Annotated in this window: 52 protein-coding genes, 1 tRNA gene and 3 pseudogenes (1 of these 56 only partly in view); 35 read left to right on the forward strand and 21 right to left on the reverse strand. The window is 46.1% G+C overall.

All coding sequences use genetic code 11. From position 1 onward, the window contains the following. Positions 1–7, reverse strand: the beginning of a protein-coding gene (gene mprF / locus NSQ57_RS02380) for a bifunctional lysylphosphatidylglycerol flippase/synthetase MprF (RefSeq protein WP_029514728.1). It extends 2,636 nt beyond the left edge of the window; the window shows 7 of its 2,643 coding nt (coding positions 1–7); the start codon lies at positions 5–7; its stop codon lies off the left edge, out of view. 212 nt (positions 8–219) lie between these two features. On the opposite strand from mprF, the gene NSQ57_RS02385 reads away from it, so the two are divergent. From NSQ57_RS02385 to NSQ57_RS02395, 3 genes are all read left to right on the forward strand, one after another. Then, a complete protein-coding gene (locus NSQ57_RS02385; protein WP_029514729.1) occupies positions 220–981 on the forward strand; it encodes an AAA family ATPase in 762 nt (253 codons plus the stop codon). A gap of 248 nt (positions 982–1,229) precedes the next feature. After that, positions 1,230–2,432, forward strand: coding sequence for a tetracycline resistance MFS efflux pump (locus tag NSQ57_RS02390; protein WP_029514730.1), 1,203 nt, complete (start codon positions 1,230–1,232; stop codon positions 2,430–2,432). 212 nt (positions 2,433–2,644) lie between these two features. Continuing rightward, positions 2,645–3,697: a lactonase family protein gene (locus NSQ57_RS02395; protein WP_165148005.1), complete on the forward strand. Its 1,053-nt coding sequence runs from the start codon at positions 2,645–2,647 to the stop codon at positions 3,695–3,697. Between the two features lie 118 nt (positions 3,698–3,815). Here NSQ57_RS02395 and NSQ57_RS02400 read toward each other — a convergent pair whose 3' ends face one another. Both NSQ57_RS02400 and NSQ57_RS02405 read right to left on the reverse strand, forming a co-directional pair. After that, positions 3,816–4,772: an ArsR family transcriptional regulator gene (locus tag NSQ57_RS02400; RefSeq protein WP_039270301.1), complete on the reverse strand. Its 957-nt coding sequence runs from the start codon at positions 4,770–4,772 to the stop codon at positions 3,816–3,818. 271 nt (positions 4,773–5,043) lie between these two features. Further along, the gene (locus NSQ57_RS02405; protein WP_165148008.1) at positions 5,044–6,009 is read right to left on the reverse strand and encodes a FliJ family protein; all 966 of its coding nucleotides are present in this window, start codon (positions 6,007–6,009) and stop codon (positions 5,044–5,046) included. Positions 6,010–6,283: 274 nt separating this feature from the next. Between NSQ57_RS02405 and NSQ57_RS02410 the strand changes: the two genes are divergently transcribed. Both NSQ57_RS02410 and NSQ57_RS02415 read left to right on the forward strand, forming a co-directional pair. After that, positions 6,284–6,916 (forward strand): NAD(P)-dependent oxidoreductase, encoded by a 633-nt coding sequence (locus tag NSQ57_RS02410; RefSeq protein WP_342425582.1) that lies wholly within the window; start codon positions 6,284–6,286, stop codon positions 6,914–6,916. A gap of 33 nt (positions 6,917–6,949) precedes the next feature. Continuing rightward, on the forward strand, positions 6,950–8,554 hold the full coding sequence (locus NSQ57_RS02415; protein WP_342425583.1) for an NAD(P)H-hydrate dehydratase: 1,605 nt from the start codon (positions 6,950–6,952) through the stop codon (positions 8,552–8,554). On the opposite strand, the gene NSQ57_RS02420 is transcribed toward NSQ57_RS02415, so the two are convergent. After that, the gene (locus tag NSQ57_RS02420; protein ID WP_340931245.1) at positions 8,538–9,032 is read right to left on the reverse strand and encodes a hypothetical protein; all 495 of its coding nucleotides are present in this window, start codon (positions 9,030–9,032) and stop codon (positions 8,538–8,540) included. The genes NSQ57_RS02415 and NSQ57_RS02420 overlap by 17 nt on opposite strands. Before the next feature lie 170 nt (positions 9,033–9,202). Between NSQ57_RS02420 and NSQ57_RS02425 the strand changes: the two genes are divergently transcribed. Beyond that, positions 9,203–10,039, forward strand: a complete 837-nt coding sequence (locus NSQ57_RS02425) for an HAD hydrolase-like protein (protein WP_029517887.1) — start codon at positions 9,203–9,205, stop codon at positions 10,037–10,039. 184 nt (positions 10,040–10,223) lie between these two features. On the opposite strand, the gene NSQ57_RS02430 is transcribed toward NSQ57_RS02425, so the two are convergent. The 3 genes from NSQ57_RS02430 to NSQ57_RS02440 form a co-directional block, all read right to left on the reverse strand. Beyond that, positions 10,224–11,975 carry a methyl-accepting chemotaxis protein gene (locus NSQ57_RS02430; protein ID WP_340931247.1) on the reverse strand — a complete coding sequence of 584 codons (1,752 nt, stop codon included), beginning with the start codon at positions 11,973–11,975 and terminating at the stop codon, positions 10,224–10,226. 164 nt (positions 11,976–12,139) lie between these two features. Further along, the gene (locus NSQ57_RS02435; protein WP_029517885.1) at positions 12,140–13,171 is read right to left on the reverse strand and encodes a ribonucleotide-diphosphate reductase subunit beta; all 1,032 of its coding nucleotides are present in this window, start codon (positions 13,169–13,171) and stop codon (positions 12,140–12,142) included. 20 nt (positions 13,172–13,191) lie between these two features. Next, the gene (locus NSQ57_RS02440; protein WP_029517884.1) at positions 13,192–15,525 is read right to left on the reverse strand and encodes a ribonucleoside-diphosphate reductase subunit alpha; all 2,334 of its coding nucleotides are present in this window, start codon (positions 15,523–15,525) and stop codon (positions 13,192–13,194) included. Positions 15,526–16,050: 525 nt separating this feature from the next. On the opposite strand from NSQ57_RS02440, the gene NSQ57_RS02445 reads away from it, so the two are divergent. Next, positions 16,051–16,398 (forward strand): MTH1187 family thiamine-binding protein, encoded by a 348-nt coding sequence (locus NSQ57_RS02445; RefSeq protein WP_029517883.1) that lies wholly within the window; start codon positions 16,051–16,053, stop codon positions 16,396–16,398. 73 nt (positions 16,399–16,471) lie between these two features. Then, positions 16,472–16,543: transfer RNA gene (locus NSQ57_RS02450), tRNA-Thr, on the forward strand. 95 nt (positions 16,544–16,638) lie between these two features. On the opposite strand, the pseudogene NSQ57_RS02455 reads toward NSQ57_RS02450, so the two are convergent. Together NSQ57_RS02455 and NSQ57_RS02460 are read right to left on the reverse strand one after the other, a co-directional pair. Then, a pseudogene (locus NSQ57_RS02455) lies at positions 16,639–16,827 on the reverse strand (integrase); the annotation flags it as partial. 227 nt (positions 16,828–17,054) lie between these two features. Then, positions 17,055–18,047: a YiiG family protein gene (locus tag NSQ57_RS02460; RefSeq protein ID WP_029516023.1), complete on the reverse strand. Its 993-nt coding sequence runs from the start codon at positions 18,045–18,047 to the stop codon at positions 17,055–17,057. Positions 18,048–18,298: 251 nt separating this feature from the next. Here NSQ57_RS02460 and NSQ57_RS02465 point away from each other — a divergent pair. Further along, positions 18,299–18,757, forward strand: a pseudogene (locus tag NSQ57_RS02465) (transcriptional regulator); the annotation flags it as partial. A 182-nt stretch (positions 18,758–18,939) separates the two neighbouring features. Here NSQ57_RS02465 and NSQ57_RS02470 read toward each other — a convergent pair. After that, a complete protein-coding gene (locus tag NSQ57_RS02470) occupies positions 18,940–19,458 on the reverse strand; it encodes a DUF3231 family protein (protein ID WP_069010789.1) in 519 nt (172 codons plus the stop codon). Between the two features lie 154 nt (positions 19,459–19,612). On the opposite strand from NSQ57_RS02470, the gene NSQ57_RS02475 reads away from it, so the two are divergent. The 4 genes and pseudogenes from NSQ57_RS02475 to NSQ57_RS02490 all read left to right on the forward strand — a co-directional run bounded on the left by NSQ57_RS02475 (position 19,613) and on the right by NSQ57_RS02490 (position 21,841). Then, positions 19,613–19,855, forward strand: coding sequence for a WGxxGxxG family protein (locus tag NSQ57_RS02475; protein ID WP_069010790.1), 243 nt, complete (start codon positions 19,613–19,615; stop codon positions 19,853–19,855). 542 nt (positions 19,856–20,397) lie between these two features. Then, a pseudogene (locus NSQ57_RS02480) lies at positions 20,398–20,481 on the forward strand (glycosyltransferase); the annotation flags it as partial. 223 nt (positions 20,482–20,704) lie between these two features. After that, positions 20,705–21,586 (forward strand): glycosyltransferase family 2 protein, encoded by an 882-nt coding sequence (locus tag NSQ57_RS02485; RefSeq protein WP_029516018.1) that lies wholly within the window; start codon positions 20,705–20,707, stop codon positions 21,584–21,586. A 147-nt stretch (positions 21,587–21,733) separates the two neighbouring features. After that, complete coding sequence (locus NSQ57_RS02490) at positions 21,734–21,841, forward strand: hypothetical protein (RefSeq protein WP_023986758.1); 108 nt, start codon at positions 21,734–21,736, stop codon at positions 21,839–21,841. Positions 21,842–22,061: 220 nt separating this feature from the next. Here the strand turns inward: NSQ57_RS02490 and NSQ57_RS02495 are convergent, their stop codons facing one another. Both NSQ57_RS02495 and NSQ57_RS02500 read right to left on the reverse strand, forming a co-directional pair. Further along, on the reverse strand, positions 22,062–22,703 hold the full coding sequence (locus NSQ57_RS02495; protein WP_029516017.1) for a hypothetical protein: 642 nt from the start codon (positions 22,701–22,703) through the stop codon (positions 22,062–22,064). A gap of 276 nt (positions 22,704–22,979) precedes the next feature. After that, on the reverse strand, positions 22,980–23,969 hold the full coding sequence (locus tag NSQ57_RS02500; RefSeq protein ID WP_342425584.1) for an SPRY domain-containing protein: 990 nt from the start codon (positions 23,967–23,969) through the stop codon (positions 22,980–22,982). 226 nt (positions 23,970–24,195) lie between these two features. Here NSQ57_RS02500 and NSQ57_RS02505 point away from each other — a divergent pair, with 226 nt between their 5' ends. Next, positions 24,196–25,011, forward strand: a complete 816-nt coding sequence (locus NSQ57_RS02505) for a DUF2935 domain-containing protein (protein ID WP_342425585.1) — start codon at positions 24,196–24,198, stop codon at positions 25,009–25,011. Between the two features lie 133 nt (positions 25,012–25,144). Here the strand turns inward: NSQ57_RS02505 and NSQ57_RS02510 are convergent, their stop codons facing one another. The 3 genes from NSQ57_RS02510 to NSQ57_RS02520 all read right to left on the reverse strand — a co-directional run bounded on the left by NSQ57_RS02510 (position 25,145) and on the right by NSQ57_RS02520 (position 27,209). Further along, on the reverse strand, positions 25,145–26,044 hold the full coding sequence (locus tag NSQ57_RS02510; protein WP_342425586.1) for an alpha/beta fold hydrolase: 900 nt from the start codon (positions 26,042–26,044) through the stop codon (positions 25,145–25,147). A gap of 147 nt (positions 26,045–26,191) precedes the next feature. Next, positions 26,192–26,557, reverse strand: a complete 366-nt coding sequence (locus NSQ57_RS02515) for a cupin domain-containing protein (RefSeq protein ID WP_039270324.1) — start codon at positions 26,555–26,557, stop codon at positions 26,192–26,194. A 109-nt stretch (positions 26,558–26,666) separates the two neighbouring features. Further along, complete coding sequence (locus tag NSQ57_RS02520) at positions 26,667–27,209, reverse strand: GNAT family protein (RefSeq protein WP_340931253.1); 543 nt, start codon at positions 27,207–27,209, stop codon at positions 26,667–26,669. A 176-nt stretch (positions 27,210–27,385) separates the two neighbouring features. Between NSQ57_RS02520 and NSQ57_RS02525 the strand changes: the two genes are divergently transcribed. Both NSQ57_RS02525 and NSQ57_RS02530 read left to right on the forward strand, forming a co-directional pair. Then, a complete protein-coding gene (locus tag NSQ57_RS02525; RefSeq protein WP_342425587.1) occupies positions 27,386–28,240 on the forward strand; it encodes an aminoglycoside 6-adenylyltransferase in 855 nt (284 codons plus the stop codon). Beyond that, the gene (locus NSQ57_RS02530; protein ID WP_029516009.1) at positions 28,224–28,817 is read left to right on the forward strand and encodes a dienelactone hydrolase family protein; all 594 of its coding nucleotides are present in this window, start codon (positions 28,224–28,226) and stop codon (positions 28,815–28,817) included. Before NSQ57_RS02525 ends, NSQ57_RS02530 begins: the two co-directional genes overlap by 17 nt. A 322-nt stretch (positions 28,818–29,139) precedes the next feature. Here the strand turns inward: NSQ57_RS02530 and NSQ57_RS02535 are convergent, their stop codons facing one another. Beyond that, complete coding sequence (locus NSQ57_RS02535; protein WP_029516008.1) at positions 29,140–29,829, reverse strand: winged helix-turn-helix domain-containing protein; 690 nt, start codon at positions 29,827–29,829, stop codon at positions 29,140–29,142. 98 nt (positions 29,830–29,927) lie between these two features. Here NSQ57_RS02535 and NSQ57_RS02540 point away from each other — a divergent pair, with 98 nt between their 5' ends. From NSQ57_RS02540 to NSQ57_RS02550, 3 genes are all read left to right on the forward strand, one after another. After that, on the forward strand, positions 29,928–30,566 hold the full coding sequence (locus NSQ57_RS02540) for a flavin reductase family protein (protein WP_342425588.1): 639 nt from the start codon (positions 29,928–29,930) through the stop codon (positions 30,564–30,566). A 153-nt stretch (positions 30,567–30,719) separates the two neighbouring features. Next, the gene (locus NSQ57_RS02545) at positions 30,720–32,012 is read left to right on the forward strand and encodes a homocysteine synthase (protein ID WP_165148041.1); all 1,293 of its coding nucleotides are present in this window, start codon (positions 30,720–30,722) and stop codon (positions 32,010–32,012) included. A 190-nt stretch (positions 32,013–32,202) separates the two neighbouring features. Beyond that, positions 32,203–33,867, forward strand: coding sequence for a CoA-disulfide reductase (locus NSQ57_RS02550; RefSeq protein WP_029516004.1), 1,665 nt, complete (start codon positions 32,203–32,205; stop codon positions 33,865–33,867). Here NSQ57_RS02550 and NSQ57_RS02555 read toward each other — a convergent pair. Beyond that, the gene (locus NSQ57_RS02555; RefSeq protein ID WP_029516003.1) at positions 33,852–34,220 is read right to left on the reverse strand and encodes a VOC family protein; all 369 of its coding nucleotides are present in this window, start codon (positions 34,218–34,220) and stop codon (positions 33,852–33,854) included. The genes NSQ57_RS02550 and NSQ57_RS02555 overlap by 16 nt on opposite strands. A gap of 164 nt (positions 34,221–34,384) precedes the next feature. On the opposite strand from NSQ57_RS02555, the gene NSQ57_RS02560 reads away from it, so the two are divergent. The 7 genes from NSQ57_RS02560 to NSQ57_RS02590 all read left to right on the forward strand — a co-directional run bounded on the left by NSQ57_RS02560 (position 34,385) and on the right by NSQ57_RS02590 (position 40,779). After that, positions 34,385–34,690, forward strand: a complete 306-nt coding sequence (locus NSQ57_RS02560; protein ID WP_238794843.1) for a hypothetical protein — start codon at positions 34,385–34,387, stop codon at positions 34,688–34,690. Positions 34,691–35,030: 340 nt separating this feature from the next. After that, entirely contained in the window at positions 35,031–35,153 is a 123-nt protein-coding gene (locus tag NSQ57_RS02565; protein ID WP_256026045.1) for a hypothetical protein, read from the forward strand. A 98-nt stretch (positions 35,154–35,251) separates the two neighbouring features. After that, entirely contained in the window at positions 35,252–35,560 is a 309-nt protein-coding gene (locus NSQ57_RS02570; RefSeq protein WP_029516002.1) for a hypothetical protein, read from the forward strand. Positions 35,561–36,289: 729 nt separating this feature from the next. After that, a complete protein-coding gene (locus NSQ57_RS02575) occupies positions 36,290–37,792 on the forward strand; it encodes an HD domain-containing phosphohydrolase (protein ID WP_342425589.1) in 1,503 nt (500 codons plus the stop codon). Between the two features lie 175 nt (positions 37,793–37,967). Further along, a complete protein-coding gene (locus NSQ57_RS02580) occupies positions 37,968–39,413 on the forward strand; it encodes an ATP-binding protein (protein ID WP_340954006.1) in 1,446 nt (481 codons plus the stop codon). 46 nt (positions 39,414–39,459) lie between these two features. Further along, positions 39,460–40,179, forward strand: a complete 720-nt coding sequence (locus tag NSQ57_RS02585; protein WP_342425590.1) for an NAD(P)H-binding protein — start codon at positions 39,460–39,462, stop codon at positions 40,177–40,179. Positions 40,180–40,398: 219 nt separating this feature from the next. Continuing rightward, positions 40,399–40,779, forward strand: a complete 381-nt coding sequence (locus NSQ57_RS02590; protein ID WP_013308546.1) for a RidA family protein — start codon at positions 40,399–40,401, stop codon at positions 40,777–40,779. A gap of 161 nt (positions 40,780–40,940) precedes the next feature. Here NSQ57_RS02590 and NSQ57_RS02595 read toward each other — a convergent pair whose 3' ends face one another. Further along, positions 40,941–41,696, reverse strand: coding sequence for a tryptophan-rich sensory protein (locus tag NSQ57_RS02595; protein ID WP_342425591.1), 756 nt, complete (start codon positions 41,694–41,696; stop codon positions 40,941–40,943). 243 nt (positions 41,697–41,939) lie between these two features. On the opposite strand from NSQ57_RS02595, the gene NSQ57_RS02600 reads away from it, so the two are divergent. The 3 genes from NSQ57_RS02600 to NSQ57_RS02610 all read left to right on the forward strand — a co-directional run bounded on the left by NSQ57_RS02600 (position 41,940) and on the right by NSQ57_RS02610 (position 44,962). Continuing rightward, on the forward strand, positions 41,940–42,890 hold the full coding sequence (locus NSQ57_RS02600; RefSeq protein WP_069010804.1) for a bile acid:sodium symporter family protein: 951 nt from the start codon (positions 41,940–41,942) through the stop codon (positions 42,888–42,890). 247 nt (positions 42,891–43,137) lie between these two features. Next, a complete protein-coding gene (locus NSQ57_RS02605; RefSeq protein WP_029515994.1) occupies positions 43,138–44,262 on the forward strand; it encodes an NADH-dependent flavin oxidoreductase in 1,125 nt (374 codons plus the stop codon). Positions 44,263–44,374: 112 nt separating this feature from the next. Continuing rightward, positions 44,375–44,962, forward strand: a complete 588-nt coding sequence (locus tag NSQ57_RS02610) for a GNAT family N-acetyltransferase (RefSeq protein WP_029515993.1) — start codon at positions 44,375–44,377, stop codon at positions 44,960–44,962. On the opposite strand, the gene NSQ57_RS02615 is transcribed toward NSQ57_RS02610, so the two are convergent. Together NSQ57_RS02615 and NSQ57_RS02620 are read right to left on the reverse strand one after the other, a co-directional pair. After that, positions 44,892–46,550 (reverse strand): response regulator, encoded by a 1,659-nt coding sequence (locus NSQ57_RS02615; protein WP_039270352.1) that lies wholly within the window; start codon positions 46,548–46,550, stop codon positions 44,892–44,894. The genes NSQ57_RS02610 and NSQ57_RS02615 overlap by 71 nt on opposite strands. A gap of 7 nt (positions 46,551–46,557) precedes the next feature. Beyond that, positions 46,558–48,372: a histidine kinase gene (locus NSQ57_RS02620; RefSeq protein WP_340884208.1), complete on the reverse strand. Its 1,815-nt coding sequence runs from the start codon at positions 48,370–48,372 to the stop codon at positions 46,558–46,560. Between the two features lie 207 nt (positions 48,373–48,579). On the opposite strand from NSQ57_RS02620, the gene NSQ57_RS02625 reads away from it, so the two are divergent. The 3 genes from NSQ57_RS02625 to NSQ57_RS02635 all read left to right on the forward strand — a co-directional run bounded on the left by NSQ57_RS02625 (position 48,580) and on the right by NSQ57_RS02635 (position 51,815). Next, a complete protein-coding gene (locus NSQ57_RS02625; RefSeq protein ID WP_029515990.1) occupies positions 48,580–49,461 on the forward strand; it encodes a sugar ABC transporter permease in 882 nt (293 codons plus the stop codon). Then, complete coding sequence (locus tag NSQ57_RS02630) at positions 49,462–50,298, forward strand: carbohydrate ABC transporter permease (protein WP_029515989.1); 837 nt, start codon at positions 49,462–49,464, stop codon at positions 50,296–50,298. A 221-nt stretch (positions 50,299–50,519) separates the two neighbouring features. Further along, the gene (locus NSQ57_RS02635) at positions 50,520–51,815 is read left to right on the forward strand and encodes an ABC transporter substrate-binding protein (protein WP_165148071.1); all 1,296 of its coding nucleotides are present in this window, start codon (positions 50,520–50,522) and stop codon (positions 51,813–51,815) included. A gap of 81 nt (positions 51,816–51,896) precedes the next feature. Here the strand turns inward: NSQ57_RS02635 and NSQ57_RS02640 are convergent, their stop codons facing one another. Then, the gene (locus tag NSQ57_RS02640) at positions 51,897–52,436 is read right to left on the reverse strand and encodes a dihydrofolate reductase family protein (RefSeq protein WP_029515987.1); all 540 of its coding nucleotides are present in this window, start codon (positions 52,434–52,436) and stop codon (positions 51,897–51,899) included. Between the two features lie 108 nt (positions 52,437–52,544). On the opposite strand from NSQ57_RS02640, the gene NSQ57_RS02645 reads away from it, so the two are divergent. The 3 genes from NSQ57_RS02645 (at position 52,545) to NSQ57_RS02655 (ending at position 57,527) form a co-directional block, all read left to right on the forward strand. After that, complete coding sequence (locus NSQ57_RS02645; RefSeq protein WP_029515986.1) at positions 52,545–53,498, forward strand: YafY family protein; 954 nt, start codon at positions 52,545–52,547, stop codon at positions 53,496–53,498. A 157-nt stretch (positions 53,499–53,655) separates the two neighbouring features. Continuing rightward, positions 53,656–56,781, forward strand: coding sequence for a DEAD/DEAH box helicase (locus NSQ57_RS02650; RefSeq protein WP_342425592.1), 3,126 nt, complete (start codon positions 53,656–53,658; stop codon positions 56,779–56,781). Positions 56,782–56,801: 20 nt separating this feature from the next. Beyond that, a complete protein-coding gene (locus NSQ57_RS02655; RefSeq protein WP_342425593.1) occupies positions 56,802–57,527 on the forward strand; it encodes a phosphoribosylglycinamide synthetase in 726 nt (241 codons plus the stop codon). Positions 57,528–57,671 lie beyond the last annotated feature (144 nt).

A 57,671-nucleotide genomic window follows, 5' to 3' on the forward strand; every position in this document is an offset into this window, starting at 1 on the left:
ATTTCATAGATTCACCTGCTTGGAAAAGAATGAGATATACACGGAATGAGGTGCTTAGATTTCATACCCGATGAACATTACTATATATTATACCTGTAATAATCGCTTCAATAACAACAGAAGGGTTACGAAATGGGATTTCAGATTGATTGCTGTAAATAATTCCAATATAATGATGGAAAACCTAGTGAATTGCTTGGCAATGGAGCTGATTTGGATATGAGTATATGGGACCGTAATCTTTTTATACGTCGCCTGGAGCTGATATGGCCTCCAGATGCGGACAAGAGCCAATATCCGTTTAACTTAAAAGCCTTACACCAGTGGAACGAACTCAAATTTCATCCTTCCGTCACCTATATTATTGGAGAAAATGGCGTAGGTAAATCGACGCTTATGGAGGCAATCGCGGTCGCGTGGGGATTTAATCCAGAGGGAGGTACTAAAAATTTCAATTTTTCTACACAAGCCACGCATTCCTCACTGTATGAGCATATCCGGCTGGTGAGAGGGGTAGAAAAGCCAAGGGATGGCTTCTTTTTCCGGGCGGAGAGCTACTATAATGTGGCGACTCACATCGACGAGCTGGATCGAGAAGGAGGAGGGCGACCGATTCGAGATTCCTACGGGGGTAAATCGCTGCATGAGCAGTCGCATGGCGAGTCTTTTTTTGCTGCCTTTGTGCATCGGTTTGGAGGGCAAGGATTGTATATTTTGGATGAACCGGAAGCTGCATTATCGCCTTTGCGCCAGATGGCCATGCTTGCACGGATTCACGAGCTGGTGCAGCAGGGCTCACAGTTTATCATTTCTACTCATTCCCCTATTTTGATGGCTTATCCAGATTCCATCTTGTATCATCTGACACATGAAGGGATTGACACCCGGACGCTAGAGGAAACCGATCATTTTATCATTACGAAACAATTTCTGAATAACAGGGAAAAGATGATACAGGAGCTATTCGAAGATCCACAATAAAGTTCGTAGGACCGCCAGACCGTTCCAGAAATTCATCCTGGTCGTTCGTTATGAGAGGGACAACATCGCCATTTCAAGTTGTTCCTTTTTGCTGTTCTGCCCAAAGGAAAGATTCAGGGTTATCGGAAGTATTTTATGATTGTTATTTGTCCTTCTCTCTATTAATATAATGAAGAGTTTTGCTGGAATGGTTGCAAAATAAGATTTTCGTATACGAAATAAAGAACCTGAGGAGGACAAAACGCTACATGTCAGATTCACAACAGTTGAAAATGGGGCCGCTGGTCATTTTGATGATTAATATGTTTATTGCCATGCTGGGGATTGGCCTCATTATTCCGATCCTTCCCAAGTTTATGAGCTCCTTGGGAGGCAGTGGTGAAACGGGTGGTTATTTGGTTGCCGTGTTTGGCTTAACCCAATTCCTGTTTTCGCCGTTAGCGGGAGAATGGTCCGATAAATACGGACGTAAAAAAATGATTATTATCGGTTTGGTAATCATGACGGCGTCTTCTGTATTGTTTGCGATTGGGGAATCGTTAACCATACTATATATCTCCCGTTTGCTGGGAGGTGCAGGAGCAGCTTTTATGATTCCTCCGATGATGGCCTATATTGCTGATATTACAACGGTCCACAATCGCGGTAGAGGAATGGGGTTGTTGGGTGCTGCCATGTCTCTTGGCTTTGTGATCGGTCCTGGTGTGGGCGGCTTGCTGGCAGATATCTCGATTCGTACGCCCTTATATGTTTCGGCGGCCGTATCGGGCGTAGCTGCACTGATTTCCTTGATTATGCTGCCCGAAACCTTGTCGCTGGAGAAACAGTTGAAGTTTCGGAATGTCAAGGCCAAACGGGATAATGTGATTAAACAGTTTGCCCTTTCTTTCCGCAAGCCTTACTTTATGCTGCTGATTATGATATTCACGCTAACCTTTGGATTGACGCATTTTGAAACGATGTTTCCTTTCTTCGTGACGGGCAAGTTTCATTACAATGAGCGTGATATTGCTATCATTATTACCGTAGGAGCACTGGTCGGAACCGTGATTCAAGCTGTGGTCATTAGCCCGATGTTGAATCGTTTTGGCGAAAAAGGTGTCATTATCGGCTCCTTTCTGTTTTCAGCGATTTCCCTTGTGCTTATGCTGCTCTCCGGCAACTTTTATTATGTACTCGGGGTATCGCTCATCTTCTTTACCGCTACGTCGTTGCTGCGGCCAGCCATTAATACTGCTTTATCCAAAATGGCGGGGGATGAGCAGGGAGTTGCAGCCGGCATGAACAATGCTTATATGAGTATTGGTAATATTCTGGGGCCTGCACTTGCGGGTAAATTGTTCGATGTGCATATCAATTTGCCATATATTTTTGGGGCAGTCATTCTCATCCTTAGTTTGGGGCTGGCTGTAAAATGGAATAGCAGAGATACGCAAACCACAGCGGTTTAATGTTGTTCTTGTCGTAAATTTAGTCTCTTTTGGTGTGAACTGTGACGTTCTTATGAACCACAGATGGCGCCGAAGGAGGCTATTTTTTTGCATACATTGCGAAACGTTAATGAAACGACAGAATCTTGGGTAATAATGCATGATGGTTTTACAACAAGACAAATAGTAGAGCTAAAAGCCAGATAAAAAAAGCTAGAAGGAGCTGAGAGCCGATGGAAGAGCGGAATGAGCAGTTATTTTATACAGGGACTTATGCGTCTCGTCAGGAAAGAGGAATATATGTATGTGCTTTGAATGTGACCCATGGTGATCTGCGCATGGTTGGAGGTGTGGAAGGGATGGAGAGGCCTTCTTTTCTCGCGCTACACCCGGATGGGACAAAGCTGTATGCTGCCAGTGAAACAGAAGGAGGCGAGCTGTATGCGTATCAGGTGAATACCCAGACGGGGGAATTACATCCTTTGGATCGCAAAGGGACAGAGGGAGCACATACTTGCTATGTTTCCGTAACAACCGATGGACGATATGTGCTGGCTTCCAACTATTCAGGCGGCAATGCCGTTGTGTTCCCTGTGACGGAAGCTGGAGGATTAGGAGACATGTCGGGGCAAGTTCAGCATACCGGCTCAGGTATTCGCCAGGACCGTCAGGATGCGGCACATCCGCATTCGATTATTCCAGATCCTTCAGGACAGTATGCCCTGATATGTGATCTGGGGCTGGATCAGATTGTGGTATACCGTTTGACAGAGGATGGAAAACTGGTGACCCATCGTGAGATAGATTTGCCACCTGGTTCTGGACCGCGTCATCTGGTTTTTCATCCTTCGCGTCCATATGCTTTTGTCGCCAATGAGTTGAACAATACCGTCGCTGTGTTTAGTTATAACGAACGTAATGGTGAGCTTACATTGCTGCAAAGCCTGTCCACACTGCCAGAAGGCTTTATAAATGTAGATAATACAGCAGCCGATATTCGGATTACGCCCTGTGGACGCTTTTTGTATGTGTCAAACCGCGGCCATGACAGCATCGTGCTATACCATGTCGATCTGGACAGCGGCAAGCTGAAGACGGTTGAATGGGTGGAAACCTTCGGCAGCACACCGCGTAACTTCAACATCCTGTCCGGTTATCTGGTAGTGGCGAATCAGGATGGAAACAACCTCGTATCCTTTGCCATCCATAGTGAGGATGGAAGGCTGACCCGAACGGGATATGTGCTGGAGGTTCCTTCACCTGTGTGTATTGAACCTGTACGCTAATCGGATAGCACGTGGCAAAAGAGTACGATATAAGTGAATGAAAAATAAAACACGGCGCTTTGTTTCCCATGAAAGGCATGGGCAAAACGCCGTGTTCAGGTCTTGAAGTGGACTAAAACTATTTGCTGCTATCGCCAGCTTCTACCGTTACTGTTTTGGTATGATTTTCTGCATGTTTGTAGTACAAACGGAACAAGATGTCCTGATTGTAGTTACCGAATCCGGTGCCGAACAGAGTAACCCCTCCCACATGCTGGGCATCATCCAATATGGCAATACGGAATTTCCATTGTTTCTGATCAATCAGCACTTGGCTTAAAGTCACGTCAGAAATTTGCTTCCCATCCATAAAGGTACCCTCGGAGGTAACGCGAAGTCTTTTGAGGAGACCATATTGATTGATAAAATCAGGCCACCATGCAGGTGTGTATTTACCACGGTTATCCCCGAAATCCCCTGGGCTGGTCCATGTACCCAAATTCACATCATTTAGGAAAAAAGTGATATCTGAAGGCCAATTATCATTGGTAAAAGGGGCCTCGGATGATAGTTCCATCGAAATTTCCAGTTCCTCAGCTTTTTGGCTGGACAGTAGGAAATTCGGCACCTTATAATCCATATATCCTTGGCTGAACCATAGAATTTTGGAATTGAAGCGCTCAGGGTCCAAGAACGAACGAGGCTCATCGAATTCACCAATGATCTTTTCGACGGTAGCCAGTCCGCAGGTCGCCTGTATTTCAAAATCTGTAAAGTGTCCGACGGAAATCTCTGTCTGATGGAATTGCCGTACATCCTGCTGATAGCGTGGCATGGCGATTTCAATTTTGTCTGTTGCCAGTGAGCACACTTTCTGCACCCCGCCTCGTCCGGGCAGCATTTTGGTCGAAATAATGGACGCTCTCTCCAGTTTCTTGACATGCATCGTCATAATCGCACTGCTGAGCCCCAACGCTTCCGCCAGCTCACGTATATTCATAGGCTTCTCCGCAAGCAGAACAATCATGTTTAGCCGAACCTCACTGGCCAGCGCCTCATAAACGGGAAGTGATTTTTCAGAAATGTCCAGTTGCATAGTTCCTCCAATTCTAACGCACATCATAAATTGATGGTAGTTTAACATATATGGATTTTTTTCAATAATAATACATAAAAAACGATATGATTTACATTTATATAAACAATATACCCTTTCCTTGATCATTGGCACAAGCCTAACCCCACAAAAATCCAAAAATTGTTCAAAAAACAGGACACCCCATAAACTCTTTCTTTGTTGTTGGGATGTCCTGTGATGGTATGTGATTTGCAGGCAGGATACGGGTAGAGGCATGTGCCATTGGTGTTTAGGATCGGATATGTTCTTCTGCCAAAGAAGAGTCAGCCGTTTTATCTGTATCTGCTGCGCGTAAATCCTGATGTTGAGAAGCATCTGCCTTGATCAAGCCGGGATGACCAACATAAGGACGATCACTGCGCGAGCGACCTCGGGTAAGTCGGAAGCCGATCAAGAACAGCACAAGCTGAACAGCCAGTATGTAGGGAGATGCTTCCGGTCCGATCCATTGAAACAGGGCGACAGCGGCGATTACCAAGCACAACAGGCTTGTTGGAAAATGGGATGCCGTCACGTCCAGATCATTTTGTCTGCGCAGGGTCATCAGCCGATATACATACAGTAGGGCGATCAAGCCTGAAACGAACCTCATCCATGCACACCCTATGAGCCATGAGGCAGATTGTGCAGTGTCGGGCAGACTAACATCAACATGGCTGGAGGCTGTCAGTTCCACAACCAGCCTTGTGACCAACCAGACGATTCCTGCCAGTGCCAGCGGACCAGCTGCTGGACGCAATAGCTTCCACAATGCTGTTCCCCAGCCCGGAGCATGAGATTCCAGCAGAACAAGACGCCGTTCCTCAATAAGTTTGTTCATTTCACGCTCCAGTGATTTGAGAAGCAATTCTCTGCGGAACGCATCACACTCCCGAAGGGATGCTTGGACCTGCTCTTGAAGGTGAGGGGTCAAATAGGGAGCAGCTTTGGCTTCCTGGAGAGCGTGGATGAGTCCGTTCTGGTACTGCTTTTCGCTGTTATTGAACCCGTTCTGGGTAGTGGTTTGGAGGCAACCAGCTAATCGTCCATAGATACGCAGCGATTCCTGTAATTCTTCCAGCCGCTGCTGACGCGAATTTCGAAGCTGGGCTGCACTGTGAACATACAGCCATACCAGCAAAGACAACGCCAGCAGGAAGGCGATCAGACCGGGTGAGATATATGCGACTAACGCCGCGAAGTCCGTCGGGGACACCCGCAATCCCTCCTTCCATTGTTCTTTCTACACTATTGCACAGACTACACAGGCATTTCAAGGGCTTGTATACCTTTGACCAGGATATATGAAGTATTTTTTGGTAAAATAGACAAGATTACAAGCAGGAAGAGGAGATTCGGCATGAATAAAAATATAGAAAATGCAACAGAACATCATGAGACATCAAATCGATATCCTGCACGGGTTTAAGCTGGAGATAAAACGGATAAATAACAGTAAGTAAATTATAGACAGGAAGAAGGCAGTGAATATGAAGGTTATTATTTTCGGGGCAACAGGAACAATCGGCAAAGCGTTAGTAAAGGAAGCTATCAAGCGTAAGTATCAGGTGACGGCGGCGGTGCGCGATCCGCAACGTATGACAGAGCAAAGTGAATATTTGACAGTGGTTCAAGCGGATATTCTGAATCCAAATTCTGTTACGGATGTGGCCAAAGGGCACGATGCTATCATTAGCGCATACGGTCCCAAGTTTGGAGAAGAGGAAGAACTGCTCGAAGCGACTCGTTCTTTGCTGGAAGGAACTCGGCGTTCCGGCGCGGAGCGCATCCTTGTCGTTGGCGGAGCGGGAAGTCTGAAAACAGAAAACGGTGAACGCCTCATGGATACCGCCGAGTTTCCGGAGGAAGTGAAGCCGTTGGCGGCTGCCCATGCAGATGCACTGGAGCTGTACCGCGCTGCGGATGTAGACTGGACCTATTGTAGTCCTGCCGGAATGATTGAAGCAGGAAAACGTACAGGACAGTTCCGTATTGGTTTGGATCATTTGGTGGTTGATGAATTAGGCCATAGCCGTATCTCGGTCGAAGATTATGCGGTAGCCCTGATTGATGAATTAGTAGAAGGGGAATTTGTCAATTCCCGTTTTACAGTTGGATATTAATAAGCAGGGATAGCCATACGGGAGGTGAAAGGCATGTATATGGTGACCGCCGAAGAAATGCGAGAATTGGATCGCTATACAATTGACAAGCTGGGTATTCCGGCCCTTACCTTGATGGAAAATGCCGGGCGCGCGGTAGCTGACGAGGTATTGAAGCTTTCACACACTGGGCCGGGGGATATACCGGGACATGGCGGTGTTATACGGACAGAGACGTGGAGTCAAGGACGACATGACTTACGGGAACGAGAACACTGGTATATCCTCGTAGGCAAAGGCAACAACGGTGGTGACGGACTGGTGGCGGCCCGCCATTTAACCGATGCAGGTCTACGCGTCACCGTTGTGTACGTCGAGCCGCCAGACACGCTGCGCGGTGAGGCGGCTGCGCAGCGCGATATCATCGCGGCTCTGGGTATCCCGGTGATCCTCTATGGCCGGGATACCCTCGACCTGCGCGGCGCCTCCGGCATCGTCGATGCCCTGCTGGGCACGGGCACGCAAGGCCCGCCGCACGAACCCTACGCCTCGCTGATCCGCGAGGCCAATGCCAGCGGCGTGCCGCTGGTGTCGGTAGACGTGCCTAGCGGCCTTGACGCCGACACAGGTGCACTGCACGAGCCGTGCATTCGTGCGCGCGTCACCGTATGCCTCGCCTACTTGAAGCGTGGGCTCGTCCAATATCCAGGCGCCGGGACCGCAGGCGATGTGGTGGTACGCTACATCGGTATTCCACCCGGCCTTGCCCGTGAGTGCGGCGTGCAGCTGCAGCTCTTGACCCGTGACACGCTGCGCGCTGCGCTGGACGTGGATGTAAGCCGCAGCCGCGTGCCGGATGGACACAAGGGCACCTACGGCCACGTTCTGGTCGCGGCTGGAAGCCTGCGCATGAGCGGCGCGGGCTTGCTGGCCGCACGTGCCGCCCTGCGCATCGGCAGCGGCCTTGTCACGTGGGCGGTGCCCGAAGCGCTGCTGCCGCGCGTCATTGGCGCCGCGCCGGAACTAATGCTCGCTGCCGCAGTAGCAGGCGGAGACGGCGAATGGAACGCCGACTCCGCAGACGAGCTGCTACAGCTCGCGCAGGCACGTGATGTGCTGGCCGTCGGCCCCGGCCTCGGCCGCTTTGCAGGGGACACCGGCTGGCTGCGCCGCCTGTGGGAGGAATACGGCGGTCCGCTTGTGCTTGATGCGGACGCCTTGAACATCCTCGCCTCGGCGGGGCCTGAGCTGGAGGCTTGGAAGCCGAGAAGTGCGGCGGTCGTACTGACGCCGCACCCCGGTGAAATGGCTCGTCTGCTGGGCATACCGACAGCAGAGGTGCAGCGTGACCGTATCACCCATGCCCGGGAGTACGCCCGAACACGTGGGGTCACGCTGGTGCTCAAAGGAGCGCGCACGGTCATCGCTTGTCCCGATGGAACGGCCTACGTTAATACCACAGGCCATGCTGGGATGGCGACAGGCGGTGCGGGCGATGTGCTAACAGGCATCATCGCAGGTTTGCTGGCTCAGGGCCTGAGTGCTTCGCAGGCAGCAGCTTTTGGCGTGTATTTGCATGGTGCGGCTGGAGAAACAGCCGCACGTCATCGCCAGCATCCTGCCTCTGTGATCGCTGGCGACATTATTGAAGCCCTATAGGCCATAGCAGCAGTGGCAGGAGGAAGGCCAGCATGATCTGTAATCCATATTCACGGTTCAGCCAGTGCCTTCCTCCATAATACAGCAGTGTAATCCCTGCACCTGCTATGCCGTTGCTCCATGAAATGCCCGTTCCGGCAGGCGACATCAAAGAACCTAGCAGGAGAAAGACACTGAATCCTGCAGCGAGGTATAGGGTGAGCTGCTCGGGCTTGTGAAGCCAGGGTAAAAGATCGCATAGCGCATCAGCGGCAAGAGCGGCAGGAAGGGCAAAACCATAGGCCCACAGCTGCGCGGTCAGTTCACCACTATTGCCTGCTATAGTCAGAGGAACCCCTATTACTTCCTTTGTCAGATAGCAGTAAACCCATAAGAGACCAAAAACCAATCCTCCACAGGCCAGTTTATTCAGCGCATAACAACCAAGCTCCATCCGCCAAGGCATTTTGGAATTAAATTCATTCCAAGGCTGTCTCATGTTGCGACTCCTCCTCTGATCACACTCGGTATTCACAACCAATCAAGGAATTTATTTTCAATTACAATCCGCTTACCGTTTACGACATTTCAGTTTACGTTAGCTGTGTATCATGTTCCTAAGCAAAATAAAGATTGCGGATAGCCGCGGTACGGAAAGGCGGGGATTGCATGATACAAGCGGTTATTTTTAATCTCGAAAGTACATTGTTAGACCCCGGAGGACGAGGCTTAACCCAGGGAATGCGTGATATTTTCAGATGGAAAGGTATACAGGTAACTGAAGAACAGGTATCTCATGGGCGAGGAATGCCGATCCGGGATCATATTGCGAATGTGCTGGGACTTTCAGAGGTTCGGAAAAAATGGCTGGAGTGCTTTGGTGCGCATCCTGGCAGAGTGGATATTGAGCATATTTATCTTGAGCTTGTCCCTGTTCTCCGCTCCTTGATCCAAGGGGCTGAGCCTGCTATCGGTATAGACAGGGCGCTGCAGGAGTTGCAGGATCGTCGCATTCAGTCAGGTGCCACTGCATCCTGTCCAATGGAGATGCTCAGTCACGTATTTACGCCTGCACAGTCACCCTATACGCTGGATTGTATGGTTGCCCCTTGTGAAGTTTCGCAGGGGAGACCTTATCCGTGGATGATCTATGAAATTGCACATCGCTTGCAGGTATTTCCGCTGAGCGATATTGTGAAAGTAGGAGATACAGCAGCCGATATGCAAGAAGGACGGAACGCCGGTGTATGGACGATTGGTGTCTTGAACCATAACGAAAGCGTGACGACTGTAGCTCAAACGACCAGCCATGAAGCGGAAGACAGAGTGGCTGAGGAACGGCGCAGACAGAGTGTATATGGTTTGAAAAGAGCAGGAGCCCACATCGTGATGAACTCGGTCGCTGACTTGCCGCGTATTTTGCGTGAAATCGAAATGCTCCAGCATACGGGAGGCTATCCTTCTTATACAAAACAGGTGAAAACAGCGGCGCTACCTCCGTCATAAGAACGGATATGAGTCTGGAGTGCTTGAATACACACTTCTAGGTTATATGTATGCACCTACTCGGATAAAGGTGAACTCTGCTCGGCTTTCAAAACATAATAATGGAGCATTCGCTACGTTAGCGAATGCTCCATTTTAGTTTACTTCTTTTCGTTCAGTTGAATCGAATCCAACATAATATTCACTATTCAGCGTTTTTTACCCGGAACTGGTCGGCATGACGCTGCAGATTGTTTGATAGTGTGGTCAAATTGCGGGCTACTTCGGATAGTTCTTTTACCGCTAGGGCCTGCTTCTGAGCACTTGCTGATACATCTTCTGTCATTCCGGCAGTCTGCTGTGCCGCGCTGGCTGTGTGATTTAAATGTTGATCTACGCTGTGACGTACCTCTTGCATCTCTGCCGTCAATTGAGCCAGATGTGCAGCTAACTCCTGAACTTCCTGTGAGACCTGGGTGACTTTGTCAACAGACTGTAGACATACCGAAATTTGGATTTCTTGTTCATTGACGGTCTTTATGTTTTCATCAAATTGATCACCCATTTGCTCAATTTGCTCAACAAAGCTGCTTAAGATTTCATCGATTTCACGAATCGATATGGCGGATTGTTGGGCAAGTTGTCCCATTTCATGAGCGACTACAGAAAAACCCTTGCCAGCTTCGCCTGCACGTGAGGCTTCAATAGATGCATTAAAGGACAAAATCTGCGTCTGCTTTACGATGCCCTGTACCTGCTGACCGATGTTAGCCGCCTCGCGGGATTTTTCGGTTAAGGCGTGTGACATACGTTGCATCTGTTTGATACGCAGGGCGCTTTCTCGTCCTTTTTCTAATAACAGTTCATGCTCACTGGCTACCTGATTGCGAACCTCATTGAGATGATGGGCTGTATCCGTGAATTGCTGCACATGGCTTCCGACTTCATCCAGCGTTTGTCCTAATCGGTCAGATTGTTGAACCGATTCCACCGCTTGTTCTGCTTGGTTAATAGAGACATCGGCAATTTGCTGGAGCGTACGGGACAGTTCCTCAGTCTGATGGAGTGTCCCCTCCGTTGTCACGACGATATTCTTCGATGCATGCTGGAGTGTACTTGAACTGCTTTGAATATCCACAATCATATTCGACATGGCTTCCACCATTTTGTTCGTCAATCCGCTGATTTCGCCTAACTGATCATATGTTACTTGCGACGATGTAACCGTAAGGTTGCCGTCGGCTACTTGCTCCAGTGTATTTTTAATAAATCTCACCTGACGCAGTATCCGCCGGGTTACCAGCATCATAGCCGCAATGGAGATGATCAGAATGATGGAGATAACAGGGATAACTAATCGGTAGGCTTCGGGCAAGGTATGTTCGTATACTTCAGTCACAGAGGACAGGGATCTGTCGATTCCCAAATAACCAATGATGGTTCCGTCTGTATCCTTAATGGGAGTAAAGGAGGAAAACATCGTCCCCCACTCAGGGTCCGTTGTAATATCTGTAGTTACCGTTTCCCCTTGTTTTAATTTCTCTTCCGTTTCTTTAAGGGTAAAACTTACAGGAGTTCCGAATGGACTGTAGTCTTTGTCGTCCCATGCGGCTCCATCCACCGTAATTTTCCACTCATTGCCAACCCGATTGTACATATAGATGTACAGGATTCCAGTTTGCAGCCTGAGCGTATTTAACTCGTTCCGAAGCTGCTTATACGCGCTGCTTTGCTCAGATGTATCCGTATTTAAGCTCTTGACTGCGGATTTGTCCAGTAACTGGGCCGTGTTCTTTGCCAGTGTTTCATTGTTTAGCTGCATGGTTGATAGAGAAGCATTTTGGATAGATTGATTGGTCGTCCACAAAACAATGACGCCAATCACTATTAAAGGAATGAGCAAGATGAAGTAGAGTTTGGATTGTAATCCCATTCTTTTTTTGACGCTGCTTTTCATAATATGCTCCTTACTTTGTTTTTTTTTCTTCATATATATCGTGTACAAATAGGAAAATATGAATAGTTATTCAGATGTTTCATGATTTTTTTGCGTATTTGCGTAAATTCTCATGAAAAAAGCCTTAGCCCGGTAAGTACCGAGCTAAGGCTGTATCTTATGACTTACAAATCGTCAAATCCGTTGTCATCTCCGACCTTGCCATAATTGCGTGATTTTGCTTCAAAGAAGTCCGTTTTTGTCGCATTCAGCGCTTCATCTGAGAATGGTTTAATCCAAGGCATACAGTTTACATCTACGCCTTCGTACGCTTTGTCCATACCAAGCAATCTCAGGCGCATATTTGCCATGTATTTGATGTAATCGCTCAGCTCGTTCAGGTCGATGCCGCGAACCTCTTTGAGCGTATAATGCGCCCAATTCGTTTCCAGCTCCACAGCGCGGTCAATCATACGATAGACATAGTCCGTATTTTCCTTGGTATTCAGCTCAGGGAAATCAGACAACAGCTGCTTAAACACTTCGGCAAAGAAGTAGCAATGCTGATTTTCATCACGCTGAATATACGAGATCATTTGGCTGGTTGCCATCATTTTCTGATCACGGGCCAAATTGTAGAAGAAAGCAAACGTACTGTAAAAGAAAATGCCTTCCAAAATCAAATCCGCTACCATCGCTTGGAAAAAGGTTTGCGGGTTCTGCTCATCGCGGAACTCCTGGTAAATGTCCGAGATGAATGTGTTACGCTCCAGCAGGACAGGATCGTTTTTCCAGTATTCAAAAATTTCCTTCTGTTCCTGATCTGACACCAAAGAAGACAGAACGTAGGAGTAGGACTGGTTATGCACCACTTCCTGCTGCCCGATAATCGCTGAAATAGCTTCCAGTGACGAGTCGGTAAAATAGCGTTTTACATCCCCGACAAACATCGTTTGCATTGAATCCAGTACAGCCAGCAGGCCGATGTTAATTTTGAAGGTGCGCTGTTCTTCGGCATCCAGCACAGGGAACTGGGACGCATCCTTGGACATCGGGATTTCATCTGGAATCCAGTGATTCAGCAGTAGCACTTTATACAATTTGTACATATGTGGCATCCGAATATCGTTCCAATTCAAAATACCGGAGCTTTCGCCTTCAATAATACGGGTAGAGCGATTTGGCGCTTCCGTGTTAAAAATCTTCTGTAACTGCATGAGAGCTTCTCTCCTTTAGTTTAGGATGCGCAGCTATCACATTCTTCAATCGTCAGTGCGCGGCTGCGTACATAATAGGTCGATTTCATACCTGATTTCCAGGCATGGATGTGCAGCTCTAAAAATTCAGTTGCTTTAATATCAGGCCGTACATACAGGTTAAAGCTTTGGCCCTGGTCAATATGACGCTGACGTGCAGAAGCCATGTTGATCGAAGCGTGTTGATCCAGCAAGAAAGCCGTCTTGTAGTACCAGATAGTTTTTTCGTTCAAGTCCGGTGCAGGGTTAGCAATCTTGTAAGTTGTTTTCTCTTCATAGGAAAGCAGCTCATACAATGGATCAATGCTGGCGGTAGAGCCTGCAATAATTGACGTGGAACCGTTAGGCGCGATGGCGAACAGCCATGCGTTGCGGACACCGTTTTGTTGGACTTCTTCTGCAAGCTCACTCCACTCGGAGGTAGTGACAAATTTGCCTTCGCGTGTACCGTCTGTATAGCCACGGGAAGTGAAATAGTGCCCGGTAGACCAGTCAGAGCCCTCGAATTTGGCATAACGGCCTTTTTCTTTCGCTAGCTCCATGCTGGATTTGACGGCCAGGTAGTTAATCTTTTCATACAAATGATCGTTATAGGTTACCGCTTCATCGGATTCCCAACGGATACCTTCCAGTGCGAGTAGATGATGCAGTCCGAATGTACCCAGACCGACAGCGCGATATTGGCTGTTCGTATATTGTGCTTGCAGTACTTCAATGTTGTTGATATCAATAACATTATCCAGCATACGTACCTGAATCGGCACGAGGCGATCCAGCACACCTGCCGGAACCGCACGAGCCAGATGGATGGAGTTCAGGTTGCACACCACAAAGTCGCCAGGAATTTTGGAAATAACGATGCGCGTTTGTCCGTCCTTGGTGACCAATTCTTCTTTTTCCACTACAGTTGCAGATTGGTTTTGCATAATTTCCGTACACAGGTTGGAGGAATACACCATACCATGGGCGCGGTTCGGATTGGCCCGGTTTACCGTATCACGGTAGAACATGTAAGGCGTACCTGTTTCCAGTTGCGACTTCATCAGGCGCTTCATAATGTCGATGGCAGGCACTGTAATACGAGAGAGAATGGGATGCTGTGACGCCTCCTCATACTTTTCGCGGAAGGTACCTGAACCGAAGGTTTCATCATAAAAATCTTCCAGTCCCAGTGGACGACCGTTGTCATCTTTCCAGCCCATTACTTTCTTCACTTCATGCGGACAGAACAGATTCCATTCGCCCCGTGCTTCGACCCGCTCCATGAACAGATCGGGCAGACATACGCCATGGAACACGTCATGTGCACGCATCCGCTCGTCACCGTTGTTCAGCTTCAGGTCAAGGAATGCGAGGATGTCCTTATGGAATACGTCCAGATATACGGCAATTGCACCTTTGCGAGTACCCAATTGGTCTACGCTAACAGCTGTATTGTTCAACTGGCGAATCCACGGAATGACGCCGGAACTTGTATTTTTATGTCCACGGATATCGGAACCACGCGCCCGTACTTTACCGAGGTATACGCCGATGCCGCCGCCCATTTTGCTAAGACGGGCTACATCCGTATTGGAGTCGAAAATACCTTCCAATGAGTCGTCTACGGTGTCGATAAAGCAGCTGGAGAGCTGTCCGGCCACCTTTTTTCCGGCATTGGACATAGTTGGTGTAGCTGCTGTCATGTACATGTTGCTCATCGCCCAGTACGCTTCTTTGACCAGCTCCATCCGCTTGTCGGCAGGCTCTTGGTGCATCAGGTACATCGCGATGATCATGTAGCGTTCTTGAGGCAGTTCCATTACGCGTCCGTCAAAATCGTTGGCCAAATAGCGCTCAGACAGTGTTAACAGCCCGATATAATCGAACAACAGGTCATTTTTCGGCAAAATGGAATCGCCCAACTCATCAATCTGCTCCTTGGTATAGTAGTCGAGCAGTTCTTGACGGTAAATTCCTTTTTGGACCAAATCAGTGATCAGTGGATAAAAAGCGCCGTAAGGCTCGTCCGCATAGGATTTGTAACGGCGGTGAGTAGCCGCTTTTTTATACAAGGAAGTGAGCAAAGCACGTGCAGCGGCAAATTTCCAGTCCGGTTCTTCCTTACTAACCAATTCAAGGGCAGCCATTGCAAACGCGTTGCTAATGTCATCCCCCGTGACTTCGTCCCGGCGCAGCTTGCTAGTTACACCGCGAATGAGTCGATCCTTATCCAGCTTGTCCAGTCCGCTGAGTACACGGTCGGCATATACGGAGATGCGTATTTCGTCAAAAGCCAACTGGCGATTGTTTGGTTTGGTTACGAGTTGTGGCATAGGATTAATTCCTCGCTTTCCTGATTTGGAATCATACTTGGGAATAGGCATGAAAATGATCATGATGAGAAGATAATGGCGAAAAAAGCGATGGTCAGACAGCATTTGGGGGCTGTATGTAATCCAATAACATAGAAATAGCGATGTACCTGCCAATGAAGGGGGAAAAGATGGTTCCCGTACGATTTATCGGCTACATCACTATATTTAGACGTGTTATGAATATTTAACCCAACATATTGTGTGTAAAAACTTAAAATTTCAAATAAGTGCAAGGAGTATTATAGCAACATTCGAAGCCATACGTAAAGGAAAAGGAATGGAAAATCAAAATATACAGAGAAGTCGCGGGCTGTATTTGAATTGAGACAGTTTGAACGGTACAATGAATGATAAAGATGTTTCCTACAGAAACAAGCAGCATACATATGAACTTTTTTTGTGAAATAAGGCTGCTCGCTCTATAGACTGAAATTTTAGATTTTTAAAGAAGCGATGATTTTAATTTTAGGGAGGAACCTGGCGATGGCTATTGCAGAAGTGACAGTGATCCCGATTGGAACGGGGAGTACAAGCCTGAGCGACTACGTTGCCCAGATGCAAAAAGTGTTGAAGACGCAAAAAGGAATTACCTATGAGCTTACCTCCATGAGTACGATTATTGAAGGTTCGTTGGACGATGTATTCACCGCCATCGCTGCGCTGCACGAAGCACCATTCCTGTCAGGAGCGAAGCGTGTTTCCACCTCGGTCAAAATTGATGATCGCCGTGACAAGCCTTCCTCCAGTCACCAAAAGCTCCGCTCTGTAGCAGAGAAACTATCTGGCACCGTGACAGGAAATGTTACCGAACTAAATCCAAATCCTAGTTGAAAAAGTTGATGTAAGTGATTGATTTTTATGTAACTAAGAGTATAATAGTTTTTGTTGTCAGTTACACTGACCTGCTGGTGTAGCTCAGGGGTAGAGCAACGCACTCGTAATGCGTAGGCCGGGGGTTCAATTCCCTTCACCAGCATAGCTATCAACTCAAGCACAGCGCGGCTTCCAAGCTTTTTGGAGGACGCGCTTTTTTTGTTGGAGTGAGCATTTTTCTACCATTTTTCTAACCCTTTAATCTAGTAAAGTGGGTTTTTCAGTGCTAATACTCTCACCTGTAATTGAATCGCCAATGTTTTTTAACACCGCCTCTTGGAGATTCGGAAGAACATGTGAATAGGTATCCAGAGTTACATTGATAGACGAATGTCCAAGTTGCTCTTGAACGTTCTTCGGATGAATACCAGCTTTGAGAAGTAAGGTTGGTTATTTTTACACTTTCAGGATTATGCGGTTCCAGAAATTAAAGCAGCATTTTTAAATCTTATTGTTAATGTGCCGGATAAGCTTTTAACCACCATCATAGCATTCACCCTCAAGTTACCATTGGAGGATTTTAAAGAACAAGCTCTGCTAACCTTATGGTTGGCAGAGCTTGTTCGTTATCGGAACTCCGTATTTGTTTTCGCAGCCCCTATCGTTAGATACGCTTAATTTATTTCATTATATCGTTCGACTGCCTTGCTTAGCTTATAATTGAAATTCTCAGGTGTGCCATCCGTAGTGTTCAGGAACTGGCCGTTCAGGTCAGAATCAGATACAGGTTCCTTCTTATTGATGCGTTCAATAATTTTTGAAGCAGCCGCTTTTGCCTCAGTGGCTGAGTCAACATAGTTCCTGATACTGAAGCTGTTAATCCCTTCTTTTTGAACTCGATTCTTGTCTTTTGAGATTGTCATGAGCGCACTTAGATCTGCGGTCATAATGTCGTATTTGGCTTTAAACTTCGTCATATCAAGCTGCAGCACATTGTCGGCGGTGATACCCTGCTCATCCATTTCAATGGCCGTAGCCTCGGCATCTATCATGAACTTCAAGGCATTATACCTGATCTGCTGGTCTGAATCCTTGAGTTTTTGCAGTTCAGCCAGACGCTGCTCGTTACCCAATTTTTGCATAGCCGTGAAGTATTGTTTGGAGACAGTCTCGTAAGCGAGATTGGCACTTACCAGCTTGGTATGCAGCTGTTTTCCTTTTGCGAAGTCATCATCCACGTAGCCTTTTGTATCATAGTAGGCTTTCATCTCGTCCAGGACGGACAACAGATCATTGATGACCGGTGTCAGTTTGATCACTACGGGATCTGCGTTCGCAAAAGCAGGTTGGCTTGCGGTATAGCCGTTCGCTTTATCAATAACTTCCCGCTCAGTTTCAGCAACGCCGAGCATGATGAAGCTGAAGTTCTTCTCGATTACAGGCTGTGTATCCACTCCGAACTTCTCGAAATAATGAACCAGAACCTCATTGATTCTGCCTGTCATCAAGTTATTCAGCCTCACATACGCATTGTATTTTTCGATTTCTTTGCTCTCGCCGGACGTAACGCCTGCAGTCGCTTGATCCACGGTGGATGTAATGGCAGAACAAGCGGACAACATTGCACCCAACATAATAATGGAAATAAAGAATGATAGCTTTCTCAAAATAGTGATTCCCCCGACTGAGTAATTTAACGTGCTCTTCTTTTGTAAGATGTCTGAATAGGAGAGAGAACAACTGACCTTTTCCGGGCCTCTTCGCCGCATACCAATGTTAATTGTAAAACAATCTATTCAATTTTAAATTTATTTGGTGAATAGGTCTTGAGACTTGAGTAGCATAATTTTATAAATTTCTTTGTTGTTGACGATTGCTCTGCCAACTTCCTAAATGCTTATATTCCTCTGGTCTCAGTTATAAACTGTTGTCAGGAGATATAAGTGTGCTTCAAGATTATGTTGAATATATTGCAGCAACATCCGCCACTAACGAGAATGAGAAAATCTCAAAACTGTTGAATGTTATAATTTCAGCAAACCAATATAGTATAGATGTAGAAGGTATACTTCAGCAATTTGAAGCCGAAATAAATGCTTTTGCACAACAGCAACTATCATCAGATGATATGTATACCCAACAAGTGATACCGGATTATATCGCGTGGTTTGGTTACGAGTTATCTTATTATTATTTACATCGAGGTTCTTACATTGATGGTTTTAAACATTTGATGTATTCATTAGTAAGTTATCATACACTAAATAATGAGACTTGTTTTATAAACTGTTTGGGTTTGTTTTTACATTTTCGGGATTATGCGGCTCCTGAAACCAAAGCAGCATTTTTTAATTTTATGGAAAAGGTGTGGATGTAGCTTTTTGTTTATTGTTACTGTGCCGGATCAAGCCCTTAACCAACACAATAGTATTCAGCCTTACGTTACCATCGGAGGTGCTTAAACGAACAAAACCAATCCCCGCTAACCTTAACTGGTCGGCGGGGATTTTTGTTGAACAATCTAAGGGGAACAGTGTGTTGAGGAATCGTACTGGAAATTTAGGCTTTAACTGGTTCAGGTCTTTTTAATTGAAGAGGGGGGGGGATTAGCCAACCCTTTTCTTTATTCATTTTTAAAATACGAACTCCCAAAGCAGTCTTAGTTAGATGATATTTCGCAAATAAAGCCCCGATGTCTTCTCTAATGGATTGACCCATAGCTTGGCTGCAAGATGTCAATCCTACAGTGGTATCTAATGCGATTTTAGCTGCGATTTCGGGATCAGTAAACCTTGCACCAACCGGGATATCCTCAAGTTTCACAGGGGGTCTTTCAGGCAAAATAGGAGCTGGGGCAATCCCATTATCAGTAAGCATTGCGTCGCATTCTTGGATTTCCAGTTTAGCTTGATCAATAAGATCATCCAGTATTTTTTTGAGTTCTTTGTCTCCTGCGTGGTTTAAACATGCTTGGTAAAATGAAACGCTGCCTTTCGCTAACGCTGAAAACTGCCATACACTATAAACTTCTCCGTAATGCATGGGCTCGTCTTTTGGATTCCCGCTTAGGATACCCATTATAAACACCACTCCTTTTTTAATTTTAATGATGTACAAATTTATGATTCCCAGTAGTGAAGATTTAATGTGTGTATAAGAAATAAGTTCAATTGGCATGCTAAATACATTAAAAAATTGATTGCAAACACAAATTTAAAGGAGTGGTTTAGGTATGTTGAAAAAAATGAAGATAATGGCTGTTGTTGCATTAATGATTTCAAGCTTTGGAGCGGCAGTAGCATTTGCTGAAAACAGTCAAAACAATATGGGCACAAACGACAATGGTAGAACACAAATGCTAACTACTACTAATGATAACGATAATAATAATAATTGGGGGTGGCTTGGTTTGTTGGGATTAATTGGATTGGCAGGTTTAAAACGTCGCGAGCCTGAAAACCACAGTAAAAGATAATCGTAAACAACAACTCAAAAACAACTAAACAATCCCCGCTAACCATACTTGGTCAGCGGGGATTGTTTACTTTTAGATTCAACACACCGATCACCGAATAGCTATTAAGATTAACTAATCTTATTTTTCCGTGATCAATGTGAATTTAGAGTAAATGAAAGGACTCCGCTAATATATTGCCATAAGAGTCTTTATTTGATTACTCACTTACTTAAAGCGTCAGGGTATCTTTACTGTTTTATGGAGTAGTGGGTAATGCAGTTTCCTTCTCTTCATTATTTTTTTGAAGATCAATTACTAAGTATAGTACAAAAACAGGTATGGCAATCGAAGCTCCTTTTAATATATCCTCTATTGATTGTGATCTAACTGTAATAAATATTAGATACGACAAAGCAAGCGTGCCAAAAGTAATAAAGGAAGTGACGACATTTTTAAAATTTAAGAATTCTAATAACCATCGTACCAGTACTTTGAAAGGATATAATATAAGAATTAGTGCAAACAAGCCCATGAATACTTCTATCATATATTCCATTCCAACCGACAAAAACGAGATCCATATGAATCATTTAGCGGACATTCTGACAGAAGGCATTGTCAAACCGTTTCCTGAAAAATTTTAAGTGAGCGCTATAGACGCTGCAAAGCAGATTAGCTTTCTATAAATACCCCAAAGGGTGGCTATGGAAAGCTTTTTTTACCGAGAAGCCGCCTCAAAATATATTTCAATACATATACTTGGAGCATGAACATTCGAAGAAATAGTTTTCGAGAAAAATAGGGAAGTTGGCTTTTATGCAAAATAATATTTTCTAATTTTAAAATGTAGAATGGAGGGAACTTCTTGTGCCACGAGCTTCAGTTATACTGCCAGTTTATAACACTGTGTCCTTTGTTTGGGAAGCAATCCACAGTATATTAGCTCAAACCTATTCCGATTTTGAATTGATTATTATTGATGATGGCTCAACAGATGGATCCGCTTTTGTTATTTCACAAATAACAGATCCTAGAGTGGTTAAAATATTCCATAGTACCAATCAAGGTTTGGTTGCTACTTTAAACGAGGGATTCAATAGGGCAACTGGTGAATATATCGTTCGTATGGATAGCGATGATATTTCTACGCCAGATCGATTGGATGTGCAAATATCATTCATGGATCAAAATCCCTTAATTGATGTATGTGGTGCTGCTTTTACTACTTCTAGTGGAGGGGCACTTAAGGTGAATCCGGCTAGTCATGAAGAAATTAGAACATGGTTGTTATTTCATTGCTGTATCTGCCATCCTGCTACAATATTACGCAATAGCATGATACATCGGCTAAACATTCAATATGATAGTAGTTATCCTCATGCCGAAGACTACGAACTGTGGAACCGATTAGCCTCTCAGGTACAAATAGCAAACCTCCCCATAAGCTTATTATATTATCGTCAACATAAAGGACAAGTGTCCATTCAGCACAGAGCCATACAAGACGACACCGCTCGGAGAATTCGGCAAAGACAGTTTAGCCAGTTGGGCTTGGAATTATCAGATGAAGAGAATCAGATGATGCTGAATATTCTTGAGTTTAAAATTAATCCCTATGATTATAATTGCTACACTAAAGCTGTGGGATTTGCAAATTGGGTGTTAGATCAAAACCGTAAGTATCAGATTTACAATCAGGAACTATTAAGCATGGCTTTTTCGCGGTGTATATCTCATCTTCCATATTAACAAAGATATCAGCACGCGATCGGAAAGTATCCTAATATTCCGCTGGCATGCGTAAATGGAGTGTTTTTTATGTTTACCTGAATGCCCGGTCATAAAACATATTTACACATATATTAAGATGAAGACAAATAAAGGAGGGCTAAAGCTATGAGCGGATGTGCAGGTGCAGCTGTTTGCGGTGTGTGGACTTCTACAGCGGCTATTTTGGTGCTCTATATCCTCTTGGTTATCATCCTTAAATCATGTTGGGTTTAATTTTGCGAAAAGAATTGTATGATAATGACCCATCAATCAAGTTGAACGACCTTCTTTCATTCTGTCCGAAATTAGATTAGATAAAAAGCTCTGCTAACCTTATGGGTCGGCAGAGCTTTTTGCATTTGAACAATTTCCTAATCACTTTATTTAGCCGGATAGAGTCTCTATCGTTGTGTATTTAGTTGAATACTCGCTTAAGGGCTTGCATGATTAAAATTTATTGATTTTCTTTCGTGAGAAAAGAAGCTGCTAACAGTGTAGTATTCGTATAGCCACCTGAAATATTTTCATATGAAAAATTAGCGATAGGAACTCCAATAACTGTAGCAACGTCTCCTTCAAAAATTTCCCCACTTGCTCCCGGATAAACTGCCATTACTGTATTATCATTTTCATCACTAATATAAACGATAGCCGTTGTTCCTATAGGAATGTTATCTTCTTCTATATCTATTACATCGCCGCTTATTTTTACAAATTTGTTTAAGTATAAGTTCAAATTTTTATTTAAGTGTTTTGTTGTTACGGATTTGTCTACTAGATTAATGACTTTGCTTTTATCTGTGGAAGGAAATAAGTCACTGTTTTTAGCAATGAAGTCATAAGACGTTTGTTCCATAGAAGCTTGATCTTCTGTTAACATGGGGGTTCCATCTTTCATGAATTCAGCAAATAAATATTGTTTATCTGTGACCTGATTTGTAGAAGCTTGCTGAGCAGTATTTTCATTGCTTGCTGTTTGTTCAGTAGCAAAGGATGTACTTGAAGACCCAGACCTTGTCGTTGCTTCTTTGAAATTGCTTCCACAAGCTGTTAGAGCTACAGAAAGTAGAGCAATGAGTAGAGCTTTTTTTAACATGACGAATTCTCCTGTGAGTATCCTCATCGGTTGAGGTAGTTGCTCATTTTATCTTGTTACCTTTATTATCGAATATTAGGGTTGAATACATAAGCAAAGCACAGCTTCCAGGCTTTTTGGAAACCGTGCTTTTTTTGTTTAAAAAACGATTTGCAAACTTTTAGTCTAGAAAAAATGTATCGTCCAGTATAGCAGTTTAGGCGTGATCTCGAGATTAGAGTAAATGTAAAGAAGGACTTCATCGGCATGTTAGCCGACATGAAGCCCTTCATATGTTTATTTCGTTGAATATTCGCTTACTTCAAATGTGAGAATTTTGTTGAAGATTACGTAGTCTTTGCGATTGCTGAATGGACCTTTGTTGTTATTATGTTTGTCAATGGCAAAGAAAGAAGCACCTCTACCAGCATCTTTAGCGTCATACCATGCGATGAAGGCATTGAGTTCTTTTTTACTCAAATCGAATTCTTTATCAAATCCATTGTCCATCGTTACAGTCAGAATGGCGCGGTCACCAGTTGGTTGGGAGGCCCCATCTGTATCCGACGGATCGGGCTTAGTGGACGGATCCGGTGTAGTAGACGGGTCAGGCTTTGTAGATGGATCTGGTGTAGTGGACGGGTCCGGTGTAGTAGACGGATCGGGCTTAGTAGATGGATCAGGTGTTGTAGATGTATCCGAATCTTGATAAGGTAAGAATCCTTCAGGAATAGGATATTTAAAATCACTTGCTCCAAAATTAGCAGTATATACAACAGAGCCATTTAATTGATCGTTTCTTATGTAGGGATATACAGTATCGCCTAATAAAGAAGGAGTGTACTTAGAAATACCTTGTGAAACTCCATTTTTGTAAAAGGTTATTGTGTTATTACTTAGATCTAAAGCGACCGAAATGACATCATTTACTGTATAAACGGCCCCGTAATTATAATTTCCTGTGCCAAAAGATTGGCTCGTAGGACCATGATTGTCTCCATGATAACCAGTGTACCTGATTTGTTTTTTCTTGTCTGAATTTGCGACTCCAATATCGCCGCTTCCTTTATTAAGGGTTACTTCCCAATACCATTTCCCTGAGCTTTTACCTACATTAGCAATATCGGTTTGATTCCATTCAGGAATTGTTTTTGTTAGAGATCCATCGGACCAAGTCACATTTGTAGTCTCTGCTTTTGTAACGGTAGGGAACAATGAGAACACCGAAGCTCCAATAAGAAGGGCTAACACTATTGTTCCTAGTTTTTTGAATATAATATTCTTCATGACTTCCTCCTAAATATATGTAATAACAAGTGAATTATAGAACTGGATTGGGAGAATTGTCCAAACATTAAATGATATATATTCAAATATGAGTATTATTATGGAATTTAATTTGTTAACTTCAGAATTAGACTAATATGAGGCGTGGGATTCGATAATCATAATAACCTGGCATATCCCATATGACTAAGTAAGTGCTTTTTGCTCACATAGAGGAGGGATATGATTGGATGCATTCGTTTCACGCTCATTAGATGAAATACGATTTTGGTCCAGGATTATGAAGGAGCATTCCTTTTTTCTGGGGTTAGGTTTTAGAGCGGAAGATACTCAACTTAAAACAGAAGCCAATCGGTTCTACACCATTTTTGAGGATATTGAGAAAAGGTCGCATGAATTTAATAACAAGACAGATCCTTATACAATCAAAGAGTTTAATACGGAAGTTCAGAATGCGGCGACGAATATTTGGGCATTTAAGAGGATGGTATTGGGCCTTATATTACAATGCAAGCTTCCTGGACAAACCAATTTTCCTTTACTGGTAGATCACGTAAGTCGGGAAGCAAATTATTTCAGAAACCGTTTAGGAGAACTGAATTCAGGAACACTTGAACCCTTACCTGATGCTATTATTGACGAAAATGTATTTTTCTTAAAAATCATGGCCGATCACGCAAAATTTATAGGCCATTTGCTTGATCCATCCGAACGTAAACTGGTTGAACAAGCTAGGGAGTTTAGTAATGATTTTGATATGCTAATGTTTCAAGCGATTGACCTAAGTCATATGCGGCCACAGTCACAAACCGTTCCACTCCTGAGTCAATTTGTTGATGAGAACCGTGTCTCTGTGAAGTCCTTGCGTGATTTTAAGAAAACAGCGCGTGATTTAATCGACGAGTGCCGAATAAAAAGCATTATCCATCCTTTATTAGCCGATCATGTATTTCGTGAAGCTGAGAGGTTCCTTTTTATTCTCGATATGTTTGATCAATCCTTATCAGGTGTTAAGGTGAATAAGAGAGAAATCATGCACTGAGAGAGTCCTGCAAAATGATACAGTTTCTTTAAAATGTCCAGTGGAAATAAAGCTTTAGACTGAACAAAAAATCAAACAGCGGCGGACCAAGACTTGAAAAATAAAGTCTTAGACAGCCGCTGTTGTCATCCAACTAACGTGTATGAGCATATAGAAAATCCAATATGTCAGCATTAAGTCCCCTATGGAAATGTTCGCGATCAAAGCCGGGAGGGTCTTGCGATGGGAGAAAGGCTGGAGTCCTCATCGATTTCGGGAAAGGACTCAGAAAGGAGAAATGTCCGGCGTTTTTTACTGTTTTGTATTGTACCTTCTTAGGGTCCAGCACGCCATCCAATATTATACGCGCGTGTAAAGAAGGAGTGTACTGATCCTTCTCTGCATCCATCATTAAGATAGGTAGATTAACCGTACGCAAGCTATCTTCAGCTCGAAACCAGACCGACGCTGGCGCTAGTAAAACGAGGCATTTTACTCGGTAATCTGGTGCAACCTCTATAAGCTGGGGCTTTCCGTCCGTGGTCTCATGAGGGAAAGAAGTCGGCACGCCACCAGCTGCTGCTAATGCCGTGTAACCGCCCATGGAATGTCCAATGAGTGACACAGCATTCTGTATTAATTTGTCCTTGAACAGCATACTATCGAAAAACCAATCGGTGGCCATATTAAGATGTCTAGGTCTATAGATAAGATTCTGGGCAGTCCCTTCCAGACTATTATCATTTCGATTGTTAAATGGATGCTCTGGAATGCCGACAATAAAACCATTACGTGCTAAATACTGCGCCAAAATCCGATACACAAGCGGTGTACTGCCAGTACCGTGAGAGATGATAACCAAAGGGAACCTTCCTTCCGATGGCCCTGCCTCTCTCGCCAACTCTAACTGGTATGGACCCAATCGCTCTATTTGTTCGGGTTCGTCCGTTGGATACATTACCATCATGGGAAATGTAATGCCTAGAGAGGAATCCTTTATTTCTACTTCTCGCCATCCTGCATAACTATTCTTAAATTCTGCGTTTCTTATCATCCACTATACTCTTCCTTTCTCGAAATTTTTGTTTAACTATCCCCCCTGCCCGTTGCTTAGTGCAATAATAGACAGCTACGGAGTGCATACGCCCCATCTCCGATCAGCTTCAATTTTTCTTGTTCACTTCTAATTATTGCTATATATTCAAATCCAAGTATCATTGGCTGCCGTTAATTCTGACTCTGCTCCTCCAGTATTTACCACTCCCCTCGGCTCTACTAGCATGATATGGCACTCCTCATGGGCGAAAGGTTTATGTTCGACCCCCTTAGGTACAATAAACATCTCTCCCTGAGAAACTTGTACCCGTCCATCTCTAAAATCAATGAACATCTCACCTTCAAGTACAATAAAGACCTCGTCGGTATCCTGATGATCATGCCATACAAAATCCCCAACTATTTTCACCAATTTAAATTGATAGTCATTCATTTCACCAATAACTTTCGGAGACCAATGATCACTAAACTTAGATAACTTTTCATTCAGTTTGATGGATTGATACTTCATAATAACCTCCTTGGAATTTCCCGAAATTCAATTACAATAATAAGAATATTGAAATTTGGTACTTTTATCTACCACCTACAATGGTTAAATGATTGTTCACTCTGAAAAACTAGATATCCTCAGATGGATTTATAATCGCCAAAACCTGGTGATCCTCCCATTTTCCGTTGATCTTTACGTTGCTTCGAGAGATGCCTTCTTTGTGAAAGCCAGCCTTCTCAAGCACACGTATGGATCCTGGATTCTGGGGAGAGGCTTCCCCGAAGATCCGGTGAAACTTTAGCTTATCGAAAGCATAGCGAACCACCTGCTTCACCGCCTCCGTCATATAGCCCTTGCCGTTATATGCTTGATCTAGGCTGTATCCGATCATACAGCTCTGAAGCGGTCCTCTCACCACAAAAGATAGGCTTATGCTGCCTATAATCCGGTCGTCCTCCTTGTGGCATACCACGAAGGAATATTTCCGGTCTTCCATCATGTCGGCCTTGCTTTTAATAATCGTCTGGAGCTGGTGCTCCTCCGTATAGTACTTCTCTTGGTTGTTTGGCGAAAACTTCTCAAAGAATTCTCGATTGCGCTTGTACATTGCTGCCAACTCTGCGGCGTCCGTCTCCTCAGAGAACCGGATGTATACTCGCTGCTCCGACATCTGCACCATCCTTCCAAACTGTAATATTGAAAGAATTATATCACAGGATGAAGATTGGGAAATTGATTTGATGAATGGTGTATATCAGGCAGCATTCCTTTGAATGTTAACTAAAAATATATACCGTAATTATTGGATTGGATATAATGTTTTCTAAAAAAGGAGGATATATTGTAATGAATAATGCTTACGAAGTGCTTGAGGAGCGTATATCCGAATGGGGAATCTCTAATGAGGAAATTATTGCGGTTTATATCGTTGGGTCCCGGGCAAGAGGGGACAAGCCTTTTGATGAGTTTTCTGACTTGGATGTAGTCGTCTTTTCAACGAATCCAGATTACTATCTTCAAAATGATCAATGGTTACTAAACATCGGCAAAGTTTGGACCAGCTTTATGTTTCGAACGGCAAAAGGGGATCCGGAAAAACTCGTTCTCTTTGACCAAGGGGCTGAGGTTGATTTTCTATTCCGTCATATTTCTGATCTGGATCATATAATCAAAAATGGACGTATTCCTGAAGGATTTCAGCGGGGGGTCAGGATGCTGCTCGATAAGACGGGGAATGGAAATCAAATCATTTCTCAAACCACAACGATCCCGGATACTCCTCTAATATCTGAAGGTGCTTATCTACAGGTTGTTAACATGTATTGCTTCGCCTCTCTATATGTGGCTAAACAAATTTTGCGTAATGATCTGTGGGTAGCTAAGCAAAGAGATATGGACTGTAAACAATTATTGCTGCAAATGATAGAGTGGCATGCAAAAGCTGTACATGGATCGGAATATGATACTTGGCATGCAGGGAAATTCATGAATGAATGGGCTGATCAAGATGTTGTTACTGATTTGAAGAAATCTTTTGGGAAATACGATCCCAATCATAGTTGGGAAGCATTGGTCGTATCCTTAAAGTTGTTCAAACGATTATCCTCGGAAGTGGCAGCTAAGTATAAATACGCGTATCCGGATGAATTATTTTCCCATATTCAAAACTGGTTAGGGGGACAATATGATAAGCATAGATAAAAAGTCGAGCACCCTAATTGTTGTACTGCATGAGATTTATGGGATTAACAAGCATATACAAAATTTTTGTAGCCTATTATCAGATCAGGGTTATGATGTCATTTGTCCAAATTTACTAGGCAAAGAAACGCCTTATGACTATTCGCAAGAGGAAAGTGCCTATACCAATTTTATAGAAAATATAGGATTTGAACGCTCTTTCTATCATATCGAAAGTTTATTATTAAGTATTCGAGCTCGCTATAAAAAGGTATTTATCGTCGGCTTTAGCATAGGGGCAACGGTTGCCTGGCTGTGTAGTAAAGAAAAGTATGTTGATGGAATTGTAGGATACTATGGCTCTCGTATTAGGAATTATTTAGAAATAACTCCACATTGTCCAACACTGCTTTTTTTCCCACAGGAAGAACCATCATTTAATGTGGATGAGCTCATTTCAATTTTAGATAACCGTAATATCCGGGTACATAAATTCAGCGGACAGCACGGATTCAGTGATCCGTACTCTCCCCGATATAACGTACATTCGGCTCAGCAATCATTTAACGAAACGGTAGAGTTCTTCAAGAGAGGTTGATCAATGAACAGCTTCATCCAGCCCACACCTGTTTCATTACTCTGGGGAAACGCACAGTCTTGATATGCGGATTAGTCATATGTATACACATCATTGACTATGAAAAGGAGACGTATGTGGCTGTGGCTACCTTTTTTTCATAATACCATTCAACCTTCTCCGGCAGATGGGGCAAAAGCGGCGGATCAGAGCGGGAAAGCTTCTTAATTTATCCTGCTTACTACGACAGGAGTTAACTTTCAGGACTCCGCCATTGCTATTGCCCAATTCAAACAGTCTGCTTGATTTGAGGTAATGCGAAAAATAAAAGGACTCTGATGATCTAGTCGACCTCTATCGAAAATATCTCTTTAAAACCTCTTTTACCCTCGGCTGTAATACGTATCGCTCGGGTTGTAGGCAGACGCTCGATCCAATGTAATTCGAATAATCTGTCCAGAATAGCACTTCCTAAAGCACCGGCAAGGTGATGGCGTCGTTCACTCCAATCCAGGCATTTATGTGAGAAAGAGCGGCGCTTTTGTCTTGTTTTTGTAAGGTCAATCTGAAAGTCAGTGAAGAAAGTCTCTCCTTGGTCCGTAATATGAAGCCCGTCCTGATCCTCGGAAAGAATCCCCTTTTGCATGAAAAAATTCATGAGCTGTACGCCTAATTGACCCGCAACATGATCGTAGCAAGTTCTTGCCAACCGTATGGCCTCGTTTTCGGAGGCTTGTTTGAATGACTTGATTGGAACAGGTGGAGCTATGGATAAAAATGACTCCATCACCCGGGCAACTTCGGGGTCTTGAATGCCATAGTAACGGTGACGCCCTTGTTTTTCCACAGTAACGACGTGTGCCTCGGTCATTTTAGCCAGATGGAAGCTGGCCGTTTGCGGTTTGATGCCTGCCATATGGGCCAATTCACTTGCCGTGTGGAATCTGCCGTCTAATAAAGCGGTGAGTATAGCTGCACGAGAAGGCTCGCTAACAAGAGAAGCAATCATAGCTACATTTGACTTGGTACTCATGGCACGGTTATCCCCCTTTGTAATCCATACTTCGATGAAGGTTGAAATATTTATATTTTACAATAGGGAGGTAGATCTGAATAGAAGGAGAAGAGATAATGAACCCAACAAATCAGATGAATGAGATGAATCATACCCCAAACGTTAAAACGATTAACCCTAGCATTTTATATTACGGAACCCCTGTGATTTTACTCAATACGCTGAATGAGGATGGAACAACCAATATTAGCCCCATTTCCTCCTCGTGGGCATTAGGAGATTGTGTGGTACTAGGTATTGGAATTGGTGGCAAAGCATTTGAAAATATGAAGCAGCATCCCGAATGTGTAATCAACGTCCCGGGGCCTTCGATGTGGGAGAATGTAGAACGTTTGGCTCCTTATACAGGCAAGAATCCTGTTCCAGCGGAAAAGAAGGAACATGGATTTATACACCATAAAGATAAGTATGAGATCAGCGGACTCACTTCGATTGAGTCGAATAGGGTCAAGCCCGCCCGAATTAGGGAGTGTCCTATTCAAATTGAAGCCAAGGTGAAGGATGTAAGAATCCCTAACCATTCTCCTGATTTTGCTATCGTCGAAACTCAAGCCATCCAGGTACATGTTCATCAGGATATCATCCTCGGTGAGAATCATATTGATCCGACAAAGTGGAGTCCGCTCATCTATAATTTCCGCCATTATTTTGGTCTGGGTGAGCATTTGGGCAAAACCTTTCGATCCGAAACCTGATGCTTTAAATAAAATAATAATATCCTACCTGAATAATGAGAATTATCTTCCCAAATCGTTCTTTTTATGCGAGAATAATTGAAAAATCATCCATGACTACGCATACAGGAAGAGACGATTCATACAGCACGTATAACAAGGGAGGAAATAATCATGTCAGAAGAACGCAAGCTGTCATTCGAAACTCTCGCTGTCCATGCCGGACAAGAGATTGATCCTACTACCTTTTCCCGCGCCGTTCCGTTGTACCAAACCACTTCATATGGATTTCGGGATGCCGAGCATGCGGCTGATTTGTTCTCGCTGAAAGAATTCGGCAACATTTATACGCGTCTGATGAATCCGACCACGGATGTGTTCGAGCAACGGATTGCCGCACTGGAAGGCGGGGCTGGCGCGTTGGCCACAGCTTCGGGAATGGCGGCGATTTCCTTCTCCATTCTGAACATTGCGGGAGCTGGAGATGAAATTGTATCAGCCTCCAGCCTGTATGGCGGTACATATAATCTGTTTTCTACCACACTGCCCAAATTGGGTATTAAGGTGCATTTTGTCGATTCGGATGATCCAGAGAATTTCCGCCATGCCATTACGGATAAAACGAAGGCCATCTTTGCAGAAACGATTGGCAATCCACAGGGCAATGTGCTGGATGTGGAAGCAGTAGCGGCGATTGCGCACGAATATGGTATTCCGCTGATTGTGGATAACACGTTCCCAAGTCCTTACTTATTGCGTCCTATTGAATACGGAGCGGACATTGTCGTGCATTCGGCAACGAAGTTTATTGGCGGACACGGTACGTCTATTGGTGGGGTGATCGTGGACAGCGGCAAGTTTGACTGGAAAGCGAATGGTCGTTTCCCGGGGCTGACTGAGCCGGACCCGAGCTACCACGGAGTTGTTTACACCGAGGCGGTGGGACCTATCGCATATATTATCAAGGCACGGGTGCAATTGCTACGGGACTTGGGAGCTGCCATTTCTCCGTTCAATTCATGGCTGCTGCTTCAAGGCTTGGAGACACTTCATCTGCGGCTGGAAAGACATAGTCAAAATGCCTTGAAGGTAGCGCAATATCTCGAAGGCCACAAGGATGTGGAGTGGGTAAGCTACACCGGGTTGCCGAGCCACCCGTCCTACGCATTAGCTCAAAAGTATTTGCCGAAAGGACAAGGAGCAATCCTGACCTTTGGTATTAAAGGTGGAAGCCAGGCGGGAAGCAAGCTAATTGCGAATGTAAAGCTATTTTCTCATTTGGCGAATGTAGGTGATTCCAAGTCTTTGATTATTCATCCGGCAAGCACAACGCACCAGCAGTTGAATGAGGAAGAACAGGTTGCTGCCGGAGTCAAACCGGAGCTGTTACGCCTATCTGTCGGGACAGAAGCAATAGACGATATATTGTATGATCTGGAGCAGGCGATCGCGGCCAGCCAGCAGTAGTAGCAGTAGACTCTTCTTAGACTAAGTGTGACAGAGCATTCGTGTAGCATCGCAAGTGATTTTTCGACCCAGATCGGTATTCGTTCAGGGTTGATCAGGCGGGGGGCAACCTCCGTCTTTTTTTGCGTGTTGACAACATACCCCCATAGGTATATATTATACCCCATAGGGTATATAAGGAGGGGAAGAAGTGGGTAGAAAAATAGTTATTATTGGCGGGGTAGCAGGTGGAGCTTCTGCTGCTGCGAGATTGCGTAGATGGAATGAGGAAGACGAGATTACTCTGTTTGAACGCGGAGAGCATGTTTCTTTTGCGAACTGTGGCCTTCCCTACTATATTGGCGGGGTAATCCCTGCGCGAGAGAAGCTGTTTCTCCAAACACCTCAAGGGATAAGAGACCGTTTTAATATAGATGTGCGGGTACTGAAAGAAGTGATACAAATAGACCGGGAGCAGAAGCTCGTCCATTTCCGCGATATGGTTACAGGGGAAACAGATGAGCAGCCATATGATATTGTGGTATTGTCGCCGGGAGCCAAACCGATGATACCGGACATTCCCGGATTACATGAAGCTATGAATCTATTTACATTAAGAAATATTCATGATACGGACGTTATTAAGGCATATGTAGATGAAAGACATCCAAAGCATGTCACGGTGATCGGGGCCGGATTTATTGGGCTGGAGATGGCCGAGAATTTGCGAGAGCGTGGACTTGCAGTAACTATTATTGATATGGGACAACAATTATTGAATCCGCTGGACCCTGAAATGGCTAAATTGGTAGAACAGCATATGAGACTGAACGGGGTGGAGGTGCGTTTAGAGGAAGGAGTCACGGCTTTTGAAGAGCAGGGTGCACAACTTCGTTTGACCTCCGGGGGTGTGCTTCAGACGGACATGGTTATTCTGGCGATCGGTGTTGTTCCTGAAAATGAGTTGGCCAAGCAAAGCGGATTGGAACTTGGTTTTCGCGGCGCCATCCAGGTTAACGCCCAACTGCAAACCAGCGATCCGGCCATTTATGCGGTGGGGGATGCCATCCAGGTCAAGGACCGCAATCATGGGTTTGCAACGATGGTATCGCTAGCTTGGGGAGCCAATCGTCAGGGGCGCTTGGCAGCAGATCATATTAACGGTCAGACAATTTCTTATGATGGGGCGCTCGGAACATCCGTCATTAAGACCTTTGCATTGACTTCAGCATCTACAGGTAATAATGAAAAAACATTACAGCGGCTGGGTGTTCCTTATCAGGCTGTTCATATTCATCCCGGTTCGCATGCTGGTTATTATCCTGGCGCATCACCCATCGCTATGAAGCTGCTCTTTAATCCCGAGAATGGGATGATCTATGGGGCGCAGGCTGTTGGAGCTGATGGAGCAGACAAAAGAATTGATGTCATTGCGACGGCTATTCGTGGTCATTTGAACGTCCGAGAACTGGCTGATATTGAACTTGCTTACGCACCTCCCTATTCTTCAGCAAAAGACCCTGTGAATATGGCTGGCTACGTGGCTTCGAATATCATGGATGGGCTGGTCCAAACGATACAGTGGCATGAAGTTGATGATTTTCACCGAAAGGGTGGTCTTATTATTGATGTTAGGGATGCAGTGGAGCTACAGGCAGGAGCCATTCCAGGTTCGATTCATATTCCTCTGGCCGAGATTAGAGAGCGGATGGCGGAAATCCCTAGTGATCTGGAGATCGCGGTATCCTGCCAAGTTGGTCTGCGAGGCTATATTGCGGCCCGAATTTTGATCCAATACGGTTATCGGGTGAGGAACGTTGATGGTGGCTATAAGACGTATTCGGTTATGGCTGAACGTGATCATCTCTTAAAATAGTTCATCACCCATCCAATCTGGTTGAGGTGATCTGTTACTTCGCCGTGCAGCGCACCAAAGAAAGTATCTTGTAGCTCCACGGTAACGGTACCTTTTTCTGCTAGTGCGTGGTAAGCCTGCTTAAGCTCGTCCTCACTTTCACAGTCGAGAATGATTTGTACATGCTGTGCTTTCAGCGGCTTACCGTAGGAATCCGAAAAATGGATATGACTGCTACCCAGGTGAAGTTCAGCGTGCAAGAGTCTGCCTTCCTGCTTGTTTAGCACTTTGATTTTTCCGCCTAAAACCGATTGGTAATAGTCAATTGACTGCTGCACGTCGTTTACAATGACAAAAGGGCTTGCACTTCTCATGGAATCATTTCCTTTCCTGTCTTTAATGTAGGATTGCTACTGTACATTATTTACGTTATTCGCAGAGTTTACCCCTTTTCTGATCAAATTATGGCTTGGTTCACTGTGTGACGTCTGTTACAATAGAAGAGGCATATACGAATGGATAGAAAAGAGGTTGAACAGTGGGCACTTCAGTGATTTGGGAAGCAGTTATATATTGGGTAATCTTGGTGATTTCCGCTCTGTGCGTGATCGCAGTATCTGGTAGTCGGAAGACGGCAAGCACGATTATTTTGGCGCCCGTTGTTTTATTCTGTACCATATTTATGATGCAGGGCTCGGTGTTTACTGCCATGCAGCACCCGACGATGGGGTCTAATGTGGGTTTGGGTATGGCATTTCTGACAACATGGGTAGTCAGCGGAATATTGTTTGCTGTAGCGCTTGTAATTGCTTTTATTAAATATAGCAAGAAGAACAAGGCGTAATTTAGCCCTAACCTCATATGAATAAAGGCTTTCGGTGATGTGCCGAAAGCCCTTTTTGTATTCCTTCTTAACCATGCAGGATGTCTCCGCTTATCTGCGTCTTCTCATAAGCAACACAACGATCAGCACGACGATGATCACGATCAATAGGAATTTCATATTCGATAACCTCCTTGGTCTGTCTCATATTTGGTATTAACCATTTTTAGTTAGTATGCACCGATGGATCTCAAGCAAGTATCTATTGTCGAGTTCTTGGGGAAATTTAGAATGTGGGATCAAAAAGAGGTTTACAGGCTTAGCTGGAAAGTGTATACATAAAGTAAGGGAGGCGATTGCCATGAGTGATCGTGCATTTCATTTGTTCTATATTATTTTCTTAACGGTTCTGGCACTTGGAAGTGTTGGTGGAGTCGCTTGGTGGCTGCGCTCTGTCGGTCGTCAAGAGAAGGAAAAAAACTGAATTCAACATGGGAATACAAGCCCAGTGCATCTTCCAGTAGGAGGGTGCATTTTTATGTGTTATAATGGGAACATATGTTCTTTGTAGGAGGGAAGACGATGTTGCCAGATTTGGAACGAAAGCTGCTACGTATTTTGTATAACTATTTCGCCCAGCATCGCCACATGCCCACAATGGCGGAATTGACCGTAAAAACGGGCAAGCGAGACGCTGAAATTACAGTCGCCTTGCGACATATGGAACAGGAGCGCTACATCACTTGGGAAAACAATTCGGGTACCCAACATGTTGTTTTACTGGAAGGATGGGAGCGTCCCTCGACCCAAAGGCGCACTCAAGCCGAAACAAGACGTTCCACTACGCAAACGATGCCGACCGATGGTACAGAATATTGGACGAATTATTAAAAGGTATATAAAACTGGAGAATTAATGAGTTTTTAAGGTGCATATCATTTAGTTTTAAGAAAGCGAGACTATAATGACCCTATTAACCCCTTTTTGATCAAGCTATAGGCCCTGTCGATGTATCGACGGGGTCATTTTTTTGTTCATGATACGGTTTCCGTAAAATGAAAAATCCCCCGGGGATCATCCGGAGGATGGGTGCAGTTTGCATGTACTGCACAGCTTGCCCAAACTTCATCGTTTGATGGCATAATATATATTCAACCCCTGCTACCTTGCAATATATGGTCAGCATGTTCATAAGGGGCAGTGTGATTCCACTGTTCATTTTCCAAACGACAAAAGCCCTACCTCTCTTTCGTCCTTGCGGCTCCGATGACCGCGCCAGTGTGAATGTGAAAATCTTCGGCAAAAGCTCAAAATTCTACATTAGGGTTATACATAAAATTTGGAGAAGCTCCATACGGTGATTAGGAGTAATAGCTTGTTGCGTGGAATCTTATGGGGTTAATACATACTTTAATAGTATAGCAGGAATATATCTAAAACACAAGGTGTGTTTGGTTTCTTAATTAAGAATAGTATGATTTCCCATCTATAAATTGCAGACTAAAAGTCGTCTTCGTATTGTAAAATGCTCAAGCAAGAAGGTAAACTTTTGATGGTTGGACTCCGATATTGAATACACAAGATATTTTAGAGTGTACGGATGAAAAGAGGGGTAGCAATTTGCCGACCTATAAGCGCTTTATTCAGCATGTTATCCTGAACTATATTATAGGTTCGTTTATCGCTGTATTGTTGGTAGGTATGATTTTTGTATTTTCCACCTTAAATGTAGCCCACCATGAAATTTGGGGTCTTGTTAAAATTATTGCATTTTCCAGTGTTATTATGATTGCTTGTGAAACCATAGTGTTTCGAGTCCATTTGAGACCGGTTCATCGTTTTTTTCTAGGTAACCAGGAAACACTCAAGGATGTGGAAGCGGTGTATATCCGGGTTCATCATCTGCCTAATTTGTCAGTTTTACGTATTGTAGGACCGCATTTGTTAGGCTTCTCTATCCCGGCAACCGTCATTGCGTTATGGATGATACATACTGGACAACTTACTTTTCCCTTTTATTATGTAGGAATCGCCTGTATAGGAGCTTGTCTGGTCGCTTCCATGCACGCACTGGTTGAATTTTTCCTGACCATGAGAGCAATCAAACCACTGCTGGAGGAAATTCGGGATCGAACCTACCAGCAATATGGATTGAGCCTGTCCCTGCGAGGACGAGTCCTGCTATCGCTTCGGCATAAATTTCAGTTAAGTGCGACGCTCATTGGTGCTTTTCCTTTATTTTTATTTTGTTTAGCTACACAGATTCGCTTGGAACGTTTGGAGGCGGCGAATTCTAGTTCCTATTGGGCATGGGCGGGTGCGATTTTAATCTTTGGTGTAGCCTTTGCTTATCTGGGAGGCAGGTTGCTGACCCGTGAGATCGAACAGCCGATCCACCACCTGCTGGAAAAAATGAATGAAGTGAAGGAAGGCCGCCTGAACAGTAATGCCAGCGATTTGTATTCGGACGAATTTGCGGAGCTGGTCGAAGGATTTAACATGATGATTGAGGGCCTAAAGGAACGGGAAGAAAAGAACGGTCAGCTATTGGACAGTTACTTCGCCACCTTGGCGGCAGCACTGGATGCACGAGATGCCTATACCGCAGGACATTCTTTGCGTGTAGCTGAATACTCTGTACTCATTGGGCGCAAGGGAGGTTTGAATGAGGCGGACCTCGATTTGCTGCGCAAAACAGCCTTGCTGCATGATATCGGTAAAATCGGCGTGGCTGACGCTGTGCTACTCAAGGACGGCAAGCTGACGGACGAGGAGTTTGATCAGATTAAAATGCACCCGGTTATGGGGGAGAGCATTCTCCGGCAAGTTGAACCGGCTTATGCTATGGCCCCTTATTTGCCTGGCGTGCGCTCGCACCATGAACGTTATGATGGCAAAGGATATCCTGACCAGCTCGCTGGGGAAGATATCCCCTTATTTGGACGAATCATTGCTGTAGCGGATGCTTATGATGCAATGACGTCTAATCGCCCCTATCGGCAAGGTATGAAGGAAGAGAAGGCGGTTATGATATTGGAGGAGGGAAAGGGAACCCAATGGGACCCTTATTTTGCCGAATTATTTGTCAAGGAGTGGCGCCGGAACAAAGGCATCACAAGCTGATTCTATAGGTATCAGCACATTAGAGCGAGCCATTGAGGTTCGCTTTTTTATATAGGGAGCTAAGCATCTTTTGACATGTCGAAAGATGGGGCTTCATGTTATGATGTACAAGAAAGGCAAACGCGGTTAACATAGGCCTGGCATCCAATTTTTTGCGCTATGGGAGTGTGAGTCCATGCAATTTTCAATGATGTTTTTAATGAATTTAGGGATGCTGATTGCCGTTGCCTATGTGGCGAACGTGATTTATAAATATGGTTTGAGTCGTACCTCTTCGCGGTTCAAATATGTCAGCTCCGTGCTGCTAGTGATATTTGGCGGATGGGTCAGCTCTTGCTTTGGTTTTAACTTTAGTGAAACGGTTATTTTTGATCTGCGTTTTGTACCGCTGATTATCGCGGCATTGGTGTATCCCCGCTCCTATACGCTTATTATTATTGGGGTCGCAATCGGACTTACGAGATTTACCTTCGGTTTGCATATGGCGGCGTGGGTCGGCTTTTTGAATATGAGCATTCTGGGCGTCCTGTGCGCCGGATTGAACTACTGGATGCGGCGTTCCACCTGGCGTCTGATTATCAAGGCATCGGTGACCATTTTAGCGGTTAATATCGTAAATACGTTAAATATAGCCTGCCTGGGCGTCATTCCCTGGCGCTATTATGTAGCGGAGGTTGTTCCTCTGACACTGCCAATCGGCATCGTCCTCAGTTTTCTATTTGCTCTGATTTTACGGGACTTTCAGATGGAGCAACAGCGGAATCATCAGATTAAGCAGGCGAATGAGTTGTTATCAGAGCAGCGAGATGAGTTGCAGAAGACAAAGGTCATTCTAGAGGAACGTGCCAAGCAACTGATGATGGCTTCCCAATATAAATCGGATTTTATGGCAACGATGTCGCATGAGTTACGTACACCTCTTAACAGCATTATTAACCTGGCGCAGATTATCAACGAGCAGGGAAAGGAACTGGATGAGGACGAGTTATACCAGTACAGCGATCTCATCTATGCCTCGGGGCATGATTTGCTCCAACTGATCAACGACATTCTGGACTTGTCCAAGGTCGAGGCTGGACACATGGAAATCGTAAGTGAGCCGGTCAATGTGCGTGAAATTGCGCAGGTGATGATGATGCAGTTTGAAGTCACTGCGAAGGATAAAAACCTGGAATTCAGCTTAAAGGAGCATGAGCCTATACCGAATGAAATTCGGTCCGATTCCAAACGAGTACAGCAAATTTTGCGTAATCTGTTGTCCAATGCCTTTAAGTTCACTCATGAAGGACGTGTATTGCTGGAAATCAGTACACAACATCTGGATCGAAAGGGACAGGAGGGAGATTGGGTTGTATTTGCTGTAAAAGATACGGGCATCGGCATTTCCAAGCTTCAGCAACACGTTATTTTTGAGGCATTCCAGCAGGCGAACGGTTCCATTAATCGTAAATATGGAGGAACTGGGTTGGGATTGTCCATCAGCCGTGATTTTTCCCGCTTGTTGGGCGGGTTTATCCGTCTGGAGAGTGAGGAGGGCAAGGGAAGTACATTTTCCCTGTACCTACCGATGTGTCCGTCCAAAAGCAAGGAGGCGGACGAACAACCCTTTAAATTAACCTAATCGCAATTGTAGGAGCAGGAGCGTTATGGCACAAAGGAGGTCTATCATGGAACGTAAAGCGGTCGTTGTGGGTGCAACAGGGCTTGTCGGGGGTTATGTTGTACGAGAGCTGCTGGTGCAAAAGGAATACAACCGCGTCATGGTTATGGGCAGACGTCCGTTGGACATCAAGCATCCCAAGCTGGAGCAGGCGCTTATCGATTGGGAACAGCCACAGAAAGCGGCGTTCGCCTTCGAGGGGGTGGATGATGTTTTTTGTTGCCTTGGGACAACGATGAAAAAGGCTGGCTCCAAGGAGCAGTTCCGTCAGGTGGATGTGGACTATCCAGTGCTAGCTGCCCAGTTGGGCAAAGAGGCTGGTGCTGTACAGATGCTAGCTATCTCAGCGATGGGGGCCGATCCAGATTCACGCGTGTTTTATAACCGCACCAAGGGTGAGGCTGAAGAGGCACTTGCCGCTATCGGGCTGTCTGCGCTGCATTTGTTCCGTCCGTCGCTGATCTTGGGAGCGAGACCTGAACGACGTTTGGGCGAAGCCGCTGCCGCTGTTGTCATGAAGGCGCTGGACGGCTTGATGACAGGCAAGCTGGCTTCCTACCGTGCCATCCCGGCTTCAGTCATCGCACGAGCCATGGTACGGATCGCTCTTGCGCAGGCGAGCGGTGTACATATTTATCCGAACGACATTATTCGGGTCATCGGTGCGGAACTAACATCCGATGTTGAGGAAACTAGTTCAGGAACGGGTACGGATGTAAACGTGTAAAACCACGTCTAGGATTAAAAATGACAATAACGCCGCTGCTGCCCGATGATTCGGACAGCAGCGGCGTTATTTGTGTTTTATGGGTGGTCTGTATGTTGCGGCACATCGATCGTAATCTCTAATTCATCAAGTGCGTTAATCCGTCGCACGGAATAGTGGCTTTGGACTTCACATGCTATAATACGGTGAACCAGTATCAGGAAGGAGAATCCAACCCATATGAAAAAAACAATTGCTACTGAAAAAGCACCTGGTGCTATCGGCCCTTATAGCCAAGCGGTAGAGGCAGGCGGGTTTATTTACACTTCGGGACAGCTTGGACTGAATCCGGCAACAGGTGAGTTTGGTAAGGATGTACAGGAGCAGGCACGCCTGTCCTTGAGCAACGTACAAGCCATTCTGGAAGCGGCAGGCAGCAACATGAACCAGGTTGTGAAAGCGACTGTATTCCTGAAGGACATGAACGATTTTGTCAGCGTCAATGAGGTGTACAGTTCTTTCTTTGAGCAACCCTATCCAGCACGCAGTGCGGTGGAGGTAGCCCGTCTGCCTAAGGATGCACTGGTGGAGATTGAAGTCATTGCATTGAAGGGCGAATAGTCTGTACCCGGTGTAGATCACTCAACAAGCAAGCTTATAGATTTGATCAAAGTCTATACCTAATCATATTGGATAAAATGAATAAACAAAGCAAGCGAGCTTGGGCTAGATGATTCAGACCCGAACTCGCTTGTTTTTGCTAGTAGATATCAATAGTTTCTTTAATCCCGGTCTCGATTACGGGCAAAGAATAGCCATAGGGCGTACACCAGAATGATTGCTGCCAAGATCAATACAGCCAGCCGTACATTTTCATGGTTCGGATGCTCGACGGCGATGGCGACATAGGCCCATACAAATACGAGAGGATAAATGCTGTCACGATAAGGAAAGCTGACCATGATCGCCAATATGGTGCCGATGAGCAGGATAATGATCGCCCATGTCGTATCGCTGAGTCCCCAGCCACTCCATTCATTCTTTTCCAGTGCCACTGCAATATTGATAATAGTAGCAACGGATACCCAACCGAGGTTGAGGCTGAACGGTAGCTTGACGAACCACATTTCTCCGCGGGTTGGCTGAGGTGTGCGGGTACGTACATACACGACGCCCAAGGAAAGCAAGTATAAAATAATAACGATGACGCACAGTTCTACGTATACATACTGCCAGAGGAAAATCCAGATGATATTGAAAAGACAGCTTAGAATAAAAAAAATACCGATGGATTGAACGCTTGTCTTGGCTTGCCCTGTAGGTGTAGCTTGATACACGACAAAGCAGGCGAGCAGCACGTAGATGACTGACCAGATGGAAAAAGCGTAACCCGCTGGGGTGATTAAGGTAGGGTACATGTTGGATACAGCAGCAGTACTTCTGCCACCGATAGGAAGTGTAGAAGCCAGAAAGTTAATGAGAACGACAGCGATAAATGCAATAATATTCCACCATTTATACGGATGGCTTCGTGACATTGGGATATCTCCTCCTCAACGAATGATGATCCAAAATGACCGACTGGTCACAATCTTCTACTATGAATATACCCACTTTGCTTTCGAATATGTCCGAACGGGAAAAAGTTCCTTGATCCCGGTATAATCATAAAAGGTTGTATGTATATGCAGTCATATGTAGTACAATGATAAAAATTTTAAGCACTATATAAGCTGTATTTCCTCAAATTCAGCTTATATAGAAATAAGGAGATAAGTTGAATGAATAGATTGGAGAAAGTAGGGAAATTTGTAGGAGGGACCTTTTCCATCTGGGTACTTTTATTTGCATGCTTGGGATTTTTCTTTCCTGCGGCGTTTACAGGGTTGAAAGGATACATACAGTTATTTCTGGGCATTGTCATGTTCGGGATGGGGCTAACTTTATCTGCGGCTGACTTTCGCGAAGTATTCCGGCGTCCAGTGGATGTGGCTATTGGTGTGGTCGGGCATTATCTGATTATGCCGTTTCTGGCCTTTGGATTGGCATTAGTATTGCAGTTGCCACCGGATATTGCGGTAGGTGTCATTTTGGTTGGCTGTTGCCCGAGTGGAACTGCGTCCAACGTAATGACGCTTTTATCCAAAGGCGACGTGGCGTTGGGGGTATCGATTGCTTCGGTGTCGACGCTGATTGCTCCACTGGCTACCCCGGCGATGATTAACCTGCTTGCTGGACGTTGGATGAATATTGATGCGAAGTCCCTGATCATGGACATTCTCATCGTAGTTATTGTCCCCATTGTGCTGGGTGTTATCATCAAATCGCTATTTCGCAAACAGGCAGAAGCCAGTGTCCAGGCGCTGCCGCTCATATCAACACTGGTGATTATGCTCATCGTGGCTATTGTGATTGCAGGTAGCAAAGGCAAGATTTTGGAGACAGGTCCGATTATTTTTGGTGTGATTATTTTGCATAACGGAATCGGGTTCCTGCTTGGATATTGGTTTGCCAAGCTGTTCGGCATGGATCTTTCCAAGCGTAAAGCGGTTACGCTGGAAACGGGAATGCAGAATTCCGGACTGGGTGCTGCGCTGGCAGCAGCTCATTTTAACCCGATTGCTGCTGTACCGAGTGCGATTTTTAGCGTATGGCATAATATTTCCGGCTCGTTGCTCGCGACTTGGTTTTCCCGCCGGGAGGAGAAGAAAAGTACAACCGGGAAGCATTAAGCTTTGTTAGTGGCTTGTGCCAAGTGGCTACGGTTCAGCCTTTTCGAACAGTTTAGGGATGGTCAGAAAGGATAGATTTGACTTTATAGTTGCGGATCATTATACTGTGGTTATTATAACCACTGTATTTAAGTAAGCAACAGTAGTTTGAGTCGTTATGGAGGAAAACTACATCGAATTCGTATTTGGCTTCATGCTCAACAGCCTTATATTATCTGATCTGATTTAACTGAAGGAGAGAGAAAGAATGAACCCAAAATATAATTCTCTATTTGAAGCTTTTACCCTGCCATCCGGTGTTACGTTGAAGAACCGTATTACCATGGCACCTATGACTAACTTTGCTTCCCACGAAAATGGTGAAGTGAGTGACGAGGAACTGGCATACTACCGTGAACGCTCAGGGGGTGTGGGCGCAGTTATTACCGCTTGTGTGTATGTAACTCCAGATGGTAAAGGATTTGTTAATGAGTTTGGTGCGGACAAGGATGAAATGATTCCTAGCCTGCGCCGTCTGGCGGATACGATTCATCAGGAGGGCGCGAAAGCGATCCTGCAAATTTATCATGGTGGCCGCCTGTGTCCACCGGATCAGATTCCAGACGGACAACCGATTAGTGCAAGCGCAGTAGCTGAGGAAAAAGAAGGCGCACCTGTGCCGCGTGAAATGACATCCGACGATATCCATCGCGTCATTCGCGCCTATGGCGAAGCAACTCGCCGCGCGATTGAAGCAGGCTATGATGGTGTGGAGCTGCACGGAGCGAATGGTTACCTGGTGCAGCAGTTCTTCTCCCCGCACTCCAACCTTCGTACCGATGAATGGGGAGGAAGTGTTGAAAAACGAATGACCTTCCCGCTGGCGATTGTTCACGAAGTGAAGAAAGTGATCGCAGAACATGCAAAGGGGCCATTCATTTTCGGATACCGCTTGTCTCCTGAGGAAGGACACACGCCAGGCATCACGCTGGATGATACGATGGTGCTTGTAGACCGTCTGGCGGATCAAGGGCTGGATTACCTGCACATTTCCGTAAATCATTTCTTCGGTGGTTCGTTCCGTGACCGTAGTGACGAACGGTCACGTACCGTTCTCATCCATGAGAAGGTAGGTAACCGTGTGCCGATTATGGGAGTCGGATCGCTGAATACACCGGACGAGGCGCTTGCAGCACTGGAGACAGGTGTACCGCTTGTATCGCTGGGACGTCCACTTTTGATGGAGCCGCAATGGGTTCAGAAGGTGCAAAACGGCACAGAAGATACCATTCGCACGACCTTATCCAAGCAAGCCCAGCAGGAGCTAGTCATTCCTGACTACCTGTGGGGTGCGTTGACGACCCTTCCAGGCTGGATGCCTGTTACGGACTAAATTTTGAATGACGGAGATACCCTAGGCTGCTCTCATGCACCTGGGGTATTTTCCTGTCTTGTGACCGTGAACACAATAATATAGGAATAACTGAGAAAGAAGGAAACTGACAATGTTACATGGAGCTAATGGCGCGATTTTGATGGAGTCAACCCATCCGGGGCTACAGATTCGACTGTTGCAAGTAAATGATGCAGAACGTTTATTAGAGATCAGACGTGAAAATTTTGATTTTTTCAAACCGTTCGAGCCAGAACGGCCTGAAGTTTACTTTACCCTGGAAGAACAGGCGCGTCTGATTTCCAACGGTTTGGAAGCGGCACAAGCCGGACAGGGATATACGTTTGGACTTTTTTTGCCGGAAAATAATAAGCTGATTGGCAGAATAGAGCTGTCGGGTGTCGCTAGAGGCCCCTTTCAAAACGCCAATCTGGGCTACTTTGTAGATCCTGCTTACCACGGACAAGGCTATGCTACTTCCGCAGTGAAGGATATTGTACGCTACGCCCTGAATGAGTTGGAATTACACCGTATTCAAGCTGGAGTGATGCCAAGAAATACGCCTTCCAATCGAGTGATGGAAAAGGCAGGATTTCGCCGCGAAGGGCTAGCTCTCAACTACTTGAAGATTAATGGTGTGTGGGAAGATCACGTGCTGTATGCGATAACGGCTGAGGATTTGCAGAATGGCGTCTTCTGAACTCGCCAGGCGTGACACCCTCCAGTTTTTTGAACACCTTGCCAAAATATTTTTCATCCTGATAACCGACCATACCGGCAATATGATGAAGGCGCAGCTTGTCATTCAGCAGTAATAGCTTTGCCTTGCCCATCCTGATCTGGCACAAATAGTCCGACAGATTAACCCCGTACTCCTGCTTGAATTTACGAGAAATATATTCCCGACTGAGGTAAAAGCGGCTCGCCATATCCTGTAGAGAAATGTCCTCGTCGTAGTGTGCATCCAGATAGCGGGCAATATCACGGATGGTCGGGTTGTTTGGACTATGGCTTGGTGTAAGTGCCTGACCGGCTGCCAGCAGTCGGTTTTCGACCTGTCTTTGCCATAAGGGCAACGAAAGCATGCCGCGGTTGTCGACCGGCAAGGCATGAATGGAGCCGGACTCATCTGCCATCTCCTCGCCATCGGTATCTCCAGGTCTGTCATTCAACCAGCGGGCCAGCATCCAGTCCAGCTCTTGATTCCAACTGGCTAGCTGCTCTGCTGTAACCGAAGGCAACTCGGCTACGGCTGCTATCCAGCGGCCTACCGCTATAGACACACGACTGGCATTACAGCTGAGCGCACTAAGCCGTAGTTCCTCTTCCATGTCAGGTAACTGGGGAAGACGAATGCTCTGCCGTGTCTGGGTACTCTGGTGCATCCAGTCGGCTTGCAACACATCCCGTTTCCACAACGCTTGCCTTGCCTCTTGGTAGGCAGTGGCTGCCGCTATGGGAAAGGCACCAAAAGAGCCAACCCCGATGTGCATGTAGCACCGCAAAGCGGTTTTGATTCCTGTATGAATATCCTGCAAGAGCTTTGACCAACGAGATGGATCGCCCCAATATAGCAGAATAATTTCGTCCATACGCTCCAGATGACGGAATGCAACTCCGGTTTGAGAAGTTCCGAGAAATTCGTTGCAGATGTTAGTGAGGGAAAAGCTCAAAAGCGCACGCCGCGTTTTATATTTGTCCAGTATATCGGCATCCAGCTGAGTAGTACTCATCACAGCTGCATTACATATCTGAATAGCTGCGGGAAGACGTAGCTCCTCGCGTAAGGGCGTAATGGAAAGAGGGGTATTCGCTATCCCGGAAACGATTTCAGTCAGGAGCTTATCAGCATAGTGTGGCCTCATCCGATTGACCTCCATGGCCTGCATCGTCTGCCTGTTCCGGTCTTGCTCTGCTGTCCGCCAGGCTTGAGTGGCTTTTTTTACAGCCTCGTTAATCTCCACTGGATCCACGGGCTTAAGAATATAGTCCATGCCTCCCCGGCGGATGACCTGTCGAACCAAGTCAAAATCATCATAGCCACTGACCACCACGACTCTGGTTGCTGGGGAATTGACTTGAATCCACTCCATCAGTGCTATCCCATCCTTGCCGGGCATCCGCATATCCGTGAGTACAACGGGTGGGGATAGGGCGGTAATGACCTCAATCGCCTGATCGCCCGACTCGGCTTCAATCACCTCGCTCACACCGCAAGCTTCCCAATGTACGAGCATCCGTATGGCATGGCGCACATGCTTCTCATCATCCACAATCAGGACTTTCATTGACAGATCACTCTCCCTTAATATGAATCTCCGTATGGGCTTCCGTGCGAATTTCGAGTGTGTACCGGACACCATGAGGCAGAATGTTGTCTACGCACAGGGTGTTAGAACCATCCTCCGAGTGAAGCTGAATACGCAATAGAACATTACGAAGGCCAATGGAGTCCTGCTCGCTAGTGTCTGGCTCCTCGTAGGCTTTTAGCGGACGTTTTAACATATGCTGGAGTTGCTCCAACTCGGCTTGTGGAATGTTGATACCATTATTTTCCACTGTTATTTTCACAATACCTTCCCGGATTCGGCTGCCTGTAATGCGAATTTCACCGGGACCCAGCCGGGGATCGGCACCGTGTTTAAAGTAGTTTTCCACCAGCGGTTGGAGAATCATTTTAGGCACCCGATCATTCAGGACTTCATCTTCCCACTGGTAAGTGACCTCTAATTGCTCACCGAAGCGTTCCTTTTGTAAATCAAGATATTGTTTTACATGTTCGGCTTCTTCCTTAAGAGTAACGACCGTATGGTCCCTCATATTATAGCGCAGCATTTTGGCAAGGGAAGAGAGCAACGAATAAATTCGCGGCACCTCATGCTGTAGAGCCAGGGTTCCAATAGACTGTAGCGTATTATATAAAAAGTGAGGATTAATCTGTGCCTGAAGCGCTTTCAATTGATGTGTCTTGTTAGCCAGCTCCAGCTTGTATTCCCGCAAAATGAGGTTATTGATGGTATCCATCATCTGTCTGAAACGGCGCGACAGTACTCCGATTTCATCGTTACTCATGGCCCGAATGTCTACATCCAGTTGACCGGACTGAATCTGGTTTATGTAACGAGTCAGTCGCTTAATAGGTGCCGTGATTTTTATCGAAATCCATAACGTGGCAACAATGGCAAGTAGCAATGCTGCGCCTGTAATGACCGCATTGATCTGAGTCAGGCGGGTAGCCCGTAAATACAGCGTACGATGTGGAATTTTCTTGACGAGTGTCCAGCCTGACAAGTTGGCATCCAGCTTGCCGTACACGTGCAGTGCTGTATCATCCTCAATCACTCCGTGCTCGCCTTCTTTAGAAATTCGATTGAGCAGGTCAGATTCCTTCCAGTGTGTTCCAATTGATGCTTCTTTTCCGCTATATATGATCGTTCCGTTTCGATCGATCAAAAACAGCTCCTCTGTATCCGCATCATACAATTGACGGCAAATACTGCGCAGCGGCTCCAGATCAACATCTATAGCCAGTACCCCAAGCGTCTCTGAGGCTGGAATGTTCCGAATCGCCCGATGAAGTGTAAATACCTGCTGCTCTGTGCTGTGCTCCGCATAGGAAACCGCCGAAAAGCCGTACAAATGCTTCATATGCGTGGGCTGTATGAACAGTCCGGAAGGGCCGTAATGAATAAAACCGGTAAAGGGCTCCAGCCGGAATTCCCGTAGAGGAACCGTGCTGGTAATCAGCGTAGATTGCCCGGCCTCAAAAGAATGCAAATACACCTGGTCAATGCCTGACGTAGCATTCATCATCGTTTGCAGAGTGGTGTATATTTCAGCGACGGCCCGGTAATCATCCGGGATTTTGGCCAGATTACGCAGAAAATGAGGGTCATTATAGACTCCGATGGACGCGCGATTCAAACCCTGTAAATAGTTATCCAAATTCGTAATTCCCTGAAAAATAAGCCGTTCATTTTCTTGTGTGGCCTGCTCCCGCAAGGATTGCTTGGTGAGAACGAAGGTCATGGTCATCGACAGCAGCAGCGGCAGGGTGACCGCAATGAGCAAAAACCAGATTAGGCGAGAACGAATACTGTAAAATTTCATGCAGTGAGCTCCTTTCACAATTCAAGGCGAGCCAGAGGTCAATATTTTCCCCCTTAATGGTTCACGATCCTACGTGTTCTCGAGAGCGCTTATTCGACATAATGAACATGTGAATCGCATATCCTTACGGCCCAAACATCATACTGCTGAAAGAAAGCCGTAAAGGAGCGTTCCAGACACCAATAGACAACATAAGGGGGGATCGGTTTGAATCGCGCCAAGTCGTCGCAATGGCTACAGCAATGGATTTTTGTAGGGCCGTCGACGTTATTTTTCGTTATCATTATTGTAATCCCTTTCATGCTCGGAATGTACTATTCTTTTACAGAGTGGAATGGAGTAGCCAATCAGGCAAAGTGGGTCGGGCTGGATAATTTCAGTCACATTTTATGGAATGATGACAAATTTGGGACAGCGTTCTGGTTTACGGTCCGTTTTACGGTGGTAGGAGTGGTGGCTGCGAATATTTTTGGCTTTCTGCTGGCGTATTTTCTAACCAAACCGTTGAAAACAAAAAATGTACTAAGGACCATCTTTTTTATGCCCAATGTGATCGGAGGTCTGTTGCTGGGCTTTATCTGGCAGTTTATTTTCGTCAAGGGATTTGCAGCAATCGGAGAGAGCACGAACTTGTCCTTCTTCAATCTGTCCTGGTTGGGAGATGAGATCACGGCCTTCTGGGGCATTGTAATCGTGTTTATCTGGCAAACTGCCGGGTATTTGATGGTGATTTATATCTCTTCCCTAACCAATGTGCCCCGCGATATGCTAGAAGCAGCCGAAATTGACGGAGCTAGTCGGATGCAAATTTTGCGGTCGATTATACTTCCTTTAATCATGCCTGCCGTTACGGTTTGTCTTTTCCTGGCGATATCATGGTCATTCAAAATGTTCGATCTTAATTTGTCACTGACCAAAGGCGGTCCCTTCGGGTCCACAGAGTCGGTTGCACTCAATATTTACAATGAAGCGTTTGTGAATAATCGTTATGGGCTGGGAACAGCTAAAGCACTCATTTTCTTTATCATTGTTGCTCTGGTTACGAGCCTTCAGGTACGACTGACGAAAAGTCGGGAGGTGGAAGCGTAAATGGAAACAAGCAAGCGCTACCGCTTTGGAACATGGGCGACCGAGATAGTGATGATCCTCGTCGCATTGTTATTCCTCGTCCCGTTTTACTTTTTATTCGTGAATTCGGTCAAAAGCTTTGGTGACCTGCTCACCGATTCTGCGGCCTGGCCACAAACCTTTGTATGGAGCAACTACGCTAGAGCGTGGAGCATCACGCGTTTTCCCGAAGCTTTATGGAATTCATTCGTGGTTACGGTAGTTAGTAATCTGCTGCTCGTACTGATCAGCTCAATGGCAGCTTACCGAATGGTCCGGCGTCCGACGCGTTATAATCGAGTGTTGTTCAGCCTGTTCGTAGCTGCTATGGTTATTCCTTTTCAATCGGTGATGATTCCTTTGGTCAAGGTTGTAAGTACACTGGATTTAATGAACAGTATAAGTGGTCTGGTCATCTGTTATCTGGGATTCGGAGCTCCAATGTCGATCTTTCTCTTTCATGGATTCGTCAAAGGTGTGCCAGTCGAGGTGGAAGAAGCAGCTACGGTGGACGGCTGTACGCCTTACGGAGTGTTTTTCCGAATTGTGTATCCGTTGATGCTGCCGATGATGGTAACTGTTATTATTTTAAATACGCTCTGGATTTGGAATGATTATCTCCTGCCTTCTCTGGTACTGCAAAAGGCTGAGCTGCGAACGATTCCGATTGCGACCTATGCCTTTTTCGGACAATACACAAAGCAGTGGGATTTGGCTTTGCCTGCTCTGGTGCTGGGCATCTTGCCAGTCATCGCATTCTTTCTGGCTATGCAAAAATATATTATACAAGGTATTATGGCGGGTTCGGTCAAGGGTTGAGTGTGGGATGAGCTGAAAATGTACACGGTGTGCCACACCGCAAACGAGGGTGCTTACCATCGCTGTTAGCCTCCAGATTTCCCTGAATAAACGAATAAAGGTGGGAATCTAGAGACAAAGGCGAGCGCTATCGCTTGTTCAGCACCATTCCGTTAGCTCCGTTTCCACATGAATTTTTCGAGTTCATCTGGTATGAATTTAGAATAGAAAGGAACATCAAAATGAAAACGCATACTTTTAAAAAGAAAGCTCAAGCATTAATCTTGCTTCTCGCGGCCTTTGCCCTGGTTTTGGCAGGTTGTAACAGCAGTGGCGGACAAAACGCAGGCAAAGAGGAAGTGAAGGAAAAAACCATTCACATTTTTCAATTCAAGGTAGAGATTGCAGAAGCGCTGAACCGCATGAAGGCGGAATACGAAGCGTCTCATCCAGGGATCAAGCTCGATATTCAGACCGTGGGCGGGGGCAGTGATTACGGAGCGGCTTTAAAGGCGAAGTTTGCTTCCGGGGAGCAGCCGGATATTTTTAACGTCGGCGGTTACCGCGAGCTGGATACGTGGCTGGAATATTTGGAGGACCTGTCTGACCAGCCTTGGGTTGGGGATGTGGTCGATGTCGCCAAAGAGCCGATGACCAAAGACGGCAAGCTGTATGGTCAGCCGATGAATCTGGAAGGATACGGCTTTATTTATAACAAGGATTTGTTCAAGAAGGCGGGGATTACGGAGACCCCTAAAACATTGTCCGAACTGGAGGGAGCTGCACAAAAGCTCCAAGCCGCTGGGATTACTCCATTTTCTAATGGATATCAGGAGTTTTGGGTGCTGGGCAATCATTTGCTGAACGTGGCATTTGCCAATCAGCCAGACCCTTCGGCCTTCGTTAAGGGACTGAATGATGGAACTGCAAAGATTCCGGGCAACGCTGTATTTGCCGAGTGGGTTAAGTTGTTCGATCTGACACTGAAGTATGGGAATACGAAGCCGCTCACGACTGATTACAACACGCAGGTAACGAACTTCGCCACTGGAAAGGCTGCCATGATGCAGCAGGGGAACTGGACTCAAGTCCAAATTGATGGAATTAATCCGAAGCTGAATCTGGGTATTTTGCCTATGCCGATTGGTGAAGACGCAACAGCCGGAGATAAGCTGTTTGTAGGTGTCGCCAACAACTGGGTGGTTAATAAAAATTCGTCTGTCAAACCCGAGGCGAAAGAGTTCTTAAACTGGATGGTAACATCCGAGCAGGGTAAAAAGTATATCACCAAGGAATTCAAGTTTATTCCAGCGTTCAAGAGCATCGAAGGGGCAGAGGCTGATATGGGCCAATTGGGTGCTGAAGTGGTGAAATACAGTAAGGAAAACAAACTGTTGGGCTGGTTCTTTAGCCGCTATCCTGAAGGAGCACAGCAAGAATTCGGAAGTCAGATGCAAGCCTATGTGGCAGGTAAATCGGATGCTGGGAAGCTATTCGATGATTTCCAGAAAACATGGGAAAATTTGAAGACTAAATAAGAACAAAGCACGCGATAAAGCCTTCGTATGTCAGGGAGATTGCATGATCCTGAACATACAAAGGCTTTTTTGCAAAATTAATTATATATGGTAATGGAGAAGAACAATATCCCCGCGGCGTTCTATTTCTTGGAGTTCAAACGTACTTGGTAGTGTTCCCTCTGGAAATAACGGTATTCCTTGTCCAAGCACTTTGGGAATGATCGCAATGATAGCTTTCTCCAGCAGTCCAGCTTGTAAGAAGGCCTGGACTAACTGGCCTCCACCGACTAGCCATACCGCACCTTCCGATTGTCCTTGTAGACGTGGAACCAGTTCAGTCAGAGCTTCGTCCGTAAATGTAATATGTGGCGCCTGCTGTTGCTCCGTTAATGCTCGTGTGAGCACATAGCATGGCTTTCCAGCATAAGGGAAATCATCTGAGAGCTTCAATACTTCCTCATACGTCAGTCTGCCCATCAGCACCGTACCAACGGTATCGTAAAAGTCGGCATATCCATTGTCCCCACCATCCCCTTTAACATCATACAGCCAGTCCACCGAACCGTCCGGCAAAGCGATATACCCGTCGAGACTCATGGCAATATACAGCACAACTGCGTTTGATTTCAAATCCTTCATAGTGTTCATTCACTCCTTTCTATATCCTAATGTTACAATGTATTTATGACATCGTATGTCGTAGTTAAACGGTCATTTTAAATTAATTTTTGATTAGAGGGGTACCTTATGAACGAACGCAGAATTGCTCTTATGAGGATACTGGATTCCCGAAAAAAATATACGGCGCGTGAGCTGGCTGAACGTTTTGGTGTCTCCGTCAGGACGATACAGAGAGATCTCGACTATTTGCAGCAGACCGGATTACCCCTTTATACCGAAATGGGTCCTCATGGCGGGTATCGGGCACTTCCCAATCGGCTTCTTCCTCCCCTTCATCTTGCTCGTGACGAGGCCTTGGGTCTTTTTCTCATGCTGCAACTGTTGGAGAACATTCCAGATATCCCTTTTGGCTCAGTTCGTGAGCATTTATCCGAGCACTATTATGCCGAACTTCCACAGGATGTGCAGGACAGCATCGATCAATTAAAGGAGTACATTTCTTTTCGTATGCTACCTACTCACGCAGAGTCACCCTACACCTCAATCATTTTGGAGGCTGCGCTGAATAAGCGCCGGGTGAACATGCATTACCGCTCCGCTTCCGGGGCAAAGTGGACTCAGGTATATCCGATTGGACTGTATTTTGATCACGGATATTGGTACATGCCAGCGTATAGCAGAGACCGCATCATTTTGTATCGTTCAGATCGGGTGATCACAATAACGATGCTGGACGACACCTTGGACACCCTTCCTACACTTCAAGAATGGTTGGCTTCGGAGGATTCCCGTATAGGAATTCCGTCCAAAATAAAATTTACCGCATTGGGTGTCAGGCTGGCCGGATCAGATGCCCTCTTCCAAAATGTTTCCCATCAGGAAGGGCAGGCTCAGGAATGGCAGGGATATATTCCGGTCGAAGAGTTTAGATATGTATCCCGACTTTTGCTAAAATACGGGCCAGAGGCCGAGGTCGTATTTCCCAAAGAACTGCGTGTACAGGTCAAGCAACTGTTGCAAGACAGCCTGAACCCTTATCTGAAGGATGCAAAAGCGGATGATGAAGAAAAAGACAATTAATCCTGTAAATTGATTCTCTTATTTATAGTTAACCACATGAATATTTAAGGTTATTGACTTATGACTTTCCATTTATTTTTGTGATAAAGTTTTGAAAAGAGCCCGTTTTCGTATATGATGAAGAGTAATAATTCAAAAGGCTGGACGGGAGACAGATATGAATCAACCGCTTTATGGGATATGGCTCGGAGATGTGTTTTTTTGCTTTTCTGGTGAGACGTCGGAACCACGTATCGATGCGTGGAGCAGTGTAATTCGCAGGCTGACGCTAAAGGGAGACCTTCGGCCGTTTCGGCAGGCTGCGTTGCGCCTTGCCGAGGTACGAATACCGAACACTGCTCGTGTGGAAACCGCGGGCAGAGGTGGCAAAAGACGTTCCATGCTGGGGCGTACATTGGAGGGCTTGGCGCTGGAACCGCGCGAGACGATGGCACTGCTGACCCGCATGGACGAGAAGGGCTGTGCGGCATCGGGCATTACGCTGGGCGAGGAAATGCAATATTGGCAAAAAGCCGCTTATTTTGCGCTAGAGCTGATGCAGCGGGGCGAAATTACGCCATCGCTTACAGAGGCGCGTCCATCGGGACCGCGTCGTCGCGGTCCGGAAGCGGCTGTCGGGGTGTGGATTCCTCGTCTGTATCAAGAGGAGGACATACGCCGCTTTCATGAGCTGGCTGCTGCAATGCCGGCTGTTTGTATGGCGGCTCCTGCCGTTTTCGCGGGTAAGGAGCCTGAAACACGCGAGGATGCAGCCGGAATCGTGCTGTACTCCTTCTTGTGTGCGGTCATCCATGCGGAAACGACCGCGGTGTTGGCAGCATCAGACCGTGAGCTGGGACGATATCGTGCAGAGTATCGGCGCGGAGGATCGCCGCTGACAGAGCTATGGTGGAACAGTCTGCTGACAGGTTCCCGCCCGGTGGCGATTCAGGGAACGCCCGCGGAGATGGAGGAGCTGGTTCTCCAAGCGTCCTCTCTTAAGGGAAGCGCAATGCCTGTCACGGAGCGGGAAGACAAGGAGCCGATAGAAGGGCAACTACGGTTGTGCCTTCGTTTGGAGCCTTCGCTGGAAGAGAGTGTGAAGGAATGGCGCATTACCTTTTGGGCAGAAAGCGATGCTGAGCCGGGGTTGCGACTGCCTGCTCTGGCCCTGTGGGCGCATCCTGAACGCGATCTGGTTCGCGGCGGAATTGTATATCGTCAAGTGCAGGCGCAACTGCTAATGAGGCTCGGACAGGCTGCTGAAGCGGCACCTATATTGCAAGAAGCGTTGAACCGCCCTTATCCCGAAGGGCTGACACTGGAGCCGGAGATGTTCTTCCGCTTCCTGACGGAAGCCGTTCCCGCATTACAAAAGAACGGTATTACCGTGCAAATGCCTTCACGCTGGAGCCGGGAGGGCCGAAGACGTGCAGGCTTGCGGCTCAAAATGCGTTCGACAGAGCAGGGTGCCAAGCCGGATGGTGTGATTGCCGATACATCGACTGTCGGCATTAACCGCATGATTTCGTTTGATGCCGAGGCTGTGCTGGGTGATACAACTTTGACGATGGAGGAACTGGAAAGCATTGTCGCCGCTAATCTGCCGTATGTACGTCTCGGAGGGGAATGGATCGAGGTCGATCCTAAGGAAATTCGTCAGGTGCTGCGCTTTATCAAGCGCGGTGAGAACGGTGAGATGAGCTTGTCCGAATGGATGCATCTGGCCGCAGAAAATGAAAGTGCAGGCGAGGCCTCATGGAAAGGCTTGTCCATCTTTGGCGCGGAATCCGCCGGATTGCTTGCGTCTTTGGCTGAGGGCGGCGTACTTCGTTCGGTAGAGCCGCGACCTGTGCCAGAGACGCTGCACGGCGCATTACGGCCCTATCAAGAGCGCGGCTTTCAATGGCTGGCCGCGATGCGTGGATTAGGTTTTGGCGTCTGCCTTGCGGACGATATGGGGCTTGGTAAAACGATTCAGGTCATCACCTGCCTACTCGACGGTGGCATCGGCGCAGATGATCAACGTCCGGCGTTAATCATCTGTCCGACGTCCTTGCTCGGCAACTGGCAGCGCGAGTTGAAACGCTTTTCACCGGATTTGTCACTGTATATTCACCATGGAAACCAGCGACTCCACGGCGAGCTGTTTCAGGAAAGTGTACGTGAGTATGATATCGTCCTCACTACCTATCATTTGGCGGGACGGGACGGTAGCGATTTATCTGCGGTATACTGGTCCTCCATCGTGTTGGATGAAGCGCAATATATAAAAAATGCACGAACAAAGCAAGCACAAAGCGTCATGAAGCTGTCTGCTCCACATCGGATTGCCATGACGGGTACACCGGTAGAGAATCGGCTGAGCGAGCTGTGGTCTATTTTTCAATTTCTGAATCCAGGTTACCTCGGTACGGCGTCTTCATTCCGCCAACGGTACAGTCTGGCGGGAGAGGAGCGGGGGTCTGCGTTGCGTGAGCTTCATCGCCTCGTCTCCCCGTTCATGCTGCGTCGACTCAAAAGCGACCCAGATATACGCAAGGATTTGCCGGAGAAGCTGGAGTTGAAATCCTACTGTGTACTGACACCAGAGCAGGCCGGATTGTATCGGGGCGTAGTGGATCAATTATTGGGAACACTGGATGGGCAGATCGGTATGGCTCGCAAAGGGCTTGTTCTGTCTTCACTGACCAAGTTGAAGCAGATTTGTGACCATCCGGGTCTGATCATTCCGGGTCGGGCTGATAGTGGTAAAACGCAAAACTCGGGCAAAATGGAACGACTGCTGGAATTGGTAGAGACGATTCGCGAGAACGGCGAATCGGCGCTGATATTCACCCAATATGTGTCGATGGGAGAATTGCTGGTCTCCCGTTTGACCAAAATCTTCGGGGAAGAGCCGTATTTTCTACATGGAGGACTGGCGAAAACCAGACGGGATGAAATGGTTCACAACTTCCAGCAGGGAGAGGGGCCGAATATATTCGTACTTTCCCTGCGTGCAGGTGGTGTGGGCCTGAACCTGACACGTGCCAGCCATGTCATTCACTATGACCGCTGGTGGAATCCTGCAGTGGAAAATCAGGCGACAGACCGCGTATTCCGTATTGGCCAAAGCCGCAATGTACAAGTGCACAAGCTGATTTGTCAAGGTACACTGGAGGAGCGAATCGACGAGCTGATCGAGAGCAAAAAGGCACTTTCCGAGCAGGTTGTCGGCTCCGGTGAACATTGGCTCACCGAAATGTCTGATGATGAATTGCGTGGTCTGATAGCGTTGCAAAATGATGTATGGATTGAGTGAGCAGAGAAAGGATGAAGGCGATGACTAGGCCGCGAGTGAAGCTGAAAGTAACTGACGGTCAATGGATAGCGGAATTAGACGGAAATGGCTTGGAAGGCGAATCAACGGGTGTACCTTCCGCACATGCTGTCCAATGGATGGGTCCAGCGCCTGTACTAAACCCCGAACAGCGAAAGGCATGGCTGGAGCAGCTAAAAGCAGATCCTTTGGACATCTACCGCTTTTTGCAAGGGAAAACCTGTCTATCGCTGGATGAGATCGTTCAGCTAGCAGCTGAGACAGCCACTTCCAGCATGGAGGATGGCGTGGGTGTAGTCGACGATGTGAAGAAGGCTCTTCAGACCGGGATGGAAAGCGAGCCGCAGACCTGTCTGGAACTGATCGGAATGACGCGGGAAGAGCTGCTGGAGTACGTATTCAGTGCTTGGGCCGGAGAGTTATCTCATGTGCAGGGGACATCCCCCGCGCTTGAGTCTACCTCGCGGCCGGAGGGCGGACGCAGTGGATCGGCAGCGATTAGCGAATGGATTGCCGAGTCAGCGGCAGAAGGAGCATTACATCGTCCCGGTGCAGGTTTTCATGCGATTGAGATTCATCTGCCGCAGAAGCTTGTTCCTAAGAAAGAAGCGGATATTACGGCTTTGCTGCCGGGTTTACCCCGTGCGGAAGAGGCATTGAAACTCATACGTGAACGGGTAGCCGAGCGGGCCCGAGCTGCAATTCCGCAAAAACGTCATACTCCGTAACAATTCGGGTATATACTTCCTTTTTCGAGTCTATTCGCCTTCATCGAACGGGATAACGGCTTCGAAGAGTGTCCAAAGTTCAGTTACAATGGGGGAACGGAAAAATCACTGCAAGTCATGTATCAATTGCAATATTGGAGGAGA

The sequence above is a fragment of the Paenibacillus sp. FSL L8-0502 genome, from assembly GCF_038593055.1.
Classification (GTDB): domain Bacteria; phylum Bacillota; class Bacilli; order Paenibacillales; family Paenibacillaceae; genus Paenibacillus; species Paenibacillus polymyxa_D.

Coding starts and splice junctions, on each gene's coding strand:
- NSQ57_RS02425 (WP_029517887.1), top strand. CDS start 9,203: ATGATACAAGCGGTTATTTTTAATCTCGAAAGTACATTGTTAGACCCC.
- NSQ57_RS02610 (WP_029515993.1), top strand. CDS start 44,375: ATGTTACATGGAGCTAATGGCGCGATTTTGATGGAGTCAACCCATCCG.
- NSQ57_RS02580 (WP_340954006.1), top strand. CDS start 37,968: ATGCAATTTTCAATGATGTTTTTAATGAATTTAGGGATGCTGATTGCC.
- NSQ57_RS02515 (WP_039270324.1), bottom strand. CDS start 26,557: ATGAAGTATCAATCCATCAAACTGAATGAAAAGTTATCTAAGTTTAGT.
- NSQ57_RS02525 (WP_342425587.1), top strand. CDS start 27,386: ATGAATAATGCTTACGAAGTGCTTGAGGAGCGTATATCCGAATGGGGA.
- NSQ57_RS02650 (WP_342425592.1), top strand. CDS start 53,656: ATGAATCAACCGCTTTATGGGATATGGCTCGGAGATGTGTTTTTTTGC.
- NSQ57_RS02475 (WP_069010790.1), top strand. CDS start 19,613: ATGTTGAAAAAAATGAAGATAATGGCTGTTGTTGCATTAATGATTTCA.
- NSQ57_RS02595 (WP_342425591.1), bottom strand. CDS start 41,696: ATGTCACGAAGCCATCCGTATAAATGGTGGAATATTATTGCATTTATC.
- NSQ57_RS02500 (WP_342425584.1), bottom strand. CDS start 23,969: ATGAAGAATATTATATTCAAAAAACTAGGAACAATAGTGTTAGCCCTT.
- NSQ57_RS02555 (WP_029516003.1), bottom strand. CDS start 34,220: ATGAGAAGTGCAAGCCCTTTTGTCATTGTAAACGACGTGCAGCAGTCA.
- NSQ57_RS02640 (WP_029515987.1), bottom strand. CDS start 52,436: ATGAAGGATTTGAAATCAAACGCAGTTGTGCTGTATATTGCCATGAGT.
- NSQ57_RS02590 (WP_013308546.1), top strand. CDS start 40,399: ATGAAAAAAACAATTGCTACTGAAAAAGCACCTGGTGCTATCGGCCCT.
- NSQ57_RS02410 (WP_342425582.1), top strand. CDS start 6,284: ATGAAGGTTATTATTTTCGGGGCAACAGGAACAATCGGCAAAGCGTTA.
- NSQ57_RS02545 (WP_165148041.1), top strand. CDS start 30,720: ATGTCAGAAGAACGCAAGCTGTCATTCGAAACTCTCGCTGTCCATGCC.
- NSQ57_RS02535 (WP_029516008.1), bottom strand. CDS start 29,829: ATGAGTACCAAGTCAAATGTAGCTATGATTGCTTCTCTTGTTAGCGAG.
- NSQ57_RS02520 (WP_340931253.1), bottom strand. CDS start 27,209: ATGTCGGAGCAGCGAGTATACATCCGGTTCTCTGAGGAGACGGACGCC.
- NSQ57_RS02470 (WP_069010789.1), bottom strand. CDS start 19,458: ATGGGTATCCTAAGCGGGAATCCAAAAGACGAGCCCATGCATTACGGA.
- NSQ57_RS02400 (WP_039270301.1), bottom strand. CDS start 4,772: ATGCAACTGGACATTTCTGAAAAATCACTTCCCGTTTATGAGGCGCTG.
- NSQ57_RS02510 (WP_342425586.1), bottom strand. CDS start 26,044: ATGATAAGAAACGCAGAATTTAAGAATAGTTATGCAGGATGGCGAGAA.
- NSQ57_RS02565 (WP_256026045.1), top strand. CDS start 35,031: ATGAGTGATCGTGCATTTCATTTGTTCTATATTATTTTCTTAACGGTT.
- NSQ57_RS02390 (WP_029514730.1), top strand. CDS start 1,230: ATGTCAGATTCACAACAGTTGAAAATGGGGCCGCTGGTCATTTTGATG.
- NSQ57_RS02530 (WP_029516009.1), top strand. CDS start 28,224: ATGATAAGCATAGATAAAAAGTCGAGCACCCTAATTGTTGTACTGCAT.
- NSQ57_RS02570 (WP_029516002.1), top strand. CDS start 35,252: ATGTTGCCAGATTTGGAACGAAAGCTGCTACGTATTTTGTATAACTAT.
- NSQ57_RS02540 (WP_342425588.1), top strand. CDS start 29,928: ATGAACCCAACAAATCAGATGAATGAGATGAATCATACCCCAAACGTT.
- NSQ57_RS02415 (WP_342425583.1), top strand. CDS start 6,950: ATGTATATGGTGACCGCCGAAGAAATGCGAGAATTGGATCGCTATACA.
- NSQ57_RS02585 (WP_342425590.1), top strand. CDS start 39,460: ATGGAACGTAAAGCGGTCGTTGTGGGTGCAACAGGGCTTGTCGGGGGT.
- NSQ57_RS02395 (WP_165148005.1), top strand. CDS start 2,645: ATGGAAGAGCGGAATGAGCAGTTATTTTATACAGGGACTTATGCGTCT.
- NSQ57_RS02605 (WP_029515994.1), top strand. CDS start 43,138: ATGAACCCAAAATATAATTCTCTATTTGAAGCTTTTACCCTGCCATCC.
- NSQ57_RS02440 (WP_029517884.1), bottom strand. CDS start 15,525: ATGCCACAACTCGTAACCAAACCAAACAATCGCCAGTTGGCTTTTGAC.
- NSQ57_RS02385 (WP_029514729.1), top strand. CDS start 220: ATGAGTATATGGGACCGTAATCTTTTTATACGTCGCCTGGAGCTGATA.
- NSQ57_RS02420 (WP_340931245.1), bottom strand. CDS start 9,032: ATGAGACAGCCTTGGAATGAATTTAATTCCAAAATGCCTTGGCGGATG.
- NSQ57_RS02430 (WP_340931247.1), bottom strand. CDS start 11,975: ATGAAAAGCAGCGTCAAAAAAAGAATGGGATTACAATCCAAACTCTAC.
- NSQ57_RS02645 (WP_029515986.1), top strand. CDS start 52,545: ATGAACGAACGCAGAATTGCTCTTATGAGGATACTGGATTCCCGAAAA.
- NSQ57_RS02490 (WP_023986758.1), top strand. CDS start 21,734: ATGAGCGGATGTGCAGGTGCAGCTGTTTGCGGTGTGTGGACTTCTACA.
- NSQ57_RS02615 (WP_039270352.1), bottom strand. CDS start 46,550: ATGAAAGTCCTGATTGTGGATGATGAGAAGCATGTGCGCCATGCCATA.
- NSQ57_RS02630 (WP_029515989.1), top strand. CDS start 49,462: ATGGAAACAAGCAAGCGCTACCGCTTTGGAACATGGGCGACCGAGATA.
- NSQ57_RS02600 (WP_069010804.1), top strand. CDS start 41,940: ATGAATAGATTGGAGAAAGTAGGGAAATTTGTAGGAGGGACCTTTTCC.
- NSQ57_RS02435 (WP_029517885.1), bottom strand. CDS start 13,171: ATGCAGTTACAGAAGATTTTTAACACGGAAGCGCCAAATCGCTCTACC.
- NSQ57_RS02445 (WP_029517883.1), top strand. CDS start 16,051: ATGGCTATTGCAGAAGTGACAGTGATCCCGATTGGAACGGGGAGTACA.
- NSQ57_RS02655 (WP_342425593.1), top strand. CDS start 56,802: ATGACTAGGCCGCGAGTGAAGCTGAAAGTAACTGACGGTCAATGGATA.
- NSQ57_RS02495 (WP_029516017.1), bottom strand. CDS start 22,703: ATGTTAAAAAAAGCTCTACTCATTGCTCTACTTTCTGTAGCTCTAACA.
- NSQ57_RS02635 (WP_165148071.1), top strand. CDS start 50,520: ATGAAAACGCATACTTTTAAAAAGAAAGCTCAAGCATTAATCTTGCTT.
- NSQ57_RS02620 (WP_340884208.1), bottom strand. CDS start 48,372: ATGAAATTTTACAGTATTCGTTCTCGCCTAATCTGGTTTTTGCTCATT.